This window comes from Rhizobium sp. ZK1 (genome assembly GCF_047782645.1).
GTDB lineage: Bacteria > Pseudomonadota > Alphaproteobacteria > Rhizobiales > Rhizobiaceae > Rhizobium.
Genome location: NZ_CP180586.1, coordinates 3324527 through 3380587 on the forward strand (window position 1 = coordinate 3324527; position 56061 = coordinate 3380587).

Consider the following 56061-nt stretch of genomic DNA (forward strand, 5'->3'; position numbering starts at 1 on the left):
CTTTGATCGGCCGCATTTCATCCCGTAGATGAAATGACCCACCTTTTTGTAGATTCGGATAAATGACAGCCGCCTCCACCACGCTTCGTGGCGTCCTTGTCGCATTTGCGGCCTATGCCGTCTTTGCCTTCAGCGATGCATCCATCAAGGCCCTGCACGGCACGGTTCCCTCCTTCCAGGTCGCTTTCACGGGTGCGATCCTCAGCTTTGCTGCGCTGCCTTTGATCAAAGGACGAGGAGATTCATGGCTCGACATTTTCAGGACGACGAACCGGCCGCTCTGGATGGTGCGCTTTGCGGCTGGCGCGACCGGTGCAATCGCCTCCATCATCACGTTCACCAAGCTGCCGATGGCGGAGGCCTTCTGCCTGCTCTTCCTTCTGCCCTCCTTCGTCACCATCCTCTCGGTCATCTTTTTGAAGGAAGATGTGCGCTGGCAGCGCTGGGCCGCCGTCATCGTCGGCTTCCTGGGTGTGCTCGTGGTTCTGAGGCCAGGTTTCCGCGAACTATCCGTCGGCCATCTGGCGGCAACCATCGGCGCGATCGCGGCGGCCATCGCCATCGTCATCCTTCGCAAGCTCGGCCCGGCCGAAAAGCGTCTCTCGCTTTATGGCGCCTCGCTGCTTGGCACGCTCATCGTCAGCGGCCTGCTCATGCTCTCGCAGGTTGTCGTGCCAAGCCCACAGCAATGGCTGTTCCTTGCGAGCTACGGCCTGCTCGGCGCAGCCGGTAACGTGATGCTGATGACCGCCGCGCGGCTCGCCCCTGCAACGCTGGTCGCGACACCGCAATACAGCCAGATGATCTGGGCGATCGCCTTTGGCTATCTCTTCTTCAACGACAGCGTCGATCTGCCGATGGCTTTCGGCATCGTGCTCATCATCTGCTCGGGCCTGCTGACGCTGATCCGTGAACGCAAGCGCCAGGTCCCTTTGCCTGCAGCCGTTGCCTCCGGCGACGCACAGTCGCCGATCGCAACGACGCCAGTGGAAGGTGACAGAGAAGCCCCGACGCGATAGGCCTATTTCCCTGCGCGCGCCTGATGCGCAGACCCAGTTGGGGCCCAGCGCAGCATGGGAACGGAAAAGGCATCAAAAAAGACGCAGCCGGAGCTGCGCCTTCAAGAAGGAGATGGATATTACCGGCTCAGGTGCCGATCAATTTGTTGCAGGCAAGTGCGATGCCCGGGTTGGCGATGATGGCCGCCATGAGCGCCAGACCGATCATCGACAGTGTGTAGCGTTTCATGTGCATCCTCCTTTTCCAGCCCCACAGAGAGTATGCAATGCTGACTGGCATTCTCAAAATAACGAATGATTGAGAAAGTTGTGTAGGCAATAGACCATCAGCCCTCCAGGCTGGGATCGACAAAGAGCGAACCATCATAGGCGCCGCAGCACGTGCGGAAGGCGACGACGATCCAGATTGCGGCAAGGGCTGCGACCAGAACTTCCCCGAAACCGGCAAGCGCCGGTAGCAGGAAGATACTGGAAAGTCGCAGCGTCGCGACGGCATAGACACCGATCGGGAAGGTATAACCCCACCAGCCGAGGTTGAAGGGCAGGCCCTGTCGTAAGTGGTTGATGGTGATCGCGACCGCCAAACCAAGCCACCAGAGGCCATAGCCCCATAACAGGACGGCACCCAGCAGAGCCGCACCCGAAATTGCCGGTGCCAATGCACCGAGCCCGCCTGTAACGAGAGCTTGCTCACCATTGACGGAAAACAGAGCAAGACCAAGCGCACCGGTGCCAACGGGGCCAAGCGCCAGGAAGCTCGTTGCCGCCATGCCGGCCGGCGGTAACTTGTGCAGGGCCATGCGCAGAAAGAGGATGATGAGAATGCCGAGAGCGAGTGGCACCGAGCAGGACCACAGCACGAAACTTGCAAAGAGCACCGGAAGCTGCGTGCCTTCGGCAAGGTGCGGCACCAATAGTCCGCCGCTGGCGGCTGCGACTTCCGACGCGACGATCGGCAGAAGCCAGATGGCACTCATATGCTCGATTGCATGCTTCTGTCGCGTGAACATGACCAGCGGAATGGCAAGACCTGCCAGAACTGCCAGCCCCGCATCCGCCCACCACAGTTCCGATGCGACAGCGACGGCAGTGTCACCGACGAGAGCCGGCCCGAAGATCAGGAAGCCGTTGACGATGGTCGCCAGTCCCATCGGTATACAGCCAAAGAACATCGAGACCACCGGATGGTCGAAGGCTCTCAGTGCAGCGCCGGGATGCAGCAGCCACTTTCCCGCATATATGCAGGTCAGAACCGCAAACAGCCCAATATTCGCCAACCACAACGCCTCACCCGCAGCATGGAGTGCCGATGAACCGGGAAACTGGCCGAGACAGACGGCAAGGATACCGGTTCCCATCGTCGTCGCAAACCAGTTCGGCGTGAAGTGGCGCAGGACTCGCGCCCACCGGCGAACAGCCGGGGCGGAGGGAGATAAATGAAGGACGGCCATGACGAATTCCTTTCGTTGACCGCTTTCATATCGCCTTAAAATAATCGATTCCAACGATTTGTTTTTGTCTATTTATTCGATAAAATCGAATAATCTCTGGAGGTGGCATGACGCTGGAACAGCTCAGAATATTCATAGAAGTGGCAGCGCGTCAGCACATCACAAAGGCCGCCAATCATCTTAACATGACCCAATCGGCCGTCAGCGCCGCAATTGCTGCCCTGGAGACACGCCACAGCGTCACCCTGTTCGACCGCGTCGGCCGCTCGATCGCGCTGAATCGGACCGGCCAGTTGTTCCTCAGGGAAGCACAGGCCGTTCTCGCCAGTGCAAAGGCGGCGGAAGCGGCCCTCATGGACCTTTCCGGGCTGATGCATGGCGAACTCACCATCATGGCCAGCCAGACGATCGGCGGCTATTGGTTGTCGCCGCGGCTTGCCGAATTCCGGCGGGATTATCCCGGAATCGAACTGGCAATCCGCATCGGCAACACGGCTGAAGTGTCTGATGCCGTCGCCAATGGCGAGGTGGAAGTGGGTCTTATCGAGTGGCCGAGCGACAGGCGCGGCGTTTCGGCAAGACAGGTCGCCTTGGACGAGATGATCGTCGTCGTCGCCCCCGATCACCCCTGGGCGGACGGCAAACCACACAGTCCGGCCGATTTTCCTCAGACGCAATGGGTCCTGCGCGAACAGGGGTCCGGCACCCGCCTCGCCTTCGAGAGTCTTCTGCAACAGGCCGGCCTTGATATCGATGCTCTTGATGTGGCGATGGTGCTGCCGGAAAACGAACCGCTCGTCGGTGTCGTCGAAGCTGGCATCGGCGCCACACTGACGTCGCGTAGCGTCGTGGCCATGAAGCTGCACAACGGTCTTCTCACCGAGGTGAATATGCCGCCCCTGCCCCGCCCCTTCTTCCTGCTGCGTCACGAAGAGCGCTATCGCAGCAAGGCGGCCGATACTTTCGATATGATGATCTCAGGCTGACGTCCTTTTTGACTGCAAGCGCCGCCCACGCCGATAGAGGCTACGCGATGCTACAGGCTTCATCATGTAATAGATGCTAGCGTCTAACCTGGAATACTTTTGCCTGGGCGATAGTTGGAGGGCCTCCATGTTACTTGGCGTCCCCTTATTTTCCTCCTTCTCACAAGCTGTAGAAATCCGATGGCCTCGGTATCCACTTGCTTGACAACGAAGACGCTGGTTGGGCCTACGCGCAAGCATTCCGGCAGTCCTACGCTTTTCATTAAAGACGAGCGCATTCTCAAGCACAACGATAGGATTACCCATGAAAATAGCCGTTTTCAGCGCTCATACCTACGACAAGAATTTCCTGGACGAAGCAAATCGGCGTGAACCGGTGCCCTTCGACCTGATTTACCAGGAAGCCAGTCTGTCCTTGCAGACGGTAGCCTTTGCGCAGGGCTGTGATGCCATATGCGTCTTCGTCAACGATGTGGTGAATGCACCCGTCCTTGAGGCGTTGTACAGGCTCGGTGTGAAGGGGGTCTTTCTCCGTTGCGCAGGCTTCAACAATGTCGATATCGCTGCCGCCCAAAAGCTTGGTCTCCTCGTCGCGCGCGTGCCCGCCTACGCTCCGGAGGCCGTCGCGGAACACACGGTAGCGCTGATCATGACGCTTAATCGCCACACACATCGCGCCTATAACCGCGTTCGGGAAGGCAATTTCATGCTCAACGGCCTGTTGGGTATGACCCTTCACGGAAAGACGGTCGGCATCATCGGCACAGGCAAGATCGGCCTCGCTGTCGCGAAAATCATGAACGGTTTTGGCTGCCGTGTTCTGGGGTTCGATCCAACGCCCTCCCCGGAATTTACAGCTATAGGCGAAATGGTGAATCTGGATAGCCTGCTGGCACGGTCTGATATCGTCACGCTCCACTGCCCGCTCTTTGAACACAACCGACACATGATCAACAGAGAGAAACTGGGTTTAATGAAACCTGGCGCAATGCTGATCAATACGTCCCGCGGAGCACTCATCGATACGCGCGCGGTCATTCTGGCACTGAAATCCCGTCGCCTGGGCGCTCTTGGTATTGATGTCTACGAAGAGGAGAGCACACTTTTCTTTCACGATCGGTCGTCCGATATCATCGATGACGACGTCTTTCAGCGGCTGATGACTTTTCCCAATGTTCTGGTGACGGGGCATCAGGGCTTTTTTACCACCGAGGCCTTGCGCGAGATTGCAGACGTCACGTTTCAAAACCTGAATTGCCTGGTCAATGGGACAAGCTGTCCGAATGCCGTTCTGAGGCATGAAGCCTCCTTCTGACACCAAACCTGAATTCGAACGAACCAGGAAGGGCCGATGTGAACAGCATTCTTGGTTTGCTGGCAATTAAGCTTTCAACATAAATCAGGACCGCGTACCGAGGCTGATCCTATGTCACGATCTCAGGCTGACGCTGTCTTCAGCTGTCGGCCGTAGATCAATGCTTCAGCCTCATGTTGCGGCATGGGTCTGCCGAGAAGATAGCCCTGCACCTCGCCGAAGCCTTCGGCCCGGAGCTTCTGCAACTGCTCCTCGGTCTCGATGCCCTCGGCAAGAGTAACGGCATTGAAGCCGGAGCCAATGCCGGCCACGGCCCGCACGATGGCCAGGTTGCCGGGATCCGTCTCGATGCCGGACACAAAACTGCGGTCGAGCTTGATCTTGTCGAAGGTGAAGGCGCGCAGATAGCTGAGTGACGAATAGCCCGTACCGAAATCATCGATCGCAATACGCACGCCGAGTTCTTTCAGCGCCCGAAGCAGCGGCAGGCTCTGCGCCACATCGGCGAGGAAGACGGATTCGGTGATCTCGATTTCCAGCCGCTCGGGACGCAGTCCCGCCTCATTGAGCGCACCGACGACGCCGGAAAGCAGACTTGCATGGCTGAACTGGCTGACAGAAAGATTGACCGCGATCTTCAGATGGTCCGGCCAGGAAGCTGCGACGCGGCAGGCCTGCCGCAAGACCCAGTCACCGATCGGAATGATCAGTCCCGTCTCCTCCGCCAGCGGAATGAATTTCATCGGCGGCACAAGACCGCGCACCGGATGCCGCCAGCGGATCAGCGCCTCGAAACCGCCGATGCCATCATCCTCGAGCTGGACGATGGGCTGATAATAAAGTTCGAACTGCCCGTGTTCCAGCGCATCACGCAATTCGCCGGTCAGATGATGTCGACGCTCGGCCTCGAGCCGCATCGCAGGCTCATAGAAACGATAGGTCGAGCGGCCGCTTTCCTTGGCGGCATAGAGCGCGAGATCGGCATGTCGCATCAGCACATCGGCCTCGCCGGCATCGACAGGCGCCAGCGCAATGCCGATGCTGCAGGTGACATGCTCCCGCGTGCCGTCAAGATCAAAAGCCCTGGCAAGTGACTTGAGCAGCCGGTCGGCAAAACGCTCTGCTCGATCTGGCTCGACAAGCTGCAGCACGACCGCGAATTCGTCCCCACCGAGACGAGCCACGAGGTCGCCCTCATCGGCAAGCGCCAGCAGACGTTCCGCCACTTGGCAAAGAAGCGCATCACCGGCGGCATGGCCCTTGCTGTCATTGATCGTCTTGAAGTGGTCGACGTCGATGTAGAGCAGTGCCACCGGCTTGTCGATGGAAGCAGTAATGGCCTGCTTGCGGATATGTTTGGAGAAGGCGGCGCGGTTTGGCAGGCTCGTCAGCGAGTCATGCATGGCAAGATGCGCGAGCCTCGCCTCCACTGCGCGCTCCTCCGTCACGTCGTGCGAGATGCCGAGCAGATAACGCGGCTCCTTCCCTTCCGGCGCCGGCAGGGCACGCTTGACGGTGCGAAGGATCCGCTGGCCACCGTCGGCCCGTTCCATTGTCTCCTCGAAGCTGATCGTCGCGCCGGCGGCGAACGCCTCATGATCCTGCTCACGAAAGATGGCGGTCTGCTCGGAGGGGAAAAAGTCCCGGTCCACATGTCCGACCACGTCGCCGGCACGAAAGCCCATGATCTCGCCGCACGCCTCGTTCAGCAGGATGTAACGGCCATCCTCTTCCATATCCTTCACGAAGACGCCGATCGGCAGATTGTCGACGATGCTGTCCAGCAGCGAACGCGTATCGGTGATCTGGCGGTGGGCGGCATTCACCTCGGTGCGGTCCTGCACGATCGCCAGGATCGCAGTCCTTCCTTCAAAGCGCACTTCCCGGCCGTAAGTCAGAACCTCGATGGTCTCGCCATTGGCCTTCAGATGCGTCCAGCGCTCGGCCTTCTCCATGTCGGTACGATCATGAACAGCGCTGAGCATCCGCTCCCGCTCGGCAGCCGGGCGGATATCGAGCACGGTCATGCCCTGATAATCCTCTGCGCTGTAGCCATAAAGCACAAGCGCAGCATCATTGACGATCAGGAAGCGAAGCGTATCCGGATCGTAGACCCACATTGGAGAGGGGTGGGTCGCAAACAGCGAACGAAAATCGTCAACAAGAGCTTCGGACTGCTCGCATATTGTCTGAAACGAGGCCATTGAGAAATTCACGCGAAATTAGAACCAATATTGAAAGCAGTATAACCAGGAAAGCTAAATAAAATCACAATCATAGGCGGCAAAAACTTTGAGCCGATGCCTGTTAAACAAGCAGTGAGAGCTTCGACGCTACTCGTATCGCGATTTGATTGAAAGCTTCCGCCGTTCAAACCAACGTGTGGTTTGGGTGCGAACCCGATCCGGCAAATGGAACCAATCCATCCCGCAAAGAGTTACTTATGCTGAAATTGCAACCGCATCTGCAGGGAGGCGATGATGCGCGCATTGGCAATGACAGATCACGGCAGAATACGCGAATGGATTGAGGCGCGCGGCGGCCATCCCGCCCGCATGAGAAGCGGTACGATTCGCATCGATTTCGGAAAGTCGGCAAATGCTGTCGAAGATATTTCCTGGGACGAATTCTTCAGGGTTTTCGATGAGAGCCGGGACGCTTTCCTTCATCATGAAAATGAAGCCAGCCGCCACTGAACGACGCCCGTCGATAATATAAAAACCCGACGCGGAGATCGCGCCGGGTTTTGCACATCTTCCTTGGGAGGAAAACTCAGTCGACGTTAAAGGCGAGCAGCTTTGCCTGGCGGATCGCCGGATGTGCTGTCAACTTGTTCAGAACGGCTTCGTCAACCGCAGCATCGACATAGAGCAGAGCGATGGCGTCGCCGCCCTGCTTGTCGCGGCCGAGCTGGAAATTGGCAATGTTGACGTCAGCAGCACCGAGCGTCGTGCCGATGAAGCCGATCATGCCGGGAACGTCGGTATTGGCGATGTAGATCATATGGCTGCCGACATCGGCGTCGAGGTTGATGCCCTTGATCTGAATGAAGCGCGGCTTACCGTCGGAGAAGACCGTGCCGGCAATCGAGCGCGTCATGGATTCCGTCGTCACGGTCAGCTTGATATAGCCGTCGAAGACGCCAGTCTTGTCGCGCTTGACTTCGGAAAGGATAATACCTTTTTCCTTGATCATGATCGGCGCCGAAACCATGTTGACGTCGGCAACCTGCGAGCGGATCAGGCCTGCGAGAACCGCAGAGGTCAGCGCGCGGGTGTTCATGCTGGCCGTGACGCCGTCGTAGAGGATCTCGATTTCCTTGATCGGCTCTTCCGTAACCTGGCCGACGAAGGCGCCGAGAACATCAGCGAGCTTGATGAACGGCTTCAGGATCGGTGCTTCCTCAGCTGTTATCGAGGGCATGTTGATGGCGTTCGAAACCGCACCCTTGACGAGGTAGTCCGCCATCTGCTCGGCAACCTGCAGAGCGACGTTCTCCTGCGCTTCCGTGGTCGAAGCACCGAGGTGCGGCGTGCAGACGACGTTCGGCAGGCCGAAGAGCGGGCTTTCCTTGGCGGGTTCGACTTCGAAGACGTCGAAGGCAGCACCGGCAACATGGCCGGACTTGATCGCATCGGCAAGAGCCGCCTCATCGACGAGACCGCCGCGTGCGCAGTTGATGATGCGAACACCGGGCTTGGTCTTGGCAAGCGCTTCCTTGTTCAGGATGCCGCGCGTCTTGTCCGTCATCGGCACGTGCAGCGTGATGAAATCGGCCTGGGCGAGCAGCTCGTCGAGCTCGACTTTAGTGACGCCCATTTCCTCGGCGCGCTCCTTGGAGAGGAACGGATCATAAGCGACGACGTGCATCTTCAGGCCGATGGCGCGAGCGCAGACTATGGAGCCGATATTACCGGCACCAATGACGCCAAGCGTCTTGCCGGTGATTTCAACACCCATGAACTTCGACTTCTCCCACTTGCCGGCCTGCGTCGAGGTGTCGGCAGCCGGAAGCTGACGTGCGACGGCAAACATCAGGGCGATTGCGTGTTCGGCAGTCGTGATCGAGTTACCGAACGGCGTGTTCATGACGATGATACCGCGGCGCGATGCGGCCGGGATATCGACATTGTCGACGCCGATACCGGCACGGCCGACGACCTTTAGGTTCTTGGCCGCTTCGATGATCTTCTCTGTCACCTTCGTGGCGGAACGGATGGCGAGACCGTCATAATTGCCGATGACTTCGAACAGCTTGTCCTTGTCCTTGCCGAGCTGCGGCTGGAAATCGACTTCGACGCCGCGATCGCGAAAGATCTGGACGGCAGTTTCCGACAATTCGTCGGATACGAGAACGCGAGGTGCCATGAGGGCCTCCTTCAAAGAGTTCAGCGATGAATGAATTCGGAATGCGGGGCTTCGCCATCAGGCGGAGCCGGATGCGATCACGTCAGGCAGCAGCCTGAGAAAGCGCGGCTTTCTGGGTTTCAAAAGCCCAGGAAAGCCACGGCATCAGCTTCTGCATGTCTGCAGTTTCGATCGTAGCACCCGCCCAGATGCGCAGCCCGGACGGAGCGTCACGGTAAGCGCCGATGTCGTAAGCGACGCCTTCCTTTTCGAGGAGAGCGACGAGGCCCTTGGCGAAATTCGCCTGGCCATCGGCATCGAGAGCAGCCACATCCTTGTCGACGATCTTCAGGCAGATCGAGGTGTTGGATTCGATCTCCGGTCTGACAGCCAGATTGGCGATCCAGTCGTTTGCGGCAACGAAATCGGCGATAACCTTGGCATTCGCATCGGCGCGACCGATAAGTGCCTTCAGACCGCCGAGCTGCTTGGCCCAGAGAAGCGCGTCGATGTAGTCCTCGACGCAGAGCATCGACGGCGTGTTGATCGTCTCGCCCTGGAAGATGCCTTCGATGAGCTTGCCGCCCGAGGTCAGGCGGAAGATCTTCGGCAGCGGCCATGCCGGCTGATAGGAGACGAGACGTTCGACGGCGCGCGGCGACAGGATGAGGATGCCATGCGCACCCTCGCCGCCCAGAACCTTCTGCCAGGAGAAGGTGACGACATCGAGCTTGGCGAAATCGAGGTTCTGTGCGAAAGCGGCCGAGGTCGCGTCGCAGATCGTCAGACCTTTGCGGTCATCAGGGATGAAATCGGCATTCGGAACGCGGACGCCCGAGGTTGTGCCGTTCCAGGTAAAGACCACGTCACGGTCGAAATCGACAGTGGAAAGGTCGGGAAGTTCGCCGTAACCGGCTTCGATCTTGCGAACGTCCTTCAGCTTCAGCTGCTTGACGACGTCGGTAACCCAGCCGGCACCGAAGCTTTCCCAGGCGACCATGTCGACGCCGCGCTCACCGAGCAGCGACCAAAGCGCCATCTCGACAGCGCCGGTATCGGAAGCAGGAACGATGCCGATGCGGTAATCCGCAGGTACTTCCAGAATTTCACGGGTGAGATCGATCGCCTGCTTCAGCTTGGCCTTGCCGACTTTCGCACGGTGCGAACGGCCAAGGGCCGCATCGGAAAGAGCTTCGAGCGTCCAACCAGGACGTTTCGCGCAGGGGCCAGAAGAAAAATGAGTGCTTTGCGGACGCACGTCCGGCTTTGCGGTATTTGCCATGTTGCTACCCTTCCAGATAGATGGCTCCTCGTTGGGGAGGAGTGTCCCGCCGCCGTGTTTATGGGCGAAGCCCGTCATAGTCAAGCGGCTGACGTCGTTTCTGGAGGATATTTTGCCGCAGTGGCGATCGCCTTTCCGGTTACGCCGCACTGCTTGCGGTACAGCGGCCCTGAAAATTGAAGATGTTGCGACCAATGCAAGACGCCGCCTCGATATGGGCAGCAGCATTTCCTGAATCCGAGTCGAGAAACAGTTCCGACATCACCACATGGGCGCCGCAGTAGTCGAAAATGCCATGGTCGATCTGCGTCCTCATCGCGTTGAGATAGCCGTGCCGCTCATAGGTGCTGACATCTGCACCACCGATACCGACGAGATGCACCCGCAGATGCCCGAGCTTCTTCACGACCTTGCTGCCGGGTACGTCGTCATAAGCCCAGCCATTCGCAAAGACGCGATCGATCCAGCCTTTCATCAGGGCCGGCATCGACCACCAATAGACCGGATAGACCAATATAAGTGCATCAGCGCGATCGATTCTCGCCTGCTCGGCGGCGACATCGGCGGGGGGCGCAGCTTTCCGGCGATGGGCAGCAATATCGGCCTCGCTGAATCTCGGATCGAAAGCCTCATCCGTTAGATCCGCGATGTCGAAGGAGTTGGCGCCGTCGAACGCCAATATGCCCGCGGCAATTTGCGCGGCAACGCCATGGCTGAGAGAACCAGAATCGGGATGAGCGAGAACGATGAGTGCGCGCATGTCGAAACCTCCTGATCGACGCTTGCGAGCAAGGTCGACGGCTTATATACTTTTCGTAAGTTACTTTTCGTAGGTTATGATGTCAAGCGTTGACAACCGACATAACAGCACCACCGCGCGCCCGCGCCGCCGGCTTTCGAGAGAGGAACGGCATCGACAGCTTCTGGACGTGTCGTGGCGGTTGATCCGGGAAGAAGGGACCGATGCGCTGACGCTTGGCCGGCTCGCCGAACTAGCGGGCGTGGCGAAACCTGTCGTCTACGATCATTTCGGCACACGGCCAGGACTGCTTGCTGAACTTTACCGCGAATTTGATGATCGGCAGACGGCGCTGATGAATACTGCGCTTCGTGAAAGCGGACAGGCACTGAGCGACAAGGCAAAGGTGATGGCCACCTCCTATATCGATTGCGTTCTCACACAGGGGCGTGAAATTCCCGATGTGATCGCAGCTTTGGCAAGTTCCCCGGAATTGGAAAAGGTCAAGCACGAGTGTCAGGTGGTTTTCATGAACCAATGCAGATCCGTACTCACGCCCTTCGTTGGTGCAGGGACGATCGCTTCAGCGAGCCTTTGGGCAATGCTCGGCGCGGCCGAGACTCTCTCCTATGCCGCAGCAACAGGCGAGATTACTGCTACGCAAGCCGAAAGCGAGTTGTTCGAAATCATCCTAGGCATGGTTTCGAGAAGCACTTGCTGAAACGAAAAAGCCGCCTTTTCGGACGGCTTTCGATAATCTTTAAAACTTCGCTCTTATTTGTAGACCGGCTGCTGCAGCGGAATTTGCGGCGGCTCGTAGGCAACCGGCTGGGCGCAGCCGTCGAAGAGATAACGGGCACCGATGCGGGCTTCGTGGACGTTGATACCACGGTCGCGACCCGGGCCGCCGTTTTCGTTGTAGCCAAACATGTCGCCGCCATTGATATGCAGATAGCGGTAGCCGACATCGGCCTTGACGTTGCAGGTTACGTCGATCGAAGCACCGGCCATGAGAGCGTAGCTGAAGCGCCAGCCGCCGCGGCCGCCATGGACGACTTCGTCGTCGCACCCGCTGCCGTCATCGGCGCAGGCAACGTTGTGAAGATCCTTCCACTTGACGTAGGAACCACCGATACCGGCGCCGACATAAGGCGTGAAGTAGGCGTAGGTGCCGAGATCGACGTAGGCGTTTGCGAGCAGCGTATAGGCCGTCATCGACGATACGTCCGTCGACGTACACGCGACAACGCAGGCACCGAAAGCAGCGCCGCCGCCAACCGTCGAACCACGGAAGTCTGATTTCGTGAGGTAGTCAAAGGTCAAGTCGGTGCGCAGATAGTTGTTGATCTGATAACCGACACCGCCGCCTATCATCCAGGCATCGTCTAGATCAGCATCGTCGAAATCGGCTTCCAGAGCGTTGCTCCCCTGGAAGAATTTCGCGCCACGCAGATCAGTGAAGGCGTAACCGATATCACCGCGCAGATACCAGCCGGTCGACTCGGTAACGGCGACTTCCGGCGGCTGTTCCGGCACTGGCTCGACCGGAGCAAGATCGGCAGAATAGGCGTTCGACGCGATCAACAGCGCGGCGAAGATACCGGACAAGGTTCGTTTCATGGATTCACTCCAGTCGGTTGCGTCGGCGTGCTGGCGCCAAAACGGTTACGCTTTTTATGGATAATGAATCGGAAACGTTAAAAGCTGCTTAACCATAAGAAGTAATTCGAATATGCACGGCAGAACATGTTTCGAATAAGTAAATATGGGCCATCTGCTTGTTTCGACGTCTGGAATCAGCAAGACGATAAATAAAAGCGTCGTGGATTCGCGATGGCGGACGAAGAAAGCAGAAAGACAAGCAAACCGCATGGCCCGCATGTTCTTTCGGCAGCGAACCGGTTAAGATAAACCGAAGATTTTTCCACGCGGGAGCTGATGTTCACCAGCAGCCCGGCGCATGGCTCGCGCAGCGCCAATAGAAAAGCCGGCACGAAGGCCGGCTTTCAATCTTTTTGCGGCGCTTTCAGGCGGCGCTGCGTACGCTCGAAATCGTGCCGATCAGATCGTTGACTATGCGCTCGATCTGCGCCCGGTCGTCGCCTTCCGCCATGACGCGGATCAGCGGCTCGGTGCCGGACGGGCGGATGACGAGACGGCCACTCTTGGAAAGCTCGGCTTCCGCATCGGCAATCGCCTTGACCACCTGCAGGTCCTCCAGCGGCTTGCCGCCGGCAATGCGGACATTGCGCAGAAGCTGCGGCACCGGCTCGAAGCGGCGGCAGATTTCGCTGACCGTCTTGCCGGTACGCTTGACGGCCGCCAGAATCTGCAGGGCGGCAACGAGACCGTCGCCGGTCGTGCCGTAATCCGAAAGCACGATATGGCCGGACTGCTCGCCGCCGACATTGTAATTGTGCTGGCGCATATGCTCGACGACGTAACGGTCACCGACCTTCGTGCGGGCAAGGCCGAGGCCCTTGTCCTCAAGGAAACGTTCGAGGCCAAGATTGGACATGACGGTCGCAACGATACCGTTGCCGCGCAGCTGCTGGCTCTCGGCCCAGCTTTCGGCAATGACGGCCATCAGCTGATCGCCGTCGACGATCGAGCCGTTTTCATCGACGATGATGACGCGGTCCGCATCGCCATCGAGCGCGATGCCGATATCGGCGCGCACCTCGTCGACTTTCTTCTGCAGGGCGACCGGGCTGGTGGAGCCGCAATTCAGGTTGATGTTCGTGCCGTTCGGATCGTTGCCGATCGTCACCACATCGGCGCCGAGCTCCCACAGAACGGCAGGCGCCACCTTGTAGGCCGCACCGTTGGCGCAGTCGACCGCGACGCGCAGGCCCTGCAAGGTCACGTCGCGCGGCAAGGTGCGTTTGACGTGTTCGAGATAGCGGTAGATATCGCCGTCGACACGCTTGGCTCGGCCGATTTCCTCAGCCTTGGCAAGCTGTCCCGATAGATCCTTGTCGAGCAGGTCCTCGATCTGTGCTTCGATGTCATCGGAGAGCTTGTAGCCGTCAGGACCGAAAAGCTTGATACCATTGTCCTGGAACGGATTATGCGAGGCCGAAATCATTACGCCGATATCGCATCGCAGCGAACGCGTCAGCATGGCAACAGCAGGGGTCGGGATAGGGCCGAGCAAGAACACGTCCAGTCCCGCCGCGGTAAAGCCCGCCACGAGGGCATTCTCCAGCATGTATCCTGACAGGCGCGTGTCCTTGCCGATCACCACACGATGACGGTGGGCGCCGTTACGGAAAATTGTTCCTGCCGCGATGCCGACCCGCATCGCAAGGTCCGGCGTCATGGGGAAGATATTGGCTTGGCCTCGGATGCCGTCCGTCCCAAAATAGCGTCTTTTCATATGCACTCCTGCGCTTTCCGCGCGCCGTAGAAGCTTACGCATTCCTCAAGCAAGAATCCGGCTTCAAAGATTGGTGCTGCGCCCAAAATCTTGATCAGACTTGTCTTTAATCAGCGGAATGCCACAAAACCGCGTAACCGGCACGTAAATTACCAAGAAAGCTGATTATATCCTGTTACTAATATTAAAAGGGCCGGATTCCCTGTGGAAATCCGGCCCTTTAAGCAAATTCCTGCTCAACTTCAGTGAGGCTGAGGTTCCAGCCCACCCTCGGGTTCATCACCCTTGGAAGCTGGGCGCACACCGGCCTTCGGCACGGCCGAGCCGCGGCTCGGAGGCGAATCATCGCCAAGATCGCGTGCAGGCTTTTCGCCACGGATCAGCGCTTTGATCTCTTCGCCGGTCAGCGTCTCGTATTCGAGCAGGCCTTCGGCGAGCGCGACGAACTCGTCATGCTTTTCCGTCAGGATCGTGCGGGCTTGGGTATAAGCCTCGTCGATCAGGCGACGCACTTCATTGTCGATCTTCTGCGCGGTCGCTTCGGAGACATTCTTCGATTGCGAGACGGAATGACCGAGGAAGACCTCCTGCTGGTTCTCGCCATAAGCAACCTGGCCGAGCTCATCGGAGAAGCCCCACTGGGTGACCATCGCACGGGCAAGCTTGGTCGCCTGCTCAATGTCGGAGGAGGCACCCGAAGTGATGTTCTCCTTGCCGAAGGTCAGCTCTTCGGCGACACGGCCACCCATCATGATGCAAAGGCGCGAGATCATCCATTTGTAGCTCATCGAGTAGCGGTCGCCCTCAGGAAGCTGCATGACCATGCCGAGCGCACGGCCGCGCGGAATGATCGTTGCCTTGTGCAACGGATCGGCGACGGCTACGTTGAGCGCAGTGATGGCGTGACCGGCCTCGTGATAAGCGGTGAGCTTCTTTTCCGCTTCGGTCATGGCCGAAGAGCGGCGCTCGGCGCCCATCATGATCTTGTCCTTGGCGTCTTCGAATTCCTGCATGGTCACGACGCGCTTGTTGCGGCGGGCGGCCATGAGAGCAGCTTCGTTGACGAGGTTCATCAGGTCGGCACCCGAGAAGCCGGGCGTGCCGCGAGCCAAGACCTTGAGATCGACATTCGGCGCCAGCGGAACGTTGCGGGCATGCACCTTCAGGATACGTTCGCGGCCGACGATGTCAGGGTTCGGAACGACGACCTGGCGGTCGAAACGGCCCGGACGCAAGAGTGCAGGATCGAGAACGTCGGGACGGTTGGTCGCGGCAATCAGGATGATGCCTTCATTGGCCTCAAAGCCGTCCATCTCGACGAGCAACTGGTTCAGCGTCTGCTCACGTTCATCGTTACCGCCGCCGAGACCGGCACCACGATGGCGACCGACGGCGTCGATTTCGTCGATGAAGATGATGCACGGTGCATTCTTCTTCGCCTGCTCGAACATGTCGCGGACGCGGCTTGCACCGACGCCGACGAACATTTCCACGAAATCCGAACCGGAAATGGTGAAGAACGGAACATTGGCTTCGCCGGCGACCGAGCGGGCGAGCAGCGTCTTACCGGTACCTGGAGGGCCGACGAGCAGCACACCGCGCGGAATCTTGCCGCCGAGGCGCTGGAACTTCTGCGGGTCGCGCAGGAATTCGACGATCTCTTCCAGATCCTGCTTGGCTTCATCCACACCGGCGACGTCGTCAAAGGTCACACGGCCATGCGCCTCGGTCAGAAGCTTGGCCTTGGATTTGCCGAAACCCATCGCGCCACGCGAACCACCCTGCATCTGGCGCATGAAGAACAGCCAGACACCGAGGATCAAGAGCATCGGCAGCAGCGTCCCGAGATAGCTCAGGAAGCCGGAAGAACCATCGGTTTCCGGGCGCGCAGTGACGGCGACATTCTTGCCCTGCAGGCGCTCGAGCAGATTGTCGTCAATGACGGGCGAATAGGTCTGGAAGGTATTGTTGTTTTCCAGATATGTTCCGGTCAGCCTGTTACCGGTGACCACAACATCCTTCACCCGGCCCGCATCAACCTCACGCAGGAACTGCGAATAAGGGATTTCGCGGGAACCCGTCTGCGCCGGAGCCGTCTGAAACATACTGAAGAGGGCAATCAGCAGCAACGCTATGATCGCCCACAATGCGAAATTACGTAAGTTAGGGTTCATCGAACTCCCCAGCACTGGACAGTCACCTCATGGCGGCCGTCATATTTCGTCTCTAACATAGGGTTGCGCCAAGCCATTGCCAAGGCGATCCACTCTGTCAGATCGTTTTTCCGTCAATACTTCTTAAAGGCGGCTCCGCATAGGGCACCCTTGAGAAAACTGCCGAAAGCCTGTCGGCAAAGGTGAAATCAAATCGTGTCAAAAACCGGTCGAAAAGGGCAAAATAGGGCGCCAAATCGACGGATCGGACGGATTCTGAAGCTAAATAAGCTCCTTCTGCGGACAAGGCGGGCGCCGAGGCGATTGCGCGCTTCCATGCTGCTTTGGGAAGGTGCCCAAAATGATGCTCCCTCATTCCTGTGCTTGTCACAGGAATCCAGCCACCGCGCGTCCGCGCGGTGAATGACTCCATATGCAGCGAAAGAGAGTCTTCCGTGCCCAAGGACTTGGACACGCTGGATTCTTGTGACAAGCACAGGAATGAGGGGGAGTGTGTGGCCGCGGCTTCGATTGCGATCGAGGCCACCGATCCATTGCGTACCGCGAACCGTCCATCCCAAACCCCGGCCTCTCCCGGCCGAAGCACCAGCGGCAATATTCCCCGGCTCTCCCGCGCCAGATATAGCCCATCACGCCGCAGATCGAATACCACCCTGCCGACAGTCATTCGCCCCGGCTTGCCACCAACAGCGAACGCAAGAAGCCGCTCCATCTGCACCCTCCCCGGCACAAACGGCTGCCCGCCGAAAACGGCAGCCAGGCGGCCGAGCGCATAATCGAGGACGGCGCGATCCTGCTTCAGGCCATCAGGCATCACTTGCCCGAGCAGGCCGCCATGAAGCCTGAAATATCGATCCAGCCATTCGGCTCCCTCGGACGCAAGAGCCAACCGCTCTTGCCCGGCCCCACGCATATCTCTCTCTGCATCGGCTTCGGCCGATAGCTGCCTGCGCGTCCGCACGCGTTCATATTTCATATCCTCGTTGCTGGGATCGTCGATCCACGACACGCCTCGTGCGCTCAGGAAAGCGCGAATATCGGTACGGGTGGAGAAAAGCAGCGGCCGCAGGATCCAGAAGCGCCGGTCGAAGAGCACCGCATCGGCAATGCCCGTCGAAATCTGCTCCGCCCGCATCCCCCGCATCCGTAACGTCTCACGCTGATCGTCGGCCGTATGCCCGGTGACGATAAGGTTGGCTTCAAACGCTTCCGCCGCCTCGGCGAGAAGACCGTAACGCGCCTCACGCGCGGCAGCCATGATGCCGGTTTTCGGCTTCGCGTTCTGCCAGACCATCGTCCGGTGCGGAATGCCGAGCGATGCGCAGAGGGCTGCGACCTGACGCGCCTCGTCTGCAGATTCGGGGCGCAGCGCGTGGTCGATGGTCGCGGCGCAAAGGGAAATGGAAAGATTGGGAGCGGCTTTCTGCGCTTCGGAAAGCAGGAGAAGCAGGCCGGTGGAATCGCTTCCGCCCGAGATCGCGACCAGAATGCGCGCAGGCGTCTTCAGCGAGGTGAGGAAACGGTCGACTGCCGCCTCAGGGGAAATGGGATCCTCCGGAAACAAACCGGAAGACCTCAGCAGGCGAGACGCTTCTGTTCGCTCGCAACCTTGTTTATGACAGCGCGGGAAGCCTTCGGATAGCGCTTGGAAACTTCGCGCAGCGTCGCACAGGCAGTCTCGGTATTGTCGAGCGCGGCAAGCGACATGCCCAGCTTCAGCAGCATCTCCGGCGCCTTTTCGGAGGTGCCATATTTCTGATGGGCGTTCAGGAAGGTCTTCGCCGCCTCATTGAATTTGCCTTGGGAATAAAGTGCTTCACCGAGCCAGAAATTCGCGTCCGGAGTCCGTGCGCTGTTCGGATAGCGGCCGATATACTGCGTGAATTCCTGTTCGGCAATGTTGTAATCGCCGGAAAGCACGTGACCATAGGCGGCCTTGTACTGATCGGATTCGCTGCCGAGCGAAGCTGTCTGCTGCGGTGCGGTTACGCCTGGAAGACTATTGCCCTTCGGCGCAGCATCCGGAAGCGGCGCGGAACCGACCGTTGCACCTTGATTCACCGAACCGCCGATCTGATTGCCGTTCTGGTCGAAATCCATGGAGCCCAGCTCGCGCGGCGGCTGGCCGAGGCCTTCATTGACCGGCACATCGGTGGAGGGAGCCGTTTCGGCTCCCTGCGGGGCTTGGATGACCTTGGCGATATCGTCGCCACCGCCTGAGGCCGGCGGAGCGACATCTGCCTCGCTCTTTTTCACCGGCGCCTTGGCACCGCCACCACCGCTTGCGCCGCCCGTCTTTTCGAGTTGCTGGAAGCGGAATTCATTGTCTTCCTGCTGCTTGCGGATCGTCTCCTGCATCTGGAGGAGTTGATAGCTCATTTCCTCGATACGACCGTTCAACTGCCGCATCTGATCTTCCATCTGCTGGATACGGATTTCCGCGCCGCTGCTCTGCACCTCGACGACGGGCGCTGCCGGCTGGCTCTGTTGCGCGGATTGGCCGCCGATATGCAAGCCGAAGAACGAAGCGGAATACGCCGCTCGCTCGCTCCCGGTCACGGCCGCAAGGCACAGCATGCCTGCCACGACTAGTTTCTTCATTTGTATCGTCCTGTCCCAGTGATTCTTCGCGCCTCGATGGCACGAACAGGAGATTTTTCCAATTGCTTTCAAAAAGCAACGGAGTCTGGCCAAAGTGTGGTCAAAAAGAAAGGCGGCCCGCAAAGGACCGCCTTCTCAAATTCCGGGTTTTGCCGGAAATTACATGCCTGCGCCGCCGAGAACGGTGACGGCGCGGCGGTTCTGCGACCAGCAGGAAATATCGTCGCAGACGGCGACCGGACGTTCCTTGCCGTAGGAGATCGTCTTCATGCGCTGGGCCGGGACGCCGCGCGAAGCGAGATAATCCTTGGCAGCTGCCGCGCGGCGGGCGCCGAGAGCAAGGTTGTATTCGCGCGTGCCGCGCTCGTCGGCATGGCCTTCGACGGTGATTGCATAGTTCGGATAGCGCCCGAGCCACTGTGCCTGACGGTCGAGCGTCTGGGCAGCATCGGCGCGGATCGACGTGGAGTCGGTGTCGAAGAAGATGCGGTCGCCGACATTGACCGTGAAGTCCTGGGCAGAGCCTGGCGTTGCCGCACCGGCACCGAGGCCGAGATCACCGGCGCTGTTCGGCACGTTCTTCTTGTTGGCGCAGCTCGCAAGAGCGAGACCGGCGACAAGCGCGATCATGACGGGGTTGCGGGCGAAATTCTGCAGACGGCTCATTGCCGGGGTGTGAATTCGGCTCATGGCCGGGTCTCCTTGCGACTTCAATCAGGGTTGCCGGACAGTAACCGCACTCGGTTAACCGGCCCTCAAAGATTATGGTTAACAATTCGTTGATTTGTCCCTGCATCGCCCATTTTCAGGACTTTGCGGCGACATGAAGGCGAATTTCGGCCCCTCCACTACTCCAGAAGCGGCGACCAGGCCGGGTCCGAACCATAGGCCGGCGTCTTGATGGCCTGTTCATTATAGCCCGTGAGATCGATCGAATAGAGCTGCGGACCACCCGCGCCTGCTGCCTGGCGGAAGAACATGATGACGCGGCCATTCGGCGCCCAGGTCGGGCCTTCATTATGGAAACCAGTGGTCAGAATACGCTCGCCCGAGCCATCCGGCTTCATGACGCCGATCGAGAACTTGCCGCCCGACTGCTTGGTGAAGGCGATCAGATCGCCGCGCGGCGACCAGACCGGCGTGGAGTATCGGCCATCACCGAAGGAAATGCGGGTCTGGCCCGAACCATCGGCATTCATGACATAGATCTGCGACTGTCCGCCGCGGTCACTTTCGAAGGCGATACGGTTGCCGTCAGGCGAATAGGAGGGCGACGTGTCGATGGCCGCCGTCGAGGTCAGACGGGTCGTCGTGCGCGAACGCAGGTCCATCGTATAGATGTTGGAATTGCCTTCCTGCTGCAGGCTCATGATGACCTTCTGGCCATCGGGAGAGAAGCGCGGCGAAAAGGTCATGCCCGGGAAGTTGCCGACCACTTCACGCTGTCCGGTTTCGAGCTGCAGCAGATAAACGCGCGGCTGCTGGTTGGCGAAGGACATGTAGGTCACTTCCTGCCGGTTCGGCGAGAAGCGCGGCGTCAGCACGAGGTCACTGCCATCCGTCAGCATGCGCACGTTGAAGCCATCCTGATCCATGATCGCCAGCTGGCGCTTGCGCTGCTGCTTGGTGCCGGATTCGGAAACGAAGACGACGCGGGTATCGAAATAGCCCTCTTCACCGGTGATCTGCTTGTAGATCGCGTCGGCGATGATGTGGGCAACGCGACGCCAGTTCTCAGGCTGCGTGTAGAACTGCTGGCCGGTCATCTGCTGGCCGGCAAATGTGTCCCAGAGACGGAACTCGGCGCGAAGGCGACCGTCCGCTTCCTGGGTGACGCGGCCGGTGACCAGTGCCTGGGCATTGATGACCTTCCAGTCCTCGAAGCGAGGAGCGGCGTCCGGATTAGAGATCTTCTCGATGAAGGCGGATTTGTTAATGGGCGCAAACAAACCGGAGCGCTGCAGGTCGGCCGCAATGACCTGCGAGACCTGCGCACCCATGTTGCCCTGAAGGAAATCCGTCACGGCAATCGGCAGCGGCTGGATGTTACCCTTGTTGATGTTGATCTCGACACGCGCGGTCGCTGGAGTCGTGAAGGCGGCGACCCCAACTAGGCCGACAACGACCATCAGGACGCGAATGAGGGAACACTTGACCATTTCAAACAAGCCTTTCAGCATCTTATTGTGTAAGAGCGCTGGCGTCGAAGTTGAAAACAACTTCCTTCCAGACATCGTATTTATCTTTCGGAAGCATCGTAAAAGGAGCTGCGCGACGAACTGCGCGAAGGCCGGCATCGCTAAGACTTTTCTGCGCACGCTCACTGCCACCGGTGGCCTGCACATCAGGGTTGCCTACGATCTGCCCGTCTTTGGCTAGCTTTATGTGGATCATTAAACGCACGCTGCCGATGTCTTTCGGGCGGCTGTCGACGATGAATTGACGTTCAATCGCGTTTACCAACGCCTTAATTTCAGCCACACTGAGAACCGGCGAATTTGCATTGCTGTTTCGGCGATTAGCCGTCTCCGCATTTGCATTGAAGGGAAATGCGAGACCAAGGATCAACCCTGTCAGCACCCCGTATATCCCTACAACCTTCGCGAAATGGAACTGGTTCTTAGACACTTAAATCCCCAAATCGCTGGCATCGAAGTTGAGAACCATCTCGTTCCAGCCATTTTCTCCCTCATATTTGTCCGCCGGCAAATTTTTGAGAGGGGATGATTTCATGACAGCGCGGTAGACGCTGCTCTTGAGCGCTTGACGTGTTGAATCTGGCCCGCCCGTCGCAATGACTTCTGGATCGCCAACGACGTTACCGGCCTGATCAAGCTGAACACGAACCTGAAGACGAACGTCGCTGGCGCCTGCTAATCCGGAAACAACCGTCCAGTTACCGGAGATCTGACCGCGAACAGCATCAATCTCGCTCTGGCTAAGTGAAGTACCGCCGTTGCTCTTCTTCGCGCCCAGCGATGCCTCTTGCGTCGAGCGCTTGGCGCCACCGGCAGAAGGATTGGTCTTGTTCAGCAACGCCGAAATCTCGTCGGCATTGAAGTCGCTCTTCATCGAGGAAGCCGATTTCGCCACTTCCTGCTTCTTATCGGCCTTCTTCTTGTCTGTCGGCTTTTCCGCAGCCTTCGGTTCGTCCTGAGTCTTTTCCGGCGGCTTTTCGGCGGCCTTCTGCGGTTCCGGCGGCCTTATCTCCGGCTTGACGATTGGAGTCGGCACTTTATCCGGCAATGCCTCGGCATCCGGCTTCGGCGGTTCTGCGGGCTGGGCCTGTTCTTCCGGCGGCTTTTCCTCGGGCTTCGGCGGCGTCACTTCCGCGGGCTTGGTCTGCTGAATGGAAGCAACTTCCTTCGGCTGCTCGACCTCGGTCTCTTCCTTGTTGACTTCCTTGACGTCGTTCGGCTTGGGATCGATCTGCGGCTGAGGCTTGTCGCTGGAATTGGCGGCAGCCGCCTCACTATTGCTTGGCTTGGCGTTCGGAAGGGGCGGCGTCTTCAAATCGACATTGTTGTCGCCGGCGTTTTCGGCCTGTTGCGGGATCGGCGGCCGTGTCGTCGGCACGGGCGCGGAAGTCTCCTTCTTCGGAGCCTTCTTGTCGCCCTGTTGCATCTGCGTGATGGATTCCACCGGCACGAGATCGACTGGCATCGCCTCGAAATCCTCCACCTTGAAGGATTCCGGAGCGCCAAGCGAAACCAGCGCCCACGTAAGCACCAGCCCGTGCAGAACCGCAGATGTGACGATGCTGGTCTTCATCTCGAGCGTTACTGGTCCTTCTTCTGCTGCGTCACGAGGCCGATATTCTTGAAGCCTGCGCCCTGGATGCGGGCCATGACGTCGGCAATCACGCCGTAAGGCGCAGTCGCATCGCCGCGCACGAAGATGCGCTCGTTGTAACCGGTGGTGGCGATCGCCTCGAGCTTGGCAGCAATTTCTTCAGCCGGGATCGGCGTTTCCTGCAGATAGACTTCGCCGCTGTTCTTGACCGAAATCGTGATCGGCTGCGTCTCGGAATTCAGCGCCTTGGCCTGCGTTTCCGGCAGGTCGATCGGAACGCCGACGGTCATCATCGGGGCCGCCACCATGAAGATGATGAGCAGCACGAGCATGACGTCAACGAGCGGCGTCACGTTGATTTCGGAGATCACTCCCTTGTTGCGGCCACCGCGGCGGCGGCGTCCGCCGCCCCCTCCGCCATTGCCGCCTACAGCCATACCCATGGTCGTCTACTCCGTTACTGCGCCGCCTGGCGCGGCTGCAGCTTCTCATCGATCTGGCGCGAAAGGATCGCGGAGAATTCATCCGCGAAGCCTTCCATGCGACCCGAAAGCTTGCCGGCGTCAGCGGAGAACTTGTTGTAGGCGATAACCGCCGGAATAGCGGCGACCAGGCCGATGGCGGTTGCCAGAAGTGCTTCCGCGATACCGGGCGCCACGACTGCAAGGTTGGTCGACTTCGAACCGGCGATTGCCTGGAACGAGGTCATGATGCCGACGACCGTACCGAAAAGTCCGATGAACGGACCGGCCGAACCGATCGTCGCGAGCGAGCCGAGACGGGCCGAGAGATATTCGGATTCACGGGCAAGCGTCACATCCATGGCGCGATCGATACGCATCTGCAGGCCGATCGGCGAACGCGCACCGCGCTCGAAGGACTTCTTCCATTCGCGCATCGCCGCGACGAAGATCGCCGCAAGGCCGGTATTGTTGCGCTCGGAAAGCGTCCGATAAAGTTCTTCCAGCGACTGGCCCGACCAGAAGACCTGCTCGAACTTGTCGAACTGGCGACGGGCACGGCCATAAGCCAGGTATTTGTCGATGACGATAGCCCAGGTCCACACCGAAGCGGCGATAAGGCCGAGCATGACCAGCTTGACGACGATGCCGGCCTGCATGAAAAGCGACCAGAGGCTGACGTCGGTCGTGGCTGCTGCCAATCCTACTTGTTCCATAGATCCAAAATCCCCGAATCCAAACGCCCGGCGCTTGACCGGGCGGCACGAAGTGATCACGCAAGAATGTCTGGCGGCCGCCGCCCAAAGCCCTGGTCAAGCTTCCAAGCTCTTCTTTCGCCTTCCTTGCCGTCAAATTTGGTCAAAGGAAGGCGTGCGTCGCACAAACTCCGACTCCGCGAGTAAGACACCATTATGGTTAATAGATCGTTAGTGCCAGACTATGACAGCGGGAATGTCGCGGGAGATTTTGTTCCTGGATTAACTTGACCGGAGAATCGTCCGGTTGCTGAACACAGCGCTCATCTTGCAGCGCGGCAATTCCTTCACATAAAATTCAAGTTTTTACAAGCCCCGTATCGGGGCGCTCCGCACAGGGAAACGGCGGTATTGCCGGCCTCTTGCTCAGGTCTCAGGAATGAGCATTTGCCTCGCCAGCGCTTCCGGCAACCGGCGCGGTCTGCCCTTGGCGTTGATGACGGCAATGATCACCTTGGCGGCAATCAAGACCGTATCATCACGGCGGATTTCCTGATTGAGGACCATCTTGGCACCCCCTGCCTTTTCCGTGTGGGTCAGCACGGTCAGGATATTGTCCATTCGGGCGGGGCTCTTGAAGTCAATCTCCATGCGATGGACAACGAAAACCAGCCCGTCCTCGTCGGCACTGACAAGTTCACGCTGCTCGACACCAAGGCAGCGCAGATAGTCCGTACGGCCACGTTCGAGGAAATGCAGATAACGTGCATGATAGACCAGACCGGAGAAATCCGTATCTTCATAATAGACTCGCTGCACGAGCCTGTGGCCCGCTTCAGTAAGTTCGCCGGAAATAGAAAAACTGTGTTCCGCCATAATTTTCTCCAAACTTTCCGGCCCTCTTTGACGCAACACGTCTCGACAGGCAAGCATTGAACAATTGTCATATTTCCTAACTATTCCCGTTAGGAAGAAACCGATGAGGAGCCAGTGGCATGAAGATTGCGGTGATGGGCGGAGACGGATTCATCGGTTGGCCAACCTCGCTACACCTCTCCGATGCCGGGCATGACGTGCACATCCTCGACAATCTCTCCCGCCGCTGGATCGATACCGAACTGGGCGTCCAGTCGCTGACGCCAATGGACTCGATCCAAGAGCGCACCCGCATCTGGCATGCAGAAACCGGCCGCCGCATCCATTTCAACCTCATCGATCTCGCCCGCGACTACGAGCTCCTGAAGAAGTGGCTCGCCGAAAACCGGCCGGATGCGATCATCCATTTCGCCGAACAGCGCGCCGCCCCCTACTCGATGAAGAGCGACCGCCACAAGAACTACACGGTCAACAACAATGTCAGCGCCACGCACAACCTGCTGAATGCGCTGGTCGAGCTGCAGCTCGATGCGCATCTGGTCCATTTGGGCACCATGGGCGTCTACGGCTATTCGACGGTTGGCGCTGCGATTCCTGAAGGTTATCTACCTGTCGGCATCGAGACGATGGGCGGCGAGACCGTCTCCCAGGAAATCCTCTACCCGTCCAATCCCGGCTCGATCTATCACATGACCAAGTGCCTGGATCAGCTGCTTTTCCAATTCTATGCCAAGAACGACGGTCTCAGGATTACCGATCTGCATCAGGGCATCGTCTGGGGCACGCATACCGAACAGACGCGCCGCCATCCGCAGCTCATCAACCGCTTCGATTATGATGGCGACTACGGCACGGTGCTGAACCGTTTTCTCATTCAGGCCGCTATCGGCTATCCGCTGACGGTTCACGGCACCGGCGGCCAGACGCGCGCTTTCATCCATATCCAGGATTCGGTCCGGTGCATCGAGCTGGCACTGAAGAACCCGCCCGCCCGCGGCTCGCGAGTCGAAATCTTCAACCAGATGACGGAAACCCATCGGGTGCGCGATCTCGCCGAAATGATCGCCGAGATGAGCGGCTCCGAAATCGCCTGGCTGCCCAACCCACGTAAGGAAGCGGCCGAAAACGATCTGGTCGTCAAGAACGACAAGTTCCTCGGCCTCGGCCTCAATCCGATTACGCTCCAGTCCGGACTGCTCGACGAAATCGTCGAAGTCGCCAAGAAATTCGCCTACCGCGTCGATCGCTCCCGCGTTCCGGCCGTGTCAGCCTGGACGAAGGATATCGCGGCGACGATCAATCACGATCCGGAAGGCAAACGGCTAAAGTCGGTATCATGATCGGCGCACTTATCTTGAAGTGCCGAGCGCGCGTCATTGAGGGCGCATGTGGGAGCGCCCTCCGTCCATGACACCTGCGCCGCACTTCGCCTACGTCACACTCGTCACCAACGCCGATTACGCCATGGGCGCCAATGCGCTGGCAAACTCCCTGCGCCGCACCGGCACCGAGGCCACTATCGTCGTCCTCCATACCGGCGGTGTCGACGCCGCCGCCCTCGCCCCGCTGAAGGCCCTAGGTTGTCGACTGATCAAGGTCGAGCATCTGCCGTTGTCGGATGCTTTCAACGAGCGCCATGCACGCGGCAATCTCCACGCCGCCGCCCCCTTCACCAAGGGCCGCAAGCCGGCTTTTCATTCACCTCTCGATAATTTCTGCAAGCTCCGCCTCTGGCAACTCGTCGAATATGAGCGCTGCGTTTTCATCGATGCAGATGCAATCGTCCTGAAGAATATCGACAGGCTCTTCGCCTATCCGGAATTCTCCGCGGCGCCGAATGTCTATGAGAGCCTTGCTGATTTCCACCGCATGAATTCCGGCGTTTTCGTTGCTCGCCCTTCGGAGGAAACCTTCAGACGGATGCTGGAACTCCTGGACCAACCCGACATCTTCTGGCGGCGCACCGACCAAAGCTTCCTCCAAACGTTCTTCCCCGATTGGCACGGCCTGCCCGTATATTTCAACATGCTGCAATATGTCTGGTTCACAATGCCGGCGCTGTGGGATTGGAAGAGCATCTCGGTCCTGCACTATCAGTATGAAAAACCGTGGGAAAAGGATCATCCCAAGGCAGCAAGGCTACAACCCTTGATCGATTTGTGGCATGATTTTCATACTGGCAGTTATGTGCCGGAGATTGCATCTCTGGCCAACCCGGATGAGGTTGTATGAAAGTACTGGTATCAGGCGGAACGGGTCTTGTCGGACGTTATATCGTCGAAGAGCTGCTTTCAGCCGGATACCAGGTGATCGTCGGTGCGCGACATGCGCCTCTTCCCCGCTTCTTCTCCCGCCCCGTTGATTTCACCCCGCTTTCGCTCGACCCGGACGAAAACGATATCGGCGCCTTCGATGATGCCTATTTCTTCGTGCACGCAGCCTTCAGCCATGTCGCGGGAAAATATCGTGGCGGCGAAGGCGATGATCCCAAGGCATTTCGACGACTGAACCTCGATGGCACTGTCAAGCTTTTCGACGAGGCCAAGCGCGCCGGCACCCGCCGCTGCATCTTCATCTCCAGCCGCGCCGCCTATGGCGAGCATGCGCCGGGCACCGAGCTTTTCGAAACCACGTCATCCATACCAGAAACACTCTACGGACAGGTCAAGCTCGATGCGGAGCGGGCTCTTGCCCATCTTTCCGGGCCTAGCTTTACGGGAGTAAGCCTGAGAGCAACAGGCATCTATGGCGATCACGTGCCGAACAAATGGGACGAGTTGATTGGCGACTATCTCGGCGGGCGGCCCGTTTCCCCGCGCGCCGGAACCGAAGTGCATGGCCGCGATCTCGGCAGCGCCGTGCGGCTGATGCTCGAAACCGAAACGACCCGGATCTCCGGCGAGGCCTTCAATGTCTCGGACATCGCCGTCGATACGAGAGATATTCTTTCCCCGATCCGGCAACACGTCGACTGTCCCTTCCCGCTGCCCGAGGCGGCGGACAAGACAGACCTTTGTGCCATGAATACGCGCAAGATTGTTGCGCTCGGCTGGAAGCCTGGTGGCATGCCCCTTTTCGCGCAGACGATGCGGCATTTGGCCGAGACAAAATCGACTCTGCGGCCAAGTTCCACGCAAGTCTGATCTGGCAGAGTACGCCCCAAATGTAACCGGGGAGTATCCTATGCAGCTCGCAACCGTTTCAGCGTCCTCCATTCTGCGCGGCAGAATGCCGGCACAACCCGGCGTTCCGTCTACCGGCGAAGAGCCCGATACCGGCGTATTGAAGATCCAGCGGCAATCGCTCGCGTTGGAGCAGGTACGCAACTCGCTCGCAAGCTCTGCTGACGATGCGAAGAGCCGCGCCCAGCGCAAGCTCGAAGAAGCCAAGCAGGAACTGCAGGCGCTGAAGACGGCAGGCTTCCCGCCGGAGGTAATCGCCCGCCTTGCCGCCGAACTTGCACGCAAGGTCGGCGCTGCGGCCTCCGAATTCGCCTCGGCCGTCGCGACCGGCGGCTCTTCCGGCGCAAGTGCCGCAACCGGTGTTGAGGCGACTGCTGCTGCCATCACCGCTTCTGCAACCGCCGATACTTCCGGTGCGGCAGCCGCCGACGTCGTCGCAAGCAATGCAACGGCCTCCCCCGAGGCAACGCAGAATACCGAGGCGACAACCGAAGAAACCGGCGACGGCACGGATACGGCTGAAACGGATGGCGCCGCTCACGCCCGCAAAGCGTATCAGGAGATTGTCGAAGACGGTCCGAAATCGTCGGCGATTTCGGCCGATGACCGCAAGACGATGGAAGAATTCAAATCTATCGTTCGCGAACTGAAGCAGATCCTTGAAAAAGCCATGCGCGACCTGCGTGAGAAAAACCGCGATGCCGCTGCCGAAGGTGCGATCGGAGCCACCCAATCGGCTGTGAATGACCTCTCGGCTGCAGCGCCGACGGCAACCATTCCTTCCAGCATCGTGGTCTAAAAACGCTCATTTTCACGCAATTCCCGACGCAATACCGCGGCACAGTTTGCCGAAATTGCTTTAGGCTTTCGAAGCTGCCGCCTGTGGCCGGAAATGGATGGTCGCCTGGTTGACGAGCAGCACGCATCTGCAGCCGCAATCGGTCACTCACATTATCGCCGCGCTGCCGCGTGACACGCTGATCGTCCGCACGCGTAGCGGGACCGATCACCGCCAGATCGAACTGTCGATCACCGCTCATGGCCGCAAAATGCTGCCGGAGGACATTCGCGCTCGCCGCGCCTGGCTGGAAAAAGTGATGGACGGCCATCTGACGCCGGAGGAACGCAAGACCTTGATGGACGCATCGGAAATCATGCTGAAGTTCGCCTACGCCCCATTTTCAGGACGAGACGCAAACAGGCGAAGAACAGGCCCTTTTTACCTGTTGCAATTACCGACGAGCGGCTATCTTCGCCGGATAGCCATACGGAATCAAAGATGACGCCAAAGGAATTGAAAGCCCAACTGCGCGCCGAGCGTCTGGCACTTCGGGACGCCATTCCAGCCGATCTGCGTACCGCCAAGAGCCTCGACATGGCCGCTCATGCCGGCGATGCGATTGCGTTCGAACCCGGCACCATCGTTTCCGGCTTCCTGCCGATCCGTTCGGAAGCTGACCTGCAGCCCCTGATGGCACGGTGGCGCGGACGCGGCGCCCGCCTCTGCGTGCCGGCCATCATCGACAAGCAGACCATCGTCTTTCGGGAACTCGCCCACGGCGCGGCGCTTATCAGCACGGGCTTCGGCACGGTCGGTCCAGGTGAGGATGCTGCTGTCCTCGACCCTGATATCATGCTTGTGCCGCTTTCAGCCTTCGATTCCCGCGGCCATCGAATCGGCTACGGCGCGGGCCATTACGACCGGGCAATCGACCGTCTCAGACAAAAAGGCCTGTCCCCGAAGCTGATCGGCATTGCATTCGACTGCCAGGAAGTGGCAGTGGTACCTGCTGAGCCGCATGACATAAGCCTGGATGCCATCCTGACGGAAAGCGGCCTGCGCCATTTTACCTCACGGATTGGATAAGGAATGCGACTGCTATTTCTGGGTGACATGGTCGGCAAGACGGGACGAACCGCGGTATGGGACCGCCTGCCCGGCCTCGTTTCCGACTTGAAACTCGACTTCGTCATCGTCAACGGCGAGAACGCTGCCGGCGGCTTCGGCATCACGGAAGACATTTTTCTGGAAACGATCAATGCAGGCGCCGATGTGGTGACGACCGGCAACCACGTCTGGGACCAGAAGGACGCCGTCGCCTTCGCCGGCCGCCACGACCAGTTCCTGCGACCGGCAAATTATCCGCAGGGAACGCCTGGCCGCGGCTCCGGCCTCTTCTATGCGCGCAATGGCGCGCGCATTCTCGTCGCCAACATCATGGGCCGTGTCTTCATGCATCCCGAGCTCGACGACCCCTTCAAGGCCGCCGAGACGATCCTCGCCGCCTGCCCTCTGAAAGAACAGGCCGATGCGATCATCTTCGATTTCCACGCGGAAGCGACGAGCGAGAAGCAATGCTTCGGCCACTTCGTCGACGGGCGCGCCAGCTTCGTCGTCGGCACCCACACCCACGTGCCGACTGCCGATGCGCAGATCCTGAACGGCGGCACCGCCTATATGTCGGATGCCGGCATGTGCGGCGATTACGACTCCTCGCTCGGCATGGATAAGGAAGAACCACTGAACCGCTTCATCTCCAAGATGCCGAAAGGCCGCATGGAAGCCGCGACCGGCCCCGCCACCATCTGCGGCGTCGGTGTGGAGATTTCGGATGCGACGGGACTCGCCGAAAAGATCGCTCCGCTGCGCCTTGGCCCACGGCTTGCCGAAACGATCCCGGAGTTCTGGCGCTAGCACCTCGCAACACGCAATTGTGAGCATATCCGGTCTGGACCGCCGCGACAGCATGCCGCATCCTCTCGGCGTCGTGAAAGCGCCGGAGGGGTGGCATGAAGCCGCGTTGTCTTGTCCTCGCTATCGCATGTCTTGCAATTTTCAACGTGCCGAACCTTGCCGCAGCCCAGGAAGATCGAAGACCGGTCAGCCAGTGCCAGGCAATCGCTCAGAATATTCCCAAGGCCACCTTCGCGAGCTTCTCCGGTGTGGCGCCGGTAGTCCCTGCAGTTTCCGAGGGTGAAGATGTCAAGTTCACCTATCTCGGCCATTCAACCTTCGAAATCGAGACTCCTGGCGGCATCGTCATCGCCACGGATTATAATGGTTGGTATAGGCCGGCCGTCACGCCTGACGTCGTCACCATGAACAAGGCGCACTCGACGCATTATACCCTTACCCCGGATCCCGGCATCAAGCACGTGCTGCACGGGTGGAGCGACATCCCCGGCGAAAAGGCCAGGATCAATCTTGTTGTCGGCGACGCCTATATCCGCAATGTGACGACGGATATCCGTTTCAGCTATGGGCTGGGTGGCTCGCAACTGGATGGCAATTCAATCTTCATCTTCGAGACCGCCGGCCTCTGCATCGGCCATCTCGGCCATCTGCATTACGAGTTGACCGATACCCATTATACGGAAATCGGTCGGCTCGACGTGGTCATGGTGCCGGTCGATGGCGGTCTGACCATGGGAGCCGACAGCATGAGCCGCGTCATCAAGCGGCTGCGCTCGTCGCTGATCCTGCCGATGCATCGCCGCGGGCCGCCGGTCAACGCCTTCATCTCGATGTTCAGCAATGGTTTCGACGTCAACTATGCACCCGACAACAGCATCACCGTTTCGCTGCGCACGCTGCCGAAAAAGCCGCTGATCTACGTAATGAAGGATGTGCAGTAAAAAGGCTGACTCGACCCCAAGCCTTTGTCTCACGCAAATTGCAAATGCCGCTTGATGCCGACATCGGGCATCTTCTCCTCGTCGAAATTGGCTTTCGCGATCTCCCAGCCGAATTTCAGCTTGCTGCCGGTCGACACCCAGATCTCGGCATCATCGACATGCATGGAAAGCATTGTCAGCTTCGGATCCTTCTTGCCACCTTCGTACCAGGCGGCAACGACGGAGTTCCAGAACTCCTCGATTTTCGCGGGATCGGGGCGCACCTCGATAACTCCGGAAAGGCAGGCATGATAATCGTGGTTCTTACCGATGACGCAGAAATGCGCACGGCTGCCGGGTTTGATCTTTTGTACGAGTTCGGCATCCGTCTTCGTATAAAACCAGATCGTATTGGTTGTCGCATCAACGTTGGGTGCCATCGGCTGCATGTGCATGTCGACAGCCGAAAGGCCGAGCATGCCGGCATGGATATCGTTGATCTGGTCCCAGAGCTGACGTGCCGGTTGTTCACGGGCTTCACTGAAGCTTGCCATAGCCGTTCCTTTCCTGCTGGCGTTGTCCGATTGAAAACGTCGCCTCTCAGGCTTTGTTCCGCCACCTATAAAGCCATGAAGGCAGGACCGAATGGCCGCTTTTTCCTTGAATATCGCCCTTTCCGATCTTATAAGGCGGCCCATTCCGAACAATGAGACGTGAACAGGGGTGCCATGGCTGGCCATTCACAGTTTAAAAACATCATGCACCGCAAGGGCCGTCAGGATTCCGTGCGGTCGAAAATGTTCTCCAAGCTCGCGCGCGAAATCACCGTTGCCGCCAAAGCTGGTCTGCCTGACCCGACAATGAACGCCCGACTGCGCCTGGCTATCCAGAACGCCAAGGCCCAGTCTATGCCAAAGGACAATATCGACCGCGCCATCAAGAAGGCTTCCGGCGCCGATACGGAAAACTATGACGAAGTCCGTTACGAAGGCTACGGCCCGGGCGGCACGGCGATCATCGTCGAGGCTCTGACCGACAACCGCAACCGCACCGCCTCCAACGTCCGCTCGATCTTCACCAAGGCCGGCGGCGCACTCGGCGAAACCGGGTCGGTGTCCTTCTCCTTCGATCATGTCGGCGAAATCACCTACAAGCTGTCTGCCGGCGATGCCGACAAGATCATGGAAGCCGCCATCGAAGCAGGCGCCGACGATGTCGAGACCGATGAAGAGGGTCACTACATCACGACCGCTTTTGAAGCTCTTGGCGACGTCGCCAAGGCTCTCGAATCGTCCCTCGGCGAAGCCGAAACCGTAAAAGCCGTCTGGCGCGCTCAGAACAACGTGCCGGTCGATGAGGAAAGAGCCCAGTCGCTTCTGAAGCTCATCGACTCGCTGGAAGACGATGATGACGTGCAGAACGTCTATTCGAACTTCGAAGTCTCGGAAGAGGTTATGGCCAAGCTCTCGGCTTAAAGCCATCCAAGATATTGAATCGAAAACCCGGTCATTCCGCCGGGTTTTTGTTTGCTGGGATACCCTGGCGGCTAGGCCGCAGCTCGCATGAAATTGCCGAGTCCGGCAAAGAGCTCCACCGATTTCAATCGTGCCTCGATATCATGGATCGGCATGGAGATAATGACCTCATCCGCCTGCGTCTCCTTGAGGAACTCATTGAGCTGGGCTTCTGCCGTGGCCGGCGAACCGACGACGGCGTAGCGCAGCGTGTGCTCCACATTCATCTTTTCCATCGGCGACCAAAAGGCATCCATATCCTTAACCGGCCGCGGGAATGGCCCGCGCACATTGCGCCTGAGGTTGACGAACTGCTGCTGGGCCGAGGTGAAGTGATACTGCGCCTCCTCATCCGTTTCAGAAACCGCGCCCATGACGCCGACCATCACATATGGCTTGTCGAGTTCGGCCGAGGGCTGGAAACGGTCGCGATAGATCGCGATCGCATCGAGCAGCATGTCTGGCGCAAAGTGCGAGGCAAAGGCAAAGGGCAGGCCGAGCATGGCCGCAAGCTGGGCGCTGTAGAGGCTGGAGCCGAGGAGCCAGATTGGGATGTGCGAGTTGTTGCCCGGTACGGCGAGGATCGCCTGGTTTTCGCTCGGTGCACCGAGAAGCTGCTGCAGTTCCACCACATCATTAGGAAAACTGTTGGCACCCGCGTCGAGGTTGCGCCGCAGTGCCTGCGCCGTGCGTATGTCCGTTCCCGGCGCGCGGCCGAGACCGAGATCGACGCGGCCAGGAAACAACGCTTCCAGCGTGCCGAACTGCTCGGCGATGACGAGCGGCGCGTGGTTCGGCAGCATCACGCCGCCGGAGCCGATGCGGATGGTCTTCGTCACCACCCCGATCTGCCCGAGAATGACCGAAGTCGCCGCACTCGCGACACCGGGCATGCCATGATGCTCCGCCATCCAGAAGCGCGTATAGCCGAATTCCTCCGCCTTCTGTGCCATGAGCTTCGACGCCGCAAAGGATTGGCTGATGGTCGTGCCGTCTGCCACAGGGGAAAGATCGAGAATGGAAAAGGGAACCATGGAAACCTGCCGCGCAAGAATGGGAGTGCGGCTTATGTAGGTTCGCTATGGCGCTATTCCAAATCGCGGCGCAAACAAAAGCTGCCGCGGAAAATAACCGTCATTCGTCGAAAGCCGGGGAGAATTTCAATGCGCCTGATGGTGGCGATCCCTTGAAGACGATCCGCTGGACATATCCCGTATCGAGATCGCCATAAGTCAGCTTTCCATCGCTTTCGAAGCCCGCGCCGCGATAAACCGCGGGATCGCCGATCAGCGCGCAGCCCCTCGCACCACGCGCTATCAGCAGATCGAGCCCTTTCAGGATCAACGCTCTGCCGATCCCCTGCCGCTGCCGCTCCGGCTTTACCGAAATCGGCCCGAGCCCATACCACCCATCCTTGATGTCACCGATTGTGATGGGCGAGAAGGCGACATGGCCGATGATCTGCCCGCCTTCTTCGGCGACGAGCGACAGTGTCAAATCACCCGACCCACGAAGATCCCTGACGATCCGCGCTTCGGTATTGTTGCTGTAAGGCATCGGCTCGAACGCCACCCAAGTCAGCTCGTGAATGGCATCCGCATCCTCAGGCCTTTCGAACCGGATCAGCATGATGCGATCAGGCCCGCCTGCGCAGCTGATGCACGTCGGCGCTGTGCTGCTGATATCCTTCGGCAAGGGTGAAATTGCCGAGCTGGCGGTCCATCTCCACAGCTTCCGTTGCCAGACGATGGATCGCGGCCGTCGTCTCCTCGACCATCGCCGCATTCTGCTGCGTCATGGAATCAAGCTCGGCGACCGCGCTGTTGATCTGCCGCAGCGTATCGGCCTCCTCGCGAGTCGATTCCATGATCTCATTGATCTGACCGTTGATAGCCTCGACATGGCCGCCGATGCCGATCAGCGCCAGCCCTGCCCGTTCGACCAGCGCCACGCCGCTTTCGACCTCATGCGTGGATTTCTGCAGCAGGCTGGAGATTTCCTTGGCGGCGCTCGAAGACCGCTGCGCCAGTTCGCGCACTTCCATGGCGACGACCGCAAAGCCCTTGCCGCTTTCGCCGGCACGCGCTGCCTCGACGCCGGCATTCAGCGCCAGCAGATTGGTCTGGAAGGCGATATCGTCGATAACGGAGATGATCGTGTTGATCTGGCGCGAAGAGGCCTGGATCGCTTCCATCGCCGCAATCGTCTCGCGCATGATTTGGCTGGAGCCGACCGTTTCCTTCTTGGCATCGCGGGCGATACGCTCGGCCTGTTCGGCCCGTTCGATCTGCACGCGCACCGATTGAGTGATCGCGTTGATCGCATTGGCCGTCTCGGTGATCGAGCTTGCCTGCCGCTCGGTGCGGCCGGCCAGTTCATCTGCTCCTGTGCGCATCTCCTCGGAGCCGGCGCGTACAGCCATCGAATTGCCGCCGATCGCCGTCATCGTTTCGCTGAGCGTTGCCAGCGCCTCGTTGAAGTTCACACGCAGGCTTTCGAGTTCGCTCGGGAAGCGGGTTTCGATCTGATAGGCAAGATCGCCGCTCGCAAGGTGATGAAGCCCGTCATCAAGCGCCGCGACGACATCCTGCAGGCTGCGGGCTTCCGCCTCCCGCTGCGCAAGGTTCTGCTGGCGCTCGCTTTCGGCCCGCGCACGCGTCTGCTCGCTTGCTGCTTCAAGTTGACGGCCTTCGATCAGCGACTGCTTGAAACGAGCAAGCGCCTGCGCCATCGTGCCGATCTCGTCCTTGCGGTTCTGGCTGCCGATCTCGACTTCCAGATTGCCGTCAGCGACTTCGCGAGTCACGCCCGCAAGGCGGGCGAGCGGCGAGAACAGGAAGTTGGTAATGAGCCCTGTGGCAACAGCCATGATGACGAGAACGCCGATGCCGATCCAGGTCAGCAGCGTGGCGATCTCGATGGAGCCGGCATTCAATTCGCTGAGCAGCACGCTTTCGACGACGAGGAACCGGTCACCGCGATAGTCGATGCCGCGCACATAAGCGCGTGCTGCACCATCGGCGCGCTCGAAATCCGCAACCGTCATCGCCGAGCTCGCTAGCGCATCCTTCGCAAAGGTGAACGGCGCAGTATCGAGCGTCGCAAGCTGGCCGGATGCATTAAGACCGACGGCCGAGCCGTCGCTTGAAATGATCGCCGCCTGTGCCGTGCCGCCGGCCACGATACCCTTCGCTAGAATGCTGGTGACGACATCGTCGCGCACCTTGAACAGCATCAGACCCTTCGCCTGGCCGAGCTTGACGATCGGCACGGCATAGAAGATCGCCGACTTGCCGCTTTTGGCATCGACGCGCAGGCCGGAAAAGGCCGTCGGCGCGGAATCGTCAGTCGCGTTGGCGGTATTCTCGATCGCCTTGGCATAGGCGATACCCGCGCCGGTCGACTTCCAGGCATCCGACTTCAGGTTTTCGGCAAAATCGTCATTCTTCTTGTAGGAATAGAGCACGGTGCCGTCGAGATCGACGATCAGGAAGTCACCGAAGGCCGTGTCAGCGAGATCGCGGGCTACTTCGCTTTGCGTCTTCTCATGGTTCGAATAATAGAATCCGCTCGGCGCCTCCGGCTTGGCAAGCTTTTCGCGCTGGTCGGCCGGGTTCGGATTGTTGGTAACAAAGACCTTCTTCAGCTCTCCGCGGGCATCGCCCGAGCTTTTCTCGATTGTCTTCCAGCCGCTCTTCAGGCTGGTGATCGCCATCTGCAGCGCTTCGATACGCGCAATCGAGGTCGCCTGATTCTCAAGCTGTACAAGCTGATCCTGCAGCATGTCGCCGCGGAAGATCAGTACGCTCTCCTTGGCCTTCAGCGCCTGCTCGTCGGAAACGCGGCTGCTGGCAAAATAGGCGAGGATATTGATGACAGCGACCGAAAGCGTGGTCAGCAGGATGAAGGTGGCTATCACCTTGAAGGACAGGGACTGAAATCTCTGAGCCATGAAAAACGAACCCTTCCGAAACGGCGCCGCCGGCGAGTGGAATCACGAAGACAACACCCGCCGGTTGAACTGAAAACAGACCATCGGAAGCCTTAAGCTTTGCGAAAGTCAGCCCTCTGACATTTGATGGATTAGAATTCAGGCATCCGGTTTAATTCGCGGTAAATGCGATCCCGCAAAAACAAGGTATGTTTTTGCTTTGTTCACATATCAATGGCACTTATTTCGCCATCGCTATAGGGTGAACCATGCAAAACACGATTCGCATCATCGGTATCGATCCCGGCCTTCGCCGCACCGGATGGGGCATCATCGATACGCTCGGCAATTCTCTGCGCTTCGTTGCCTCGGGAACAGTCACTTCTGATGGCGACATGGACCTCGCTTCCCGCCTTTGCCAGCTGCATGACGGCCTTGCCGATGTGGTCCATTCCTACCAGCCGGATGAGGCCGCCGTCGAACAGACCTTCGTCAACAAGGATGCGGTGGCCACCCTGAAGCTCGGCCAGGCTCGCGGCATCGCCATGCTGGTGCCGGCCCGCGCCGGCCTCCCGGTGTCTGAATATGCGCCGAACGCCGTGAAGAAAACTGTCATCGGCGTCGGCCACGGCGATAAGCAGCAAATTCATATGATGCTGAAAATTCTGATGCCAAAGGCGGAGTTCAAGGGCAACGACGCCGCCGACGCCCTGGCGATCGCCATCTGCCACGCCCATCACCGCGGCGGAAACAAGATGCGACAGGCACTCGCCGGCTGATTTGTTCTTGACTTGTTCCGGGCCGACAGCTAGGTATTACCGCAGAGGTATTACCATGCGCGTGACCGAAAAAGGCCAGGTGACCATCCCTAAGGAAATCCGCGACAGACTTGGAATCGTCCCGGGATCTGAGGTGGAGTTTATCGCGAAAGACGATGCAGCCCTTTTGGTGAAGGTCAACGAAAACAGCTTACAGATTCGCAACTTCGAGGAATGGGCTGCCAGCGTAGAGGGACTACTGGACTTCGATGGCATGACGACGGATGAATATATGGAATGGCTAAGAGGTCCGCGTGAAGATCTCGACCGTCATTGACACGAATATTCTCATCGACATTTTGGGACCGCAAAGCTCATTTCGCCATTGGTCGCTTGACGCGCTGAAACGTTGCGCCTCTGAGGGAAATCTGGTGCTGACCCCGGTCGTCTGGGCTGAGCTCGGCGCCGCACCGCTGACAGAGGAGAAGCTTCTGCTTGCCTTTGCCTGGCTTAATCTTGAACGAGAGAACTTGCCTTTCGAGGCAGCCTTCCGTGCAGGGCAAGCTCATCGTCACTATCGGACTGCGGGTGGCCAGCGGGAACGGACGCTTCCCGATTTTTTGGTTGCTGCCCACGCGGAATGGCATCGGCACCGCCTGCTGACCCGTGATGCGTCCCGCTACCGCTCCTATTTCCCTTCGCTCGATATTATTTCACCTGAAACTCATCCCTGACGGAACAAGATCATGATCGGCAAGCTGAAAGGCACCATAGACGAGATCGGTGACGATTATGTGCTCGTGGATGTGCATGGCGTCTGCTACGTCGCCTATTGTTCGTCGCGCACGCTCTCGAAGCTCGGTTCCGTGGGAGAAGCCTGTGTGCTCTTCATCGAAACTTATGTGCGTGAGGACCAGCTCAAGCTCTTCGGTTTCCAGACGCAGCTCGAACGCGAATGGTTCAACCTGCTGCAGAGCGTGCAGGGCGTCGGCGCGAAGGTGGCGCTTGCCGTCCTTTCGACCCTGACCCCTCCCGAACTTGCCAATGCAATCGCCCTCCAGGACAAGACCGCCGTCTCACGCGCCCAGGGGGTCGGCCCCAAGGTCGCGATCCGCATCGTCACCGAACTTAAGAACAAGGCGCCTGCCTTTGCCGGCGAGGCGATCAATATCGGCCTCAAACAGGAGATTGGCGAAGGTGTAGCTCCAGCTCCCGTGGCTGACGCCGTCTCGGCCTTGACCAATCTCGGCTATTCGCGAGACCAGGCTGCCAACGCGGTTGCCGCTGCCATGAAGACGGCCGGCGAGGACGCAGACAGCGCCAAGCTGATCCGTCTCGGCCTGCGGGAACTTTCGCGTTGATGCCACGGCAGGGTGTCAATGGCTGCCGCTTGGTGTATGGACTTGAGCAAGCTTTGAACGGAAATGCCTGATGACGGATGCCCGCCTGATAACGCCTGAAAAGCGTGGCGAAGACCTGGATACCACCCTGCGCCCACAGTCTCTGGACGAATTCACCGGCCAGGCGGAGGCGCGCGCCAACCTCAAGATCTTCATCGAAGCCGCCAAGAACCGCGGTGAAGCGCTGGACCATGTTCTCTTCGTCGGTCCGCCGGGCCTCGGCAAGACGACGCTGGCGCAGATCATGGCGAAGGAACTCGGCGTCAATTTCCGTTCCACCTCAGGCCCCGTCATTGCGAAGGCCGGAGATCTGGCCGCGTTGCTGACCAATCTCGAAGAGCGTGACGTTCTCTTCATCGACGAAATCCACCGCCTCAACCCGGCGGTCGAGGAAATCCTCTATCCGGCGATGGAAGACTTCCAACTCGACCTCATCATCGGCGAAGGCCCGGCCGCCCGCTCGGTAAAGATCGACCTGTCGAAATTCACGCTCGTTGCCGCCACCACCCGCCTCGGCCTGCTGACCACGCCGCTGCGCGACCGTTTCGGCATTCCGGTGCGCCTCTCCTTCTATACGGTGGAGGAACTGGAGCTGATCGTTCGCCGCGGCGCCCGCCTGATGGGCCTTGGCATGACCGATGACGGCGCCCGCGAGATTGCGCGGCGCGCCCGCGGCACGCCGCGTATCGCCGGCCGCCTGCTGCGCCGCGTGCGCGACTTCGCCGAAGTCGCAAAGGCCGAAGCCGTCACCCGCGAGATCGCCGATGAGGCGCTGACCCGCCTGCTGGTCGACAATGTCGGCCTCGACCAGCTCGACAAGCGCTACCTCAACATGATCGCAGTCAATTTCGGCGGCGGCCCGGTCGGCATCGAAACCATTGCCGCCGGCCTCTCCGAGCCACGCGACGCGATCGAGGACATTATCGAGCCTTACATGATCCAGCAGGGCTTCATCCAGCGTACCCCGCGTGGCCGCGTTCTGACCGCAATCGCATGGAAACATCTTGGCATGCAGCCGCCGAAGGATATGGAGGCTGCGCAGTTCGGGCTGTTCCGGGAGGACGATTGATTGATCAGCCGGCGCGGCTTTCTTAAACTCATGGGCGGCAGCTTTGCAGGCCTCATGGCACTCGGCGGATATGCCTTCGCCTATGAACCGCTGGCCCGGCTGGCAATTTCCCGCTACAGGCTGACCCCGCCGGGATGGACTCCCGGCCTGAAGCTGCGCCTTGTCGCACTGGCCGATTTCCATGCCTGCGAACCCTGGATGTCCAAAGACCGCATCGCTTCGATCTGTGCCCGCGCCAACGAGCTGGAAGGTGATATCACACTCCTGCTCGGCGACTACGCGGCCGGCATGAACATGGTGACGCGCTATGTCCATTCCAGTGAATGGTCGAAGGCGCTGGCAACGCTCAAGGCCCCGCTCGGCGTTCATGCGATCATGGGCAACCATGATTGGTGGGAAGACAGAACCGCACAGATGAATGGTGGAGGCGACACCTTCGGACACAGAGCTTTGACTGAAGCGGGTATCTCCGTCTACAGCAATCGCGCCATCCGGCTGGAAAAGGACGGACATGGCTTTTGGCTGGCAGGTCTGGAGGACCAGCTGGCGCTCCTGCCGGGGAGGAAATGGGGCCGCAGCCGAATGCAGGGTCTCGATGATCTCGACGGAACGCTCGCGCAGGTTTCCGACGACGCGCCCATTGTCTTGCTTGCCCACGAGCCCGATATTTTTCCGCGCGTGCCCGAACGTGTGTCGCTCACTCTTTCCGGCCATACGCATGGCGGACAGATCCGTCTTCTCGGTTATTCGCCGATCGTGCCTTCGCGTTATGGCGATCGCTATGCCTATGGCCATATTGTAGAAAACGGTCGGAACGTCATCGTTTCCGGCGGGCTCGGCTGCTCCATCGCGCCCGTGCGCTTCGGCATTCCGCCGGAGATAGTGGTTATCGACCTCGGATAATATCATGCCCAAGAGAACTGTCGTTCGCCTCAATGCAGGCAGCCAGCGCTTCAACTACCGCATTGCCGGACTCGGCTTTCGCGACGGCCACGTGCTTGTCCATCGCGCCGTTCACGAACCTTTCTGGACGTTTCCCGGCGGCCGTGCCGAGATCGGCGAAACCTCCGAGGAAACGCTGAAGCGGGAGATGATGGAAGAACTCGGCGTCGAGGTCACAGTCAGCCGTCTGCTCTGGACCGTCGAGAATTTCTTCCGTTACGAGGGGCGCGACTGGCACGAACTCGGCTTCTACTATCTCATGGAAATACCCCAGGATTTCCCCTTCCGCACGCAAGAGATCATTCACCGGGTGGAGGATGGCGACAACCATCTGGAATTCAAATGGGTGCCCGCGACATTTCAGGCTCTGACGGCACTCGATATTCCGCCCTATTTCCTTGCCGGTGAGATCGAAAACCTGCCCACCTCACCTCGTCACCTGGTGTGGCGCGACGGCGATCTCGACGACAAGGATTAGAGCTATTCCAGCAAAAGTGTGAAGCAGTTTTTGCGTCCGGAATTGCTTGAAAACAAAGAGATGGAGCATTTTCGCCTTTCGTAGGAAATGCTCTGAGGAGAAGACGCGATGCCGAGTTTCGATCCCTGCCGCATGTTCCGGAAGCTCGCCTATAACAACGCCTTGGCGAACAACCGGCTTCTTGCCGCCTGCGCGACCCTCAAACCGGGTGAATTCGAAGCCACGCGCACAAGCTTTTTTCCGTCGATCAAATCGACGTTGAACCACATCCTCACGGTCGACTGGTTCTATGTCGATGGCCTCGAAGGCGGCACCCTCGGCCTTCGCGCCTTCGACGTCGAAGAGCCCTTCGATGACCTGCCATCGCTCTCCGCGGAGCAAGTGAAGGTCGATCAGCGCCTTGTTGCCATCTGCGAAGTGCTGACGCCAGAGAAGCTTGTCTCCATCATGGAGCTTCAGCGAAACGGCCGCGTCCAGCGGGAGCGCATGGAGGATGTGTTGAGCCACCTCTTCCAGCATCAGACGCACCATCGCGGGCAGGTGCATGCCATGCTCTCGGGCAGCAGCGTCGCTCCGCCGCAACTCGACGAATTCATCGTCGATGACGATGCGAGGTTCCGGGGCGGCGAGATCGCCGCTCTTGGCTGGAGCGAGGCGATGCTGATGCGCTAACCCTTGAGGCGCGCCTTCAGGCCATCGATGATCGTCTTGGTCAAAAGATCATAATTCTCGTCGAAGTGATGATCGCCCGGCAGTTCGATGACCTCGCCGCCGAGATCCTTGACGGCGGGGCAGGCCACATCGTCATCATCGTCCTTACCATATATGCACTGGACGAGCTTCGGATCGGCACCCTTGAGATCCTTGACGGGATCGCCGCCGGCACCTTCAGTCTTCTGGCCGAGCCACCCCATGACGGAGATGACGTAATCGACCTGATGCGACATCGACAGAAGCGAAATCTGCGCCACCACCGTCTTGTCGGCCGGTTTCAGTAGCTGATAGGTGGCTGGCAGGATATCCGCGCCGAAAGAGTAGCCGATCAGCAGGACATGTTTCACCTTCCACTGCTTGCGGTAAAACTCGATGATGCGCGAAAGATCGTCGGCCGTTTCCTGCGGCTTCCGCTCCGTCCAGAAATAGCGCAACGAGTCGATGCCGACGACCGGAATGCCTTCCTTCTGCAGCATGCCGCCCACTTCCTTATCGATGTCGCGCCAGCCACCGTCGCCGGAATAGATCACCGCCATCGTATCGAGGTTCGGCATGGTGTCGAGAACGGCAAGCGGCAGGCCGAGCGGATTGTCGAAGGCGCCCGAAGCCGTCACCAGGTCGTCAAGTGTGTCGGCAAATACGGTCTGCGCATCATCGGACGATTTGCGGATTTCAATCGCATCGTGGACCTTCTTCAGATTCTCGACATGAGTGCGGCCATCCTTGTCCGCCTTGGGCGTGAAAGTAGCGATAACAGGGTCCGGAAGAGTGCCGTCGGTAAGCCCATAGACGCTGCGATCGCCGACCACCTGTCTTGCTGCGGGCGTGCAAAGCACCTTGGCAAGCGGAATACCTGCACGCGGATCGACGGCGAATGTCTGGCCTATCGTCGCATCAGGCGTCTGCGCGGCAATGGCCAAAGCCAGAGCGCCGCCCTCGCCGATGCCGGCAATGATAGGCAGGTGATAGGGGCTGTTGCCGGCGGCGCGCTGCACCTGCTGGCTCAGCGATTCAATATCGGAAACCGTATAGATGCAGCCGTCGTTGAGGCTGACGTCGTAGCGATTGAGCGCTTCCATATAGGACGGAAAGTCGACGCCGATGACGACGGAGCCCTGCGAAACCAGGCGGTCAGCCTCGGTCTTTTCGTAGTCACCCCAGCCGGCCGCATCGGAAATCAGGAAGACGGCACCCTTCACTTCGCCCTGCGGCAGGAAGATGTGCGGCGAAGGGATCAGGCCCGTTTCGAAACTCTGGGTGGTTTCATCGGCAGCATAGGCCGGCGCGGCTGCGAGAATGCTGACGCATGCAGCAGCAAACAATATGTTTTTCATCATTTTCTCACTACCCCTTTCAATCCGCCCCCAATCAGAAATGTCGCATCCATCAATGCGATCATCGGATTGCCTCCTCCGGAAACCGCAAGATAGCGCGGTTGCCAGTGCGGATGAAACTTGGATTTGAAGGCACGAAGCCCCTTGAAGTTGTAGAAGCGCTCGCCGTGTTCGAAGACTGTCCCGCCGATACGATCCCAGACGGGCGCCACCTCGCGTTTCGACATGCCGGAGAGGGGCGCCATGCCGAGGTTGAAATGCTTAAAGCCCTGGGCGCGCAGATATTCCATGATCTGCACGAACAGGAAGTCCATCGCCCCCTTCGGCGCGTCGGGCGAGAAACGCATGAGGTCGATCGTCCCCTCCTCTTTCGCCGCGGTGACGAGGATATTGGCAAAGGCGACGATCCGGCCGTCTTTCTTGAGAACGCCGACCGGCTGCGACGTCACATAGTCCGGATCGAAGGCGCCGAGTGAGAAGCCCTTCTCCTTGGCGTTGTGATGTTCGAGCCAGGCGTTGGAAACGGCGGAGAGCTCGCCGATGATTTCAGGGATATCGGCGGGTTCGACAACGGCGAATTCCAAACCGTCGCGCTGCGCGCGGCTTGCGGTCTGACGCAGGTTCGCCCATTTGCCGCCCTTCATCTCGAAGGTGCGCAGATCGGCCACCGCCAGTTCGCCGAGCTTGAAAGCGCGCAGGCCAGCATCGGCGCAGTGCGAAAGCAGCGCCGGCGAAATCTGGTAGAAGACTGCGCGGCAGCCTGCGGCGCGCGCCGCTTCCACGAAGCGCCAGACCAGTTCCTGCACCGCATGATGATCGCCGATTGGATCGAACAGCGCTATCCACGACCGGCCCTGCCGGCCATACATGATGAAGGCGTCGCCGTTTTCCGAGAACATGATGGACTTATCCCCCATGCGCACGAGATTGGCGTCCGCACTGTCCTGTTTCTCGACGATCTCTACCGCACGGCGGACCGCCTCCTCATCCGCCGGCTTCGGCTTGAAGGTCGCCGGCCTCAGCAGGCTGAAAATGGCGATCGCCGAGGAAATGATGGTGATGCCGAGTACAGCACGCAGGCCGCGTGGCGCTTCCGCCGCGAATTCAAACTGCCACCAGAGTTGGTTGCTGTATTCCACGTCGCGATAGACGAAGAGCAGGATGACAACCGCACCGACGATGATCACGGCAATCGCCATCAGCCAGGATGCCGTCATCGCCTGGTTGAGAAGCGAAGCATGACGGGTAAAGAGCCGGCGGCTGACGAACAGGCCGAAGACCAGAAAGGCAAGGAAGGCTGCCTCGACAAGGGCGATCGCCTTCAGCAGAGAGAGCGTCAGGGCAGCGACGGCGGAAAACACCGCCACCCACCAGGCACCATCAAGCCGCTGGCCCAGTCCGCGAGCGGCAACGACCAGCGCAAGACCGAGCAGACTGGAGAGGAAATGCGCGCCTTCCACCATCGGCAGCGGCAGATAGTTGGAGAGGAATTCGAGGTTCTGATCGGGCGTCGGCGTCACGCTCGAAAAGATCAGCATGACCCCCAGGAGCAGCGTCAGCGCCGAAAGAAGCTGCGGCATCAGCCGCCCGCCGATGCGCCGCACGCTGGACGCGGCCGGATGATCCACGAAGCGGCGTAGCTCGGTCGCCGAAACCGCGAGAATGGCAATCAGCAGCGGCAAGACGTGATAGATTAGGCGATAGAGAACCAGCGAGCCGAGAACGGCATCGATATTCACCGCGCTGCCGAGCGAAGCGATGATGACTGTCTCAAAAACGCCGAGGCCCGCCGGCACATGGCTCAGCACGCCAAGCCCGACGGCAATCGCATAAACCGCCAGGAACACCGGCCAGCCAATCGCCGTCTGCGGCAGGAGCACGTAAAGCACCGTGGCGGAGGCTGCGATATCGAAGGCAGTCACCAGGAACTGACGCGACCAGGTGCGCGAATCCGGCAGGCGAAGTGCGATCGACCCGATCTCGATCACCCGGCCCTCGCGGCCGAGCACCATGAGAGAGCCGAGAATCGCCAGGATGACAGCCGCGATGATACGAAGCCACAGGCTGCTGACACTGATCAGCGGCGCGATCTCATCGGCGATGATGAGAAGCGCGATCGCCGCCACAGCAGCAAGGCCAAGGCCGAAGGACAGCGTCACGAAGGCGATGACGCGGCCAATATCTTCAGGCGAAAGTCCGAGCCGGGTATAGGCGCGGTAACGGATCGCCCCACCCGACAGCGCGCCGAAACCGGCAGTGTTGCCGACCGCATAGGCGCTGAAGGCCGTGAGCGCGACATGCGGAAAAGGCAGCCGCTTGCCGATATAATCGATGGCGTTGAGATCGTAGAAGACGAGTGCCAGAAAGCTCAGCGCGGTAAAGAACAGGGCGAGCAGGATCGAACTCAGCCGGGTTTCCGCCAGGGCCTCTACGACGTCGTCATAGCGCACTTCATCTGTCAGCTGCATGATCGCGTAACCGACAAGGCAAAAAATGACGAGCGTGGCAAGAGCCGTCAGCGGAGTGCGGTAGCGCCGGAAAACTGCGCCAAAGGAAAAGCCCTCATCAGTCTCTGAATTCTCTTCCAACTTGCCGTGACCCGACATCTCGTACCTGCTGCAATTGCCAATCTGGCGGGAATCTCTTTTGAGAGACGTAACATAAGCAACATGCAAGCTCTATGAACCATGTTGCGGCTACCCATACCCGCGCACTTGCCGCCTCCTTCATCCTCAATTGGGGCAAATTTGCGCAGTGCACAGGCTTGATCGCATTGCAATTTCGTAAGCTTCGCCTTGCATTTGAAGATCAGGCCGCCGGCTCACTCCCGGCACGGGCTTGAGCCGCGTAACGCGCCGCGGCAACGTTCGCCTCAATCTCGCGCTCACCCGAAACTTGCACGGTCGGAACGGCGAATTCGATGCCGTTCTCCTTGAAGGCATTGCGGATCATCGCCAGTGCATTGCGGCGGATAACGAACTGCTCGCCGGGTTTGGTCATCATAGAAAGGCGGAGTTCGATTGCGAACTCGCCGAACTGCTCCACACCCTTCATCTTCAGCGTTTCGATGATATTCGGACCCCACTCCGGGTTATCGAGCAGTTGCTGGCCGATCTGCTTGATGATCTTCTTCGTCTTCACGAGATCGGTGTCGTAGGTCACGTTCAGGCTGATCTTGTCGATCGTCCAATCGCGATTGAGGTTCTTGACGGCCCCAAGCTCGCCGAAGGGCACCGTGGTTAGCGGCCCGCGATGGTGGCGGAGTTTAACGGAACGCAGGCTGAAAGCTTCGACCACGCCCTTGTGGCTGCCGCTTTCGATATATTCGCCAACGCGGAAAGCATCGTCCCACAGATAGAACATGCCGCTGATGACATCCTTGACGATGGTCTGCGCGCCGAAGCCGACGGCAACGCCGACGACGCCGGCGCCGGCGATCAGCGGTCCGATCTCGATACCGAGGCCCGAAAGCACCATCAGGATGGCAATCACGACAATGACGACCGCGAGGATATTGCGGAAGATCGGCAGCAGCGTCTGCAGACGGGCGCGCTTGACTTTCTCCTCGTCGCCGATTGGGCCATCGACAGGAGAATCCAGAAGCTTGCCGTCGATATAGGCCTTGACGAGATGCCAGAGCAGATCGGCTGCAAGCAAAATGACGATACCGCCGATGATGCCGCGCGCCACCCGGTCAACCATCGTTTCATTCGACGTCATCATCGTGGCGGTTTCGACGCCGAGCATGCGCCCGAGCCAGATCGCCGCAAAGGCGATGATCAGAGCCCGCACGCCGCGGTCGAGCAACACGGTCGCAATCCGGCGCTTGGCGAGAAAACCCGCTTCGGCATTGTGGAGTGATTTGACCGCAAGCGTCGAGACGGCAAGCACTCTCGGCAGCAGCAGCACATAGATGCAGACCCAAAGCAGCCAATCGAAGCTCAGCACCCAGATGCCCCAGAGCAGCAGGAAATAGAGGATCAACAGCCAGGTAACCGCATGGCTGCGCCTCGTTTCATTGCCCGGCCGCGACCAGACCGCCTCCGTGGCAATCAAAAAGAGGCCAATACCGAGCACATAGCCGACCAGATAACGCGTGGCCATCGAATAGCCGAGCGGCTCCATCGCTTGGAGAACGACCCAGCCGAAAACAAAATAGATGATGAATAACGTGCAGCGCCGAAACCAGAATTGCGCGACGGCCGGGTCAACCGCAACGGTCTCGCCCTCGCCGCGCGACAGGGTGACGAGATCGACGATGACACCGCCGATGGAAACGGCGAAACGCTGCACGACGACAGCGATGGCAATGGCGATCGCGATATTTTGGCTGACCGGTGGCCAGTTGAAGCTGACCAATGCAAGCCCCGTTGCGAGACCGAAGACGATGGCAGGAATGATGCGCGCGGCAAGCCGCGTGCCGGTCATCTCTGCTGCTCGCTCCCGCCTTTCACGCACGGCCCTCCGCACCAGGATTTCGACGATGAATCCGATGATGAGGATGGCGAGAAACTGCACGGCCATGCGAAGTGGACCCGCCGCTCTCAATTCGCCAAGAAGAAGCGATGAAGCCCGCGCGATTTCTGATGGCAGCGTCATGGCCGCACCGGACACCATGGCGATGTGTCGGCGGGCATGCTGAAGGCGGTCGGACAATATCGACATTTCCTGGTCATTGCCATCGGAACCTGCCGGCGCCGCCATTTGCGTCGCCATCCATTGCTTGACCTCCGGCGTCTGCATCAACTCCATCATCTGCCGCACTTGGGCAGGCGGTGGTGCAACATCAGTGGAAGCTGCCGGCGTCTGCGCATAAACGGCACTGAAAAGAGAAAGCAACAGCATGATGCCGCAGATGCCGATCGCAGAAATTCGCCCCATGCCCGCCTCCGGTTTTGTACGTCAGGCATTTATGCAAGTGCTGCAGCGGAAATGCCAGCCGAACAAATGGTCTAGCTGAATACCGGCAAAAAGAAAGCCACCGGACCTTCCGGCCGGCGGCTGATATAAGCATCAATATGCTTCGCTTATTTGTGCGGCTTTTCGGCATGGCCGCCGAAGCCGGCGCGCATGGCTGAAAGCACCTTGTTTGCGAACTCGTCCTGGTCGCGCGAGGAGAAGCGGCCGTGCAGTGCGGCGCTGAGCACCGGCGTCGGCACGCTTTCATCGATGGCGGCCATGATCGTCCAGCGGCCTTCGCCGGAATCCGAAACGCGGCCGGCATATTGGGTAAGGACCGGATCCTTGTGCAGCGCATCGGCCGTCAGGTCGAGCAGCCAGGAGGTGATGACACTGCCGCGGCGCCAGACTTCGGCAATTTCCGGCAGATTGAAATCGTACTGGTAGAATTCCGGATGGGAGAGCGGCGCCGTCTCGGCATCGGCCTCATGTGTCAGTGCACCGACGTTAGCGTGCTTCAGGATGTTAAGGCCCTCGGCATAGGCAGCCATCAGGCCGTATTCGATGCCGTTATGCACCATCTTGACGAAATGGCCGGCGCCATGCGGGCCGCAATGCAGGAAGCCCTGCTCCGCAGTGCTGAGAGCCGCAGCTTCCGGTGTGCGGTTCGGCGAGGCTTCCGCGGTGCCGTTGCCCGGTGCCAGCGTTGCGAAGATCGGCGACAGATGCTGCACGATACCCTTCTCGCCGCCGATCATCAGGCAATAGCCGCGCTCGAGGCCGAAGACGCCGCCGCTGGTGCCGACGTCCACATAGTGAATGCCCTTGGTGATAAGTTCCGCGCCGCGGCGGATGTCATCGTGATAATAGGAGTTGCCGCCGTCGATCAGGATATCGCCGTCATGCAGCAGCGGAAGAAGTGCGGCAATCACCTTGTCGGTGATCGCAGCCGGCAGCATCAGCCAAACGGCGCGCGGGCGGGCGAGCTTCGAGACGAATTCTTCAAGAGAGGCGCTGCCCTCTGCGCCGAGGCCGACAAGCTCGGTGACACTTTCCGGCTTGGCATCATAGACCACGCATTCGTGGCCGCCCCGCATCAAGCGCTGGACCATGTAATTACCCATACGGCCCAAACCAACCATACCAAGCTGCATATGAAATCTCCTGGGATTTAATCGATATGATTCCGGAAACTAGCACCGGCATCGTGACAGGCAAGCAAAGTCTCCGTCACAAAGGCGAATACCTCTATTGTACGGCTCTATCTTTCGCACTTAACAATCTGCCGTCATTGGCGCGTAATTCCAAGCGTCCAACACGTATATAGCCGCCTCGTCGGCGGCTATATGATCTTCTGCCTGCTCGGTGCGGCATCGGCACCATCGCGATGGCTCTCTGGATTGCAGTCAGCCGCGGCTCTCCCTTACCAGATGCACGATGCCAGCCGGATTAAGGATCCAGCCACCGCGGAGGCTGGAGGGCAGCGGCTCGATGGGATCGCAGCGCGGAACGCCGGCTTTCTCCAGATGCTCCGCAGCGCGGTCGAAATCCGGCGTCATGAATTCCAGCCAGAGCTCGGCCTGGCTCATGGTCGGCACCTTGTCGATCCAGAGCCGGATCGGCCCCAATTCAAAGGAGACATCGTCCCCTTCGATTTCCTTCAACTGCACCACGTCGCGGTAGAAAGCGACGGTTGCCTCATACCGATGAGGCGGAACCTTCATCGCGACGTCAATGCCGCCATAGATAAGATCGGACATGGCTTCCCCCTCAGCCTTCCGGCGCTCTTGCCTGTTCGCCGCGCATCTCGCTGAGGAACATGCCCTCTCGCAGATTGATGCCGTATTCGACGAAGGCCTTCATGCAGCAGAACATCTGCGTCCAGCCTTCGAGATTCTGATAGGTTCCGCGCCGCCCCAGCTCATCCTCGCGCCAGCCGTCTTCGGCAATGGTCACCATGGTGCCACCGTCATCCAGCGGTTTGAAATTCATCTCTACGAGGGTTTTGTACGGCTTTTTCTCTTCGTCCGTGGCCCCGTCCCAGCGCAGCACGATCTTGCTGTCGGGCACCAGCTCGACCACCTCGACCGGCACATCCTTCCACCAGGTTACTGTCGTGCCCTGCGCCAGCGGCGCGCTAGCACCGCCCACCGTGGTGAAATAGCTCGACAGCTTCTTCGGATTGACGACTGCATCGAAGACATCAGCCACCGGGCGGCCGATGCGGCCCGAAACGCGAATATTGAGGGACATGCGACTTCCTCCTCTTCTCCGTTGTATCCGATGTAATTATGTTATAAAACTATAACATGTCAAGCGAATCGGATGACGACCCCATTTTCAAGGCGCTGGCACATCGCCGCCGCCGCGACATTCTTGATCTTCTGAAGGAAGAGCCGCGCACGACAGGCGCGCTCTGCGAGGCCTTCCCCGAGATGGACCGCTGCACCGTCATGCAGCATCTGAAAGTGCTTGAAGAAGCCGATCTCGTGATTGCCAGGAAGGAAGGCCGGGAACGCTGGAACCATCTGAACAGCCTGCCGATCAAGCAGATCCACGACCGTTGGATCAGCGCCTATGCCGGGCATGCGCTCTCTATTCTCGACCGGCTGAAGAGGGACGTCGAGGGTCCGCCGCACTAGCTTGCGGCGATACGGGCCGCTACTTTACGATAACGGGCAAGGAAAAGAGCCATGCCGATATCAGGGCCGATATCAGGATCGACAATCCGCCGCATGCGCCGGCTGCGCAACATGAAGCAGGAGCATCTGGCCGAATTGCTCGCTGTCAACCAGGCGACCGTCTCCCGCTGGGAGCGCGGCATCTTGCCGGTCACAGCCATTCAGGCAAGGCGGCTGGAAAACGTCTTCGCTTCCCCGTCATCCTCAGCAGATGCCGCACTGAGACGGCTGGTCGAAGATTCCCGAAGCAAGGTTCACCTTATCTGCGACCGCACCCACCGGCTTTTGGCCGCTTCCAATGCACGGCAGGGCGAATGGGGCCTGCCGCTCTCCGATTTCCTGGGCAGGCCGCTGTTTTCCTATGCTTCGGAGCAAATCATCAAGTCGGAGGGAGAACTCGCGGGCCTCGGCTGGCATGAGGGCGAAATGAACTCGCTGATGCTAAAAACAGGCCCAAACGGCAATCCGCACCTGCCCATCGCCGCAGGGCATGTGCTGTGGGAGCGCATCTTTCTCGCTGACGGCAGTGCGGCACGGCTGGTCACGACGGTCGGCTGAGCTGCAGAATTCCTGCATCCTGATGCATAAATTATGCGTTGTTCCGCCGAAGCGGCCTTTGTAGCGTCCGTCGTCATCTGACTGGAGACATGGAATGACGATACTGGTGACGGGAAGCGCTGGCCATCTCGGCGAAGCACTGATGCGGACATTGAGAGATCAAGGCCGTCAGGCGCGCGGCATCGATATCAAGCCCTCGCCTTTTACCGATATGACCGGCTCGATCACCGATGCCGATTTTATCCGCCCTGCGCTGACAGGTGTCACCGCCGTTGTCCATGCCGCAACGCTGCACAAACCGCATATCGGAACGCACAGCAATCAGGATTTCATCGACACCAATGTCTCGGGCACGCTGAACCTTCTCGAACAGGCACTTTCCGCCGGTGTGAAGAGCTTCGTCTTCACCAGCACCACCAGCGCTTTCGGAGCGGCCCTGCGCCCAGCCGCAGGCGAACCGGCCGCTTGGATCACCGAGGATGTGCTGCCCGTCGCCCGCAATATCTACGGTGTCACGAAGATATCAGCCGAAGGCATCTGCGAACTCTTCGCGCGCACCATGTCTCTGCCGCTCATCATCCTCAGAACCTCGCGCTTCTTCCCCGAAGATGACGACGATCCCGATATCCGCAATCGCTACTCCGCCGAAAACGCCCAGGCCAACGAGTTGCTCCATCGCCGCATCGATATCGAGGACGTGGTCGACGCCCATCTGCTGGCACTCGACAAGGCGCAGTCCATCGGTTTCGGCCGCTATATCATTTCTGCGACTGCGCCCTTTACGAAGGCTGATCTCGCCGACCTGCGCCGTGACGCGGCCGCGACGGTGGAACGCCTGTTCCCTGGCATGACCGCACTGTATGCCGCGCGGGGCTGGAGCATGTTCCAGCAGTTCGATCGTGTCTATGTCAACACGCTCGCCCGACGAAAGCTCGGCTGGAACCCAAAATACGACTTTGCCCACGTGCTCAATTGCCTGCGTGACGGCAAGGAATGGAGGAGCCCGCTCGCGCTCATCGTCGGGTCAAAGGGCTATCACGACCGGACCTTCGAGGATGGTCCTTACCCGCTTCAGCGCCGCTGATCCGGTACGGCAAAACCGGCGCCATGCCCGAAATCGAGATGGGCGCCGAAGCGCCCGTTTCCTTAAGCGGCCTTGTCCCAGACCGGCGCCAATCCATGCGGACTGACAATACGGCCATCGGCCCGCGCCAGCGCGTGGATCGCCGCCATCTCATCGGCCGTCAGCGCGAAATCGAAGATCGCCGCATTTTCCTTCGCCCGCTCTTCCGAGACAGTCTTGGACAGCGCAATGACATCCTGCTGCACGATCCAGCGCAGCACGATCTGGGCGATCGACTTGCCGTGCTTGGCCGCAATCTCCTGTAACACTGGATCCTTCAGCACCTTGCCGTCGGCCATCGCATAGTAGGCGGTGACCGACATATCAAGCTGGCTCGCAGCGCGGAGGATCGGCGTCTGGTCGATATAGGGATGATATTCGACCTGGTTCGTGACGATAGGCAGGCCGCTGAGCTTGACGGCCTCTCGCATCAGGTCGGTGTTGAAGTTCGAGACACCGATGTGGCACACCTTGCCTGCTTTTGCGACTTCGTTCAGCGCACCGATCTGCTCGGCAAGCGGCACGGCTTCGTTCGGCCAATGGAGAAGCAGCAGGTCGACATAGTCGGTCTTGAGCTTCTTCAGGCTCTCGTCCACCGAGGCAACGAAGGCATCGTGCTTGTAGTTCTCGACCCAGACCTTGGTGGTCAGGAAGAGATCACCACGGGTGACACCGGAACGGCGGATACCGTCTCCAACCTCAGCCTCGTTGCCATAGATCTGCGCAGTATCGATGTGGCGATAACCAGCGGCAAGCACATGCGAGACCATGCGTTCTGCATCAGGACCCGGCACGCGGAACGTGCCGAAGCCGAGGGTGGGGATGGAGGCGCCATTGGCGCTGACGATTTTCATGCTGTTTCCTTTCAACGCGTAGAGATCAGGCGGCGCTGGCAACGGCCGTGGCAGGCGTGGAGCGGCGGTCGAGCGCCCCGCTCCTGATGGTGAGACCAAGGGCAACAGCGACAAGCGCTGCGGCGACAAAGGGCGTGGCACCCAGCCCGAAGCGGGATTCGACGACCAGCCCACCGATCCAGGCGCCGAAGGCGATGCCGAGATTGAAGGCGGCAATGTTGAGCGCCGAGGCGACATCGACTGCATTCGGCCGAAGCTCACGTGCGAGCTGCACGACATAGAGCTGCAGGCCCGGCACGTTGGCGAAGGACAGGAAGCCGAGGATCGCGAGCGTCGGGATCGTCAGCAAGGGTGAAATCGCGGTGAAGCCGAAGAGCACCAGCACGAGCGCTTGGGCGATGAACAGGAAGGTCAGCGCCTTGACGGGATCGCGGTTGGAGATGCGTCCGCCGACGACATTGCCGATGGCAATCGCCACACCATAGAGCATCAGGATCACGGCAACGGCCGAGGAGGCAAAGCCGGTGATCTGCTCGAGGATCGGCGCGAGAAAGGTGAAGGCAACGAAGGTGCCGCCATAGCCGAGCGCGGTCATTGCATAGACGAGCAGCAAGCGACCGGTGGCAAGCACGCGGATCTGCTCACCGATGCTGGCTGGCGGAGCCTTCTTGAGGTTCGATGGCAGCAGCAAGGCGATGCCGGCAAAGGCAACGATACCGAGACCGGCGACGACAGCAAAGGTGGTACGCCAGCCGAAGGTCTGGCCGATAAAAGTGCCGAGCGGAACGCCGGTCACGATGGCGACCGTCAAGCCCATGAACATCATGGCGATGGCTGATGCCCGGCGGTTTTCCGGCACCAGATCGGCAGCGATCGTCGAGCCGACCGAGAAGAATACGCCATGCGCAAAAGCCGAGACGACGCGGGCAACCAGCAACACCTCATAACCGGGGCTGAGCGCGGCAATGATGTGGCCGATAATGAAGAGCGCCATCAGCCCAAGCAGGAGCGGCTTGCGCTCGATCCGCCCGGTCAGCGCCGTCAGGATGGGTGCGCCGAAGGTGACGCCCAGCGCATAGACGCTGACGATGAGGCCGGCGAGCGGCAGGGTGATGTGGAGATCATTGGCAACCGTCGGCAACAGGCCGACGATGACGAATTCCGTCGTACCAATCGCATAGGCCGCGATCGTCAATGCAAAGAGTGCAAGTGGCATGAGAGTGACCCGATGAATATGTGGTTCTTGTTCGGACCGGAATATGGGCGTGGCGCACTTGCTCGATAATTGCCTATAATGGCTCAACAGTTGTGAATTGAATTCAAGACAGGACGCGGCGGATGGATAACCGCATCGGCGAGATGGATGTCTTCGTGCAGGTGGCTGAGCTCCAGAGCTTCTCGGCAGCCGGCCGCAGGCTCAGGCTTTCACCCTCAGCCGTCAGCAAACTCGTCACGCGGCTGGAGGATCGTCTCGGCACGCGTCTTCTGGTACGCACCACCCGCGCCCTGCAGCTGACACCGGAAGGCGAAATCTATCTCGAACGCTCCCGCCGCATCCTCTCGGATATCGAAGAAACGGAGCGCGCCGTCTCGGCAGGCGGCACGACGGTGGCGCGCGGCCGCCTGCGCGTAAGCACATCAGTCGCCTTTGGCGTTCGCTACATCGTGCCGCTGGTCCCGGATTTCCTGAAGCTCTATCCGGAAGTCGATCTCGACCTCGCGCTCAACGATGGCATTATCGACATCGTCGGCGAGCGTGCCGATATCGCCATCCGCTCCGGCGCCCTGCGCGACTCCTCGCTGAAGGCGCGCAAGCTGCTCGAAAGCCGCCGCGTCATCGTCGCCTCGCCCGACTATCTGAAGCGGGAGGGCGTGCCGGAAAGCCCAGAGGA

The 56061-nt window shown here is 59.5% G+C and carries 55 protein-coding genes (1 of these 55 running past the window's edge); 26 read left to right on the top strand and 29 right to left on the bottom strand.

Annotated features, from left to right (window positions below; translation table 11 throughout):
- The first annotated feature begins 62 nt into the window (after positions 1–62).
- Positions 63–1019: a DMT family transporter gene (locus ACK9YZ_RS17000; protein WP_216755782.1), complete on the top strand. Its 957-nt coding sequence runs from the start codon at positions 63–65 to the stop codon at positions 1017–1019.
- A 326-nt stretch (positions 1020–1345) separates the two neighbouring features.
- Here ACK9YZ_RS17000 and ACK9YZ_RS17005 read toward each other — a convergent pair whose 3' ends face one another.
- Positions 1346–2470 carry a TDT family transporter gene (locus ACK9YZ_RS17005; RefSeq protein WP_416064600.1) on the bottom strand — a complete coding sequence of 375 codons (1125 nt, stop codon included), beginning with the start codon at positions 2468–2470 and terminating at the stop codon, positions 1346–1348.
- Between the two features lie 107 nt (positions 2471–2577).
- Here ACK9YZ_RS17005 and ACK9YZ_RS17010 point away from each other — a divergent pair, with 107 nt between their 5' ends.
- Positions 2578–3456 (top strand): LysR substrate-binding domain-containing protein, encoded by an 879-nt coding sequence (locus ACK9YZ_RS17010; protein WP_416064601.1) that lies wholly within the window; start codon positions 2578–2580, stop codon positions 3454–3456.
- 304 nt (positions 3457–3760) lie between these two features.
- Positions 3761–4771 (top strand): 2-hydroxyacid dehydrogenase, encoded by a 1011-nt coding sequence (locus ACK9YZ_RS17015; protein ID WP_416064602.1) that lies wholly within the window; start codon positions 3761–3763, stop codon positions 4769–4771.
- A gap of 122 nt (positions 4772–4893) precedes the next feature.
- On the opposite strand, the gene ACK9YZ_RS17020 is transcribed toward ACK9YZ_RS17015, so the two are convergent.
- On the bottom strand, positions 4894–6975 hold the full coding sequence (locus ACK9YZ_RS17020; protein WP_416064603.1) for a putative bifunctional diguanylate cyclase/phosphodiesterase: 2082 nt from the start codon (positions 6973–6975) through the stop codon (positions 4894–4896).
- A 273-nt stretch (positions 6976–7248) separates the two neighbouring features.
- Here ACK9YZ_RS17020 and ACK9YZ_RS17025 point away from each other — a divergent pair, with 273 nt between their 5' ends.
- Positions 7249–7467 (top strand): hypothetical protein, encoded by a 219-nt coding sequence (locus tag ACK9YZ_RS17025; RefSeq protein ID WP_416064604.1) that lies wholly within the window; start codon positions 7249–7251, stop codon positions 7465–7467.
- Positions 7468–7543: 76 nt separating this feature from the next.
- Here the strand turns inward: ACK9YZ_RS17025 and serA are convergent, their stop codons facing one another.
- The 3 genes from serA to ACK9YZ_RS17040 all read right to left on the bottom strand — a co-directional run bounded on the left by serA (position 7544) and on the right by ACK9YZ_RS17040 (position 11160).
- Positions 7544–9139 (bottom strand): phosphoglycerate dehydrogenase, encoded by a 1596-nt coding sequence (serA, locus tag ACK9YZ_RS17030; protein WP_216755788.1) that lies wholly within the window; start codon positions 9137–9139, stop codon positions 7544–7546.
- An 82-nt stretch (positions 9140–9221) separates the two neighbouring features.
- A complete protein-coding gene (locus ACK9YZ_RS17035; protein WP_416064605.1) occupies positions 9222–10400 on the bottom strand; it encodes a phosphoserine transaminase in 1179 nt (392 codons plus the stop codon).
- A gap of 139 nt (positions 10401–10539) precedes the next feature.
- Positions 10540–11160 (bottom strand): NAD(P)H-dependent oxidoreductase, encoded by a 621-nt coding sequence (locus ACK9YZ_RS17040; protein ID WP_416064606.1) that lies wholly within the window; start codon positions 11158–11160, stop codon positions 10540–10542.
- A gap of 79 nt (positions 11161–11239) precedes the next feature.
- Between ACK9YZ_RS17040 and ACK9YZ_RS17045 the strand changes: the two genes are divergently transcribed.
- Positions 11240–11860, top strand: a complete 621-nt coding sequence (locus ACK9YZ_RS17045) for a TetR/AcrR family transcriptional regulator (RefSeq protein ID WP_416064607.1) — start codon at positions 11240–11242, stop codon at positions 11858–11860.
- A 53-nt stretch (positions 11861–11913) separates the two neighbouring features.
- On the opposite strand, the gene ACK9YZ_RS17050 is transcribed toward ACK9YZ_RS17045, so the two are convergent.
- The 12 genes from ACK9YZ_RS17050 to ybgC all read right to left on the bottom strand — a co-directional run bounded on the left by ACK9YZ_RS17050 (position 11914) and on the right by ybgC (position 25117).
- Positions 11914–12759: an outer membrane protein gene (locus ACK9YZ_RS17050; protein ID WP_416064608.1), complete on the bottom strand. Its 846-nt coding sequence runs from the start codon at positions 12757–12759 to the stop codon at positions 11914–11916.
- A 406-nt stretch (positions 12760–13165) separates the two neighbouring features.
- Positions 13166–14518, bottom strand: a complete 1353-nt coding sequence (gene glmM / locus ACK9YZ_RS17055; RefSeq protein WP_416064609.1) for a phosphoglucosamine mutase — start codon at positions 14516–14518, stop codon at positions 13166–13168.
- 242 nt (positions 14519–14760) lie between these two features.
- Entirely contained in the window at positions 14761–16692 is a 1932-nt protein-coding gene (gene ftsH, locus ACK9YZ_RS17060; RefSeq protein ID WP_183735160.1) for an ATP-dependent zinc metalloprotease FtsH, read from the bottom strand.
- 97 nt (positions 16693–16789) lie between these two features.
- Positions 16790–18256, bottom strand: coding sequence for a tRNA lysidine(34) synthetase TilS (tilS, locus tag ACK9YZ_RS17065; RefSeq protein WP_416064610.1), 1467 nt, complete (start codon positions 18254–18256; stop codon positions 16790–16792).
- 11 nt (positions 18257–18267) lie between these two features.
- Positions 18268–19293 (bottom strand): tol-pal system protein YbgF, encoded by a 1026-nt coding sequence (gene ybgF / locus ACK9YZ_RS17070; RefSeq protein ID WP_416064611.1) that lies wholly within the window; start codon positions 19291–19293, stop codon positions 18268–18270.
- 159 nt (positions 19294–19452) lie between these two features.
- Positions 19453–19983 carry a peptidoglycan-associated lipoprotein Pal gene (gene pal, locus ACK9YZ_RS17075; RefSeq protein WP_416064612.1) on the bottom strand — a complete coding sequence of 177 codons (531 nt, stop codon included), beginning with the start codon at positions 19981–19983 and terminating at the stop codon, positions 19453–19455.
- A 158-nt stretch (positions 19984–20141) separates the two neighbouring features.
- On the bottom strand, positions 20142–21452 hold the full coding sequence (gene tolB / locus ACK9YZ_RS17080) for a Tol-Pal system beta propeller repeat protein TolB (RefSeq protein ID WP_416064613.1): 1311 nt from the start codon (positions 21450–21452) through the stop codon (positions 20142–20144).
- A 22-nt stretch (positions 21453–21474) separates the two neighbouring features.
- Positions 21475–21921: a cell envelope integrity protein TolA gene (locus tag ACK9YZ_RS17085; RefSeq protein WP_416064614.1), complete on the bottom strand. Its 447-nt coding sequence runs from the start codon at positions 21919–21921 to the stop codon at positions 21475–21477.
- Positions 21922–23064: a hypothetical protein gene (locus tag ACK9YZ_RS17090; RefSeq protein WP_416064615.1), complete on the bottom strand. Its 1143-nt coding sequence runs from the start codon at positions 23062–23064 to the stop codon at positions 21922–21924. It abuts the gene before it with no gap.
- An 8-nt stretch (positions 23065–23072) separates the two neighbouring features.
- The gene (gene tolR, locus ACK9YZ_RS17095; protein WP_064818918.1) at positions 23073–23528 is read right to left on the bottom strand and encodes a protein TolR; all 456 of its coding nucleotides are present in this window, start codon (positions 23526–23528) and stop codon (positions 23073–23075) included.
- Positions 23529–23542: 14 nt separating this feature from the next.
- A complete protein-coding gene (tolQ, locus tag ACK9YZ_RS17100; RefSeq protein ID WP_029868707.1) occupies positions 23543–24262 on the bottom strand; it encodes a protein TolQ in 720 nt (239 codons plus the stop codon).
- A 405-nt stretch (positions 24263–24667) separates the two neighbouring features.
- Positions 24668–25117 (bottom strand): tol-pal system-associated acyl-CoA thioesterase, encoded by a 450-nt coding sequence (gene ybgC, locus ACK9YZ_RS17105; RefSeq protein WP_416064616.1) that lies wholly within the window; start codon positions 25115–25117, stop codon positions 24668–24670.
- Between the two features lie 119 nt (positions 25118–25236).
- On the opposite strand from ybgC, the gene ACK9YZ_RS17110 reads away from it, so the two are divergent.
- The 8 genes from ACK9YZ_RS17110 (at position 25237) to ACK9YZ_RS17145 (ending at position 31935) form a co-directional block, all read left to right on the top strand.
- The gene (locus ACK9YZ_RS17110) at positions 25237–26457 is read left to right on the top strand and encodes an NAD-dependent epimerase/dehydratase family protein (RefSeq protein WP_416064617.1); all 1221 of its coding nucleotides are present in this window, start codon (positions 25237–25239) and stop codon (positions 26455–26457) included.
- Positions 26458–26524: 67 nt separating this feature from the next.
- Positions 26525–27349, top strand: a complete 825-nt coding sequence (locus ACK9YZ_RS17115; RefSeq protein WP_416064618.1) for a glycosyltransferase — start codon at positions 26525–26527, stop codon at positions 27347–27349.
- Positions 27346–28260, top strand: coding sequence for an NAD-dependent epimerase/dehydratase family protein (locus tag ACK9YZ_RS17120; RefSeq protein ID WP_416064619.1), 915 nt, complete (start codon positions 27346–27348; stop codon positions 28258–28260). Before ACK9YZ_RS17115 ends, ACK9YZ_RS17120 begins: the two co-directional genes overlap by 4 nt.
- Positions 28261–28300: 40 nt before the next feature.
- A complete protein-coding gene (locus ACK9YZ_RS17125; protein ID WP_416064620.1) occupies positions 28301–29098 on the top strand; it encodes a hypothetical protein in 798 nt (265 codons plus the stop codon).
- A 97-nt stretch (positions 29099–29195) separates the two neighbouring features.
- Positions 29196–29582: a MarR family winged helix-turn-helix transcriptional regulator gene (locus ACK9YZ_RS17130; protein WP_216755805.1), complete on the top strand. Its 387-nt coding sequence runs from the start codon at positions 29196–29198 to the stop codon at positions 29580–29582.
- The gene (locus tag ACK9YZ_RS17135; protein WP_416064621.1) at positions 29579–30166 is read left to right on the top strand and encodes a 5-formyltetrahydrofolate cyclo-ligase; all 588 of its coding nucleotides are present in this window, start codon (positions 29579–29581) and stop codon (positions 30164–30166) included. Before ACK9YZ_RS17130 ends, ACK9YZ_RS17135 begins: the two co-directional genes overlap by 4 nt.
- Positions 30167–30169: 3 nt before the next feature.
- A complete protein-coding gene (locus ACK9YZ_RS17140) occupies positions 30170–30994 on the top strand; it encodes a TIGR00282 family metallophosphoesterase (protein ID WP_416064622.1) in 825 nt (274 codons plus the stop codon).
- A 95-nt stretch (positions 30995–31089) separates the two neighbouring features.
- Positions 31090–31935, top strand: coding sequence for an MBL fold metallo-hydrolase (locus ACK9YZ_RS17145; protein ID WP_416064623.1), 846 nt, complete (start codon positions 31090–31092; stop codon positions 31933–31935).
- Positions 31936–31964: 29 nt separating this feature from the next.
- Here ACK9YZ_RS17145 and ACK9YZ_RS17150 read toward each other — a convergent pair whose 3' ends face one another.
- On the bottom strand, positions 31965–32468 hold the full coding sequence (locus ACK9YZ_RS17150; protein ID WP_216755809.1) for a pyridoxamine 5'-phosphate oxidase family protein: 504 nt from the start codon (positions 32466–32468) through the stop codon (positions 31965–31967).
- A gap of 174 nt (positions 32469–32642) precedes the next feature.
- Here ACK9YZ_RS17150 and ACK9YZ_RS17155 point away from each other — a divergent pair, with 174 nt between their 5' ends.
- A complete protein-coding gene (locus ACK9YZ_RS17155) occupies positions 32643–33389 on the top strand; it encodes a YebC/PmpR family DNA-binding transcriptional regulator (RefSeq protein ID WP_216755810.1) in 747 nt (248 codons plus the stop codon).
- Positions 33390–33460: 71 nt separating this feature from the next.
- On the opposite strand, the gene ACK9YZ_RS17160 is transcribed toward ACK9YZ_RS17155, so the two are convergent.
- The 3 genes from ACK9YZ_RS17160 to ACK9YZ_RS17170 form a co-directional block, all read right to left on the bottom strand.
- Positions 33461–34462: an LLM class flavin-dependent oxidoreductase gene (locus ACK9YZ_RS17160; protein WP_416064624.1), complete on the bottom strand. Its 1002-nt coding sequence runs from the start codon at positions 34460–34462 to the stop codon at positions 33461–33463.
- 100 nt (positions 34463–34562) lie between these two features.
- Positions 34563–35057 carry a GNAT family N-acetyltransferase gene (locus tag ACK9YZ_RS17165; RefSeq protein ID WP_416064625.1) on the bottom strand — a complete coding sequence of 165 codons (495 nt, stop codon included), beginning with the start codon at positions 35055–35057 and terminating at the stop codon, positions 34563–34565.
- A 7-nt stretch (positions 35058–35064) separates the two neighbouring features.
- Entirely contained in the window at positions 35065–37380 is a 2316-nt protein-coding gene (locus ACK9YZ_RS17170) for a methyl-accepting chemotaxis protein (RefSeq protein WP_416064626.1), read from the bottom strand.
- Positions 37381–37628: 248 nt separating this feature from the next.
- Here ACK9YZ_RS17170 and ruvC point away from each other — a divergent pair, with 248 nt between their 5' ends.
- The 8 genes from ruvC (at position 37629) to ACK9YZ_RS17210 (ending at position 42678) form a co-directional block, all read left to right on the top strand.
- The gene (gene ruvC, locus ACK9YZ_RS17175) at positions 37629–38138 is read left to right on the top strand and encodes a crossover junction endodeoxyribonuclease RuvC (protein WP_216755814.1); all 510 of its coding nucleotides are present in this window, start codon (positions 37629–37631) and stop codon (positions 38136–38138) included.
- Positions 38139–38193: 55 nt separating this feature from the next.
- Positions 38194–38454 carry an AbrB/MazE/SpoVT family DNA-binding domain-containing protein gene (locus ACK9YZ_RS17180; RefSeq protein ID WP_416064627.1) on the top strand — a complete coding sequence of 87 codons (261 nt, stop codon included), beginning with the start codon at positions 38194–38196 and terminating at the stop codon, positions 38452–38454.
- Positions 38432–38851, top strand: a complete 420-nt coding sequence (locus tag ACK9YZ_RS17185; RefSeq protein ID WP_216755815.1) for a type II toxin-antitoxin system VapC family toxin — start codon at positions 38432–38434, stop codon at positions 38849–38851. The genes ACK9YZ_RS17180 and ACK9YZ_RS17185 overlap by 23 nt, the downstream gene beginning before the upstream one ends.
- A 12-nt stretch (positions 38852–38863) precedes the next feature.
- Positions 38864–39478: a Holliday junction branch migration protein RuvA gene (gene ruvA, locus ACK9YZ_RS17190; protein WP_216755816.1), complete on the top strand. Its 615-nt coding sequence runs from the start codon at positions 38864–38866 to the stop codon at positions 39476–39478.
- 67 nt (positions 39479–39545) lie between these two features.
- Positions 39546–40586, top strand: coding sequence for a Holliday junction branch migration DNA helicase RuvB (gene ruvB, locus ACK9YZ_RS17195; RefSeq protein ID WP_216758925.1), 1041 nt, complete (start codon positions 39546–39548; stop codon positions 40584–40586).
- A complete protein-coding gene (locus tag ACK9YZ_RS17200) occupies positions 40587–41489 on the top strand; it encodes a metallophosphoesterase (protein WP_416064628.1) in 903 nt (300 codons plus the stop codon).
- A 4-nt stretch (positions 41490–41493) separates the two neighbouring features.
- Positions 41494–42006, top strand: coding sequence for an NUDIX hydrolase (locus ACK9YZ_RS17205; protein WP_416064629.1), 513 nt, complete (start codon positions 41494–41496; stop codon positions 42004–42006).
- 108 nt (positions 42007–42114) lie between these two features.
- Positions 42115–42678 carry a DinB family protein gene (locus ACK9YZ_RS17210; RefSeq protein ID WP_416064630.1) on the top strand — a complete coding sequence of 188 codons (564 nt, stop codon included), beginning with the start codon at positions 42115–42117 and terminating at the stop codon, positions 42676–42678.
- On the opposite strand, the gene ACK9YZ_RS17215 is transcribed toward ACK9YZ_RS17210, so the two are convergent.
- The 6 genes from ACK9YZ_RS17215 to ACK9YZ_RS17240 form a co-directional block, all read right to left on the bottom strand.
- A complete protein-coding gene (locus ACK9YZ_RS17215; protein ID WP_416064631.1) occupies positions 42675–44057 on the bottom strand; it encodes a virulence factor family protein in 1383 nt (460 codons plus the stop codon). The genes ACK9YZ_RS17210 and ACK9YZ_RS17215 overlap by 4 nt on opposite strands.
- Positions 44054–46660, bottom strand: coding sequence for a bifunctional lysylphosphatidylglycerol flippase/synthetase MprF (mprF, locus tag ACK9YZ_RS17220; protein ID WP_416064632.1), 2607 nt, complete (start codon positions 46658–46660; stop codon positions 44054–44056). Before mprF ends, ACK9YZ_RS17215 begins: the two co-directional genes overlap by 4 nt.
- Positions 46661–46862: 202 nt before the next feature.
- Positions 46863–48935: a mechanosensitive ion channel family protein gene (locus ACK9YZ_RS17225; protein ID WP_416064633.1), complete on the bottom strand. Its 2073-nt coding sequence runs from the start codon at positions 48933–48935 to the stop codon at positions 46863–46865.
- A 146-nt stretch (positions 48936–49081) separates the two neighbouring features.
- The gene (gnd, locus tag ACK9YZ_RS17230; protein WP_216755823.1) at positions 49082–50107 is read right to left on the bottom strand and encodes a phosphogluconate dehydrogenase (NAD(+)-dependent, decarboxylating); all 1026 of its coding nucleotides are present in this window, start codon (positions 50105–50107) and stop codon (positions 49082–49084) included.
- 252 nt (positions 50108–50359) lie between these two features.
- On the bottom strand, positions 50360–50713 hold the full coding sequence (locus ACK9YZ_RS17235) for a hypothetical protein (RefSeq protein ID WP_183735190.1): 354 nt from the start codon (positions 50711–50713) through the stop codon (positions 50360–50362).
- A 10-nt stretch (positions 50714–50723) separates the two neighbouring features.
- Positions 50724–51206, bottom strand: a complete 483-nt coding sequence (locus tag ACK9YZ_RS17240; RefSeq protein WP_216755825.1) for an SRPBCC domain-containing protein — start codon at positions 51204–51206, stop codon at positions 50724–50726.
- 56 nt (positions 51207–51262) lie between these two features.
- Here ACK9YZ_RS17240 and ACK9YZ_RS17245 point away from each other — a divergent pair, with 56 nt between their 5' ends.
- The 3 genes from ACK9YZ_RS17245 (at position 51263) to ACK9YZ_RS17255 (ending at position 53276) form a co-directional block, all read left to right on the top strand.
- Positions 51263–51595, top strand: a complete 333-nt coding sequence (locus ACK9YZ_RS17245) for an ArsR/SmtB family transcription factor (protein ID WP_416064634.1) — start codon at positions 51263–51265, stop codon at positions 51593–51595.
- 51 nt (positions 51596–51646) lie between these two features.
- Complete coding sequence (locus ACK9YZ_RS17250; RefSeq protein WP_216755827.1) at positions 51647–52192, top strand: helix-turn-helix domain-containing protein; 546 nt, start codon at positions 51647–51649, stop codon at positions 52190–52192.
- Between the two features lie 94 nt (positions 52193–52286).
- On the top strand, positions 52287–53276 hold the full coding sequence (locus tag ACK9YZ_RS17255; protein WP_416064635.1) for an NAD-dependent epimerase/dehydratase family protein: 990 nt from the start codon (positions 52287–52289) through the stop codon (positions 53274–53276).
- Between the two features lie 62 nt (positions 53277–53338).
- Here the strand turns inward: ACK9YZ_RS17255 and ACK9YZ_RS17260 are convergent, their stop codons facing one another.
- Together ACK9YZ_RS17260 and ACK9YZ_RS17265 are read right to left on the bottom strand one after the other, a co-directional pair.
- Positions 53339–54169, bottom strand: a complete 831-nt coding sequence (locus ACK9YZ_RS17260) for an aldo/keto reductase (protein ID WP_416064636.1) — start codon at positions 54167–54169, stop codon at positions 53339–53341.
- Positions 54170–54194: 25 nt separating this feature from the next.
- Positions 54195–55385, bottom strand: coding sequence for an MFS transporter (locus ACK9YZ_RS17265; RefSeq protein ID WP_416064637.1), 1191 nt, complete (start codon positions 55383–55385; stop codon positions 54195–54197).
- A gap of 122 nt (positions 55386–55507) precedes the next feature.
- On the opposite strand from ACK9YZ_RS17265, the gene ACK9YZ_RS17270 reads away from it, so the two are divergent.
- Positions 55508–56061, top strand: partial view of a LysR family transcriptional regulator gene (locus tag ACK9YZ_RS17270; protein WP_416064638.1) — the 5' portion only. It continues 343 nt past the right edge of the window; the window shows 554 of its 897 coding nt (coding positions 1–554); it begins with the start codon at positions 55508–55510; the stop codon falls past the right edge of the window.

Excerpts from the sequence above, each read along its gene's own strand:
- ACK9YZ_RS17000 (WP_216755782.1), top strand. The coding sequence starts at position 63 with ATGACAGCCGCCTCCACCACGCTTCGTGGCGTCCTTGTCGCATTTGCG.
- ACK9YZ_RS17005 (WP_416064600.1), bottom strand. The coding sequence starts at position 2,470 with ATGGCCGTCCTTCATTTATCTCCCTCCGCCCCGGCTGTTCGCCGGTGG.
- ACK9YZ_RS17010 (WP_416064601.1), top strand. The coding sequence starts at position 2,578 with ATGACGCTGGAACAGCTCAGAATATTCATAGAAGTGGCAGCGCGTCAG.
- ACK9YZ_RS17015 (WP_416064602.1), top strand. The coding sequence starts at position 3,761 with ATGAAAATAGCCGTTTTCAGCGCTCATACCTACGACAAGAATTTCCTG.
- ACK9YZ_RS17020 (WP_416064603.1), bottom strand. The coding sequence starts at position 6,975 with ATGGCCTCGTTTCAGACAATATGCGAGCAGTCCGAAGCTCTTGTTGAC.
- ACK9YZ_RS17025 (WP_416064604.1), top strand. The coding sequence starts at position 7,249 with ATGATGCGCGCATTGGCAATGACAGATCACGGCAGAATACGCGAATGG.
- serA (WP_216755788.1), bottom strand. The coding sequence starts at position 9,139 with ATGGCACCTCGCGTTCTCGTATCCGACGAATTGTCGGAAACTGCCGTC.
- ACK9YZ_RS17035 (WP_416064605.1), bottom strand. The coding sequence starts at position 10,400 with ATGGCAAATACCGCAAAGCCGGACGTGCGTCCGCAAAGCACTCATTTT.
- ACK9YZ_RS17040 (WP_416064606.1), bottom strand. The coding sequence starts at position 11,160 with ATGCGCGCACTCATCGTTCTCGCTCATCCCGATTCTGGTTCTCTCAGC.
- ACK9YZ_RS17045 (WP_416064607.1), top strand. The coding sequence starts at position 11,240 with ATGTCAAGCGTTGACAACCGACATAACAGCACCACCGCGCGCCCGCGC.
- ACK9YZ_RS17050 (WP_416064608.1), bottom strand. The coding sequence starts at position 12,759 with ATGAAACGAACCTTGTCCGGTATCTTCGCCGCGCTGTTGATCGCGTCG.
- glmM (WP_416064609.1), bottom strand. The coding sequence starts at position 14,518 with ATGAAAAGACGCTATTTTGGGACGGACGGCATCCGAGGCCAAGCCAAT.
- ftsH (WP_183735160.1), bottom strand. The coding sequence starts at position 16,692 with ATGAACCCTAACTTACGTAATTTCGCATTGTGGGCGATCATAGCGTTG.
- ybgF (WP_416064611.1), bottom strand. The coding sequence starts at position 19,293 with ATGAAGAAACTAGTCGTGGCAGGCATGCTGTGCCTTGCGGCCGTGACC.
- pal (WP_416064612.1), bottom strand. The coding sequence starts at position 19,983 with ATGAGCCGAATTCACACCCCGGCAATGAGCCGTCTGCAGAATTTCGCC.
- tolB (WP_416064613.1), bottom strand. The coding sequence starts at position 21,452 with ATGGTCAAGTGTTCCCTCATTCGCGTCCTGATGGTCGTTGTCGGCCTA.
- ACK9YZ_RS17090 (WP_416064615.1), bottom strand. The coding sequence starts at position 23,064 with ATGAAGACCAGCATCGTCACATCTGCGGTTCTGCACGGGCTGGTGCTT.
- tolR (WP_064818918.1), bottom strand. The coding sequence starts at position 23,528 with ATGGGTATGGCTGTAGGCGGCAATGGCGGAGGGGGCGGCGGACGCCGC.
- tolQ (WP_029868707.1), bottom strand. The coding sequence starts at position 24,262 with ATGGAACAAGTAGGATTGGCAGCAGCCACGACCGACGTCAGCCTCTGG.
- ybgC (WP_416064616.1), bottom strand. The coding sequence starts at position 25,117 with ATGGCGGAACACAGTTTTTCTATTTCCGGCGAACTTACTGAAGCGGGC.
- ACK9YZ_RS17110 (WP_416064617.1), top strand. The coding sequence starts at position 25,237 with ATGAAGATTGCGGTGATGGGCGGAGACGGATTCATCGGTTGGCCAACC.
- ACK9YZ_RS17115 (WP_416064618.1), top strand. The coding sequence starts at position 26,525 with ATGACACCTGCGCCGCACTTCGCCTACGTCACACTCGTCACCAACGCC.
- ACK9YZ_RS17120 (WP_416064619.1), top strand. The coding sequence starts at position 27,346 with ATGAAAGTACTGGTATCAGGCGGAACGGGTCTTGTCGGACGTTATATC.
- ACK9YZ_RS17125 (WP_416064620.1), top strand. The coding sequence starts at position 28,301 with ATGCAGCTCGCAACCGTTTCAGCGTCCTCCATTCTGCGCGGCAGAATG.
- ACK9YZ_RS17130 (WP_216755805.1), top strand. The coding sequence starts at position 29,196 with ATGGTCGCCTGGTTGACGAGCAGCACGCATCTGCAGCCGCAATCGGTC.
- ACK9YZ_RS17135 (WP_416064621.1), top strand. The coding sequence starts at position 29,579 with ATGACGCCAAAGGAATTGAAAGCCCAACTGCGCGCCGAGCGTCTGGCA.
- ACK9YZ_RS17140 (WP_416064622.1), top strand. The coding sequence starts at position 30,170 with ATGCGACTGCTATTTCTGGGTGACATGGTCGGCAAGACGGGACGAACC.
- ACK9YZ_RS17145 (WP_416064623.1), top strand. The coding sequence starts at position 31,090 with ATGAAGCCGCGTTGTCTTGTCCTCGCTATCGCATGTCTTGCAATTTTC.
- ACK9YZ_RS17150 (WP_216755809.1), bottom strand. The coding sequence starts at position 32,468 with ATGGCAAGCTTCAGTGAAGCCCGTGAACAACCGGCACGTCAGCTCTGG.
- ACK9YZ_RS17155 (WP_216755810.1), top strand. The coding sequence starts at position 32,643 with ATGGCTGGCCATTCACAGTTTAAAAACATCATGCACCGCAAGGGCCGT.
- ACK9YZ_RS17160 (WP_416064624.1), bottom strand. The coding sequence starts at position 34,462 with ATGGTTCCCTTTTCCATTCTCGATCTTTCCCCTGTGGCAGACGGCACG.
- ACK9YZ_RS17165 (WP_416064625.1), bottom strand. The coding sequence starts at position 35,057 with ATGCTGATCCGGTTCGAAAGGCCTGAGGATGCGGATGCCATTCACGAG.
- ACK9YZ_RS17170 (WP_416064626.1), bottom strand. The coding sequence starts at position 37,380 with ATGGCTCAGAGATTTCAGTCCCTGTCCTTCAAGGTGATAGCCACCTTC.
- ruvC (WP_216755814.1), top strand. The coding sequence starts at position 37,629 with ATGCAAAACACGATTCGCATCATCGGTATCGATCCCGGCCTTCGCCGC.
- ACK9YZ_RS17180 (WP_416064627.1), top strand. The coding sequence starts at position 38,194 with ATGCGCGTGACCGAAAAAGGCCAGGTGACCATCCCTAAGGAAATCCGC.
- ruvA (WP_216755816.1), top strand. The coding sequence starts at position 38,864 with ATGATCGGCAAGCTGAAAGGCACCATAGACGAGATCGGTGACGATTAT.
- ACK9YZ_RS17205 (WP_416064629.1), top strand. The coding sequence starts at position 41,494 with ATGCCCAAGAGAACTGTCGTTCGCCTCAATGCAGGCAGCCAGCGCTTC.
- ACK9YZ_RS17210 (WP_416064630.1), top strand. The coding sequence starts at position 42,115 with ATGCCGAGTTTCGATCCCTGCCGCATGTTCCGGAAGCTCGCCTATAAC.
- ACK9YZ_RS17215 (WP_416064631.1), bottom strand. The coding sequence starts at position 44,057 with ATGATGAAAAACATATTGTTTGCTGCTGCATGCGTCAGCATTCTCGCA.
- mprF (WP_416064632.1), bottom strand. The coding sequence starts at position 46,660 with ATGTCGGGTCACGGCAAGTTGGAAGAGAATTCAGAGACTGATGAGGGC.
- ACK9YZ_RS17225 (WP_416064633.1), bottom strand. The coding sequence starts at position 48,935 with ATGGGGCGAATTTCTGCGATCGGCATCTGCGGCATCATGCTGTTGCTT.
- gnd (WP_216755823.1), bottom strand. The coding sequence starts at position 50,107 with ATGCAGCTTGGTATGGTTGGTTTGGGCCGTATGGGTAATTACATGGTC.
- ACK9YZ_RS17235 (WP_183735190.1), bottom strand. The coding sequence starts at position 50,713 with ATGTCCGATCTTATCTATGGCGGCATTGACGTCGCGATGAAGGTTCCG.
- ACK9YZ_RS17240 (WP_216755825.1), bottom strand. The coding sequence starts at position 51,206 with ATGTCCCTCAATATTCGCGTTTCGGGCCGCATCGGCCGCCCGGTGGCT.
- ACK9YZ_RS17245 (WP_416064634.1), top strand. The coding sequence starts at position 51,263 with ATGTCAAGCGAATCGGATGACGACCCCATTTTCAAGGCGCTGGCACAT.
- ACK9YZ_RS17250 (WP_216755827.1), top strand. The coding sequence starts at position 51,647 with ATGCCGATATCAGGGCCGATATCAGGATCGACAATCCGCCGCATGCGC.
- ACK9YZ_RS17255 (WP_416064635.1), top strand. The coding sequence starts at position 52,287 with ATGACGATACTGGTGACGGGAAGCGCTGGCCATCTCGGCGAAGCACTG.
- ACK9YZ_RS17260 (WP_416064636.1), bottom strand. The coding sequence starts at position 54,169 with ATGAAAATCGTCAGCGCCAATGGCGCCTCCATCCCCACCCTCGGCTTC.
- ACK9YZ_RS17265 (WP_416064637.1), bottom strand. The coding sequence starts at position 55,385 with ATGCCACTTGCACTCTTTGCATTGACGATCGCGGCCTATGCGATTGGT.